The organism is Microbacterium murale, from assembly GCF_014635185.1.
In the GTDB taxonomy this organism is placed as follows: domain Bacteria; phylum Actinomycetota; class Actinomycetes; order Actinomycetales; family Microbacteriaceae; genus Microbacterium; species Microbacterium murale.
Genome location: NZ_BMCM01000001.1, coordinates 54,395 through 110,016 on the forward strand (window position 1 = coordinate 54,395; position 55,622 = coordinate 110,016).

The window sequence follows — 55,622 nt, forward strand, 5'->3', positions numbered from 1 at the left end:
AGGATGTCGAGGTGCAGCTCGCCCATGCCCTTGATGGTCGTCTGACCGGTCTCGGGGTTGAGCTCCGTGCGGAAGGTCGGGTCCTCTTCAGCGAGCTTCTGGATGGCGACACCCAGCTTCTCCTGGTCGGCCTTGGTCTTCGGCTCGATGGCGACCTCGATGACAGGCTCGGGGAACGTCATCGACTCGAGGACGACCGGCGCTGCCGGGTCGGTCAGGGTGTCACCGGTGGTGGTGTCCTTCAGACCGATGACCGCGTAGATGTTTCCGGCGGTGACCGAGGGAACAGGGATCTCCTTGTTGGCGTGCATCTGGAAGATCTTCCCGATGCGCTCCTTCTTGCCCTTGGTCGAGTTGATGACCGCAGAGCCGGAATCGAGGTGACCCGAGTAGACGCGGACGTAGGTCAGGCGACCGAAGAACGGGTGCACGGCGACCTTGAACGCAAGAGCCGCGAACGGGTCGTTCGAGTCAGGGTTGCGCTCGATGATCGTGTCGTAGTCCTTCGGGTCGTGCGCCTGAATGGCACCGACGTCGAGGGGGTTCGGCAGGTAGTCGATGACCGCGTCGAGCATCGGCTGCACGCCGCGGTTCTTGAACGCCGAACCGCACAGCACCGGGTAGATCTCAGAGGCGACCGTCAGCTTGCGGATCGCGCCCTTGATCTCGGCGACGGTGAGTTCCTCGCCACCGAAGAACTTCTCGAGCAGCGCGTCGTCGGTCTCGGCGACGGTCTCGAGGAGCAGCTGGCGGTACTCGGCAGCCTTCTCCTTGAGGTCGGCGGGGATCTCCTGGATGTCGTACTTGGCACCCATGGTCACGTCGCCCTTGGAGTCGCCCTCCCAGACGAGCGCACGCATCTCGACGAGGTCGATGACGCCGACGAAGTCGTTCTCAGCGCCGATGGGCAGCTGGATCACGAGGGGCTTCGCACCGAGGCGCTTGATGATCGTGTCGACGGTGAAGTAGAAGTCGGCGCCGAGCTTGTCCATCTTGTTGACGAAGCAGATGCGCGGGACGTTGTACTTGTCGGCCTGACGCCAGACGGTCTCGGACTGGGGCTCGACGCCCTCCTTGCCGTCGAAGACGGCGACTGCGCCATCGAGGACGCGCAGCGAACGCTCCACCTCGACGGTGAAGTCCACGTGACCGGGGGTGTCGATGATGTTGATCTGGTTCTTGTCCCAGTAGCAGGTCACGGCGGCAGACGTGATCGTGATGCCGCGTTCCTTCTCCTGCTCCATCCAGTCGGTCGTCGAGGCGCCATCGTGCGTCTCGCCGAGCTTGTGGTTGACGCCCGTGTAGAACAGGATGCGCTCGGTGGTGGTGGTCTTGCCGGCATCGATGTGCGCCATGATGCCGATGTTGCGGACCTTGCTCAGGTCGGTGAGCACGTCTTGTGCCACAGGAGTGTCCTTATCTTCGTGATGTCGCTGAGCGACGAGGTGAAGGGTGCTCGGTCAGGGGCGGAGACCGCCCCTGACCGAGCGAAGCTGTTTACCAGCGGTAGTGAGCGAACGCGCGGTTCGACTCGGCCATCTTGTGAGTGTCCTCACGACGCTTGACCGCAGCGCCCAGGCCGTTCGAGGCATCCAGGATCTCGTTCTGGAGGCGCTCGGTCATGGTCTTCTCACGACGACCCTTGGCGTAGCTGACGAGCCAGCGCAGGGCGAGCGTGTTCGCACGGTGAGGCTTGACCTCGACCGGCACCTGGTAGGTCGAGCCACCGACGCGGCGGCTGCGGACCTCAAGGGTGGGGCGCACGTTGTCGAGCGCCTTCTTCAGTGTGGCGACAGCGTCCTGGCTGTTCTTCGCCTCGACGCCGCGGAGGGCGCCGTAGACGATCGACTCGGCGAGCGACTTCTTGCCGTCGACAAGAATCTTGTTGACCAGCGAGGTGACGATCGGAGCGCCGTATACCGGGTCGTTGACGACGGGACGCTTGGGGGCGGGACCCTTACGAGGCATCTAACTCAACCCTTCTTCGCGCCGTAGCGGCTACGAGCCTGCTTACGGTTCTTGACTGCCTGGGTGTCCAGGGCGCCACGGACGATCTTGTAACGCACACCGGGGAGGTCCTTGACACGACCGCCGCGCACGAGCACCAGGGAGTGCTCCTGCAGGTTGTGGCCCTCGCCGGGAATGTAGGCGGTGACCTCTGCGCCGTTACGGAGCTTCACACGAGCGACCTTGCGCATCGCCGAGTTCGGCTTCTTCGGGGTGGTGGTGTAGACGCGGGTGCATACCCCGGCCTGCTGCGGGTTCGACTTGAGTGCTGGCGCCTTGGTCTTGGTGACCTTGGGCGAGCGTCCCTTGCGAACCAACTGCTGAATAGTTGGCACGTTCTCTCCTCATAATGCTGCACGGTGACAGCGTGATGGGTTTCACATCATGACCCACCGGCACGCCTGATCAGACGTGCTTTTGGTGTGATGGGTATGCCGTGGGGGCAGACCGGTATGGACCGGAGCCCGTGTGCAGGCACGCCGAGACGTGCACACACCTGATCAAGTGTAATGCCGCGTAACGTACGCGGTCAAATGCCGCAAATCACCGCAGATCTCTGATCCGCGCGACCACCGTGTCCGCATCCCCGCTGCGCCGTTCGTAGGTGACGGCGATGATGAGCAGCACGGCGCCGATCACGGCGAGCGTGATCCACCACGGCATCGACTCTATTCCCCGCCCGATCTGCACCGAGAACACGAACACGTTCTCGATCGGCAATACGATCATGCCGAGGATGAAGGGGGCCGCGAGGCGCCGTCCGGCGCCGACCATGATCGCGGTGAGCGCGAGCACCATGACGAGGATCGCCCGCCAGGTCAGCGGGTCGGTGAACGTCGCCACGATCGACGCGCTCATCATCGTGATGATCCCCGGCGCGAGCAACCGCCACGAACCGACGTGTCCGGCAGGCCAGGCGTTGAGCCCTCCCCCGATCTTGGCTCGTCCGATTCCGTCTCCCCCGCGTCGCAGCGCATGGACGCCGGCGAGCAGCAGGAACATCCCCAGAGGCAGCGAGAACCACTCCACCCGCAGATCGCGTGGACTCCAGGCGATCACGGCCGTGGCGAAGGCGATGGCGAACAGGAACCACACCGGAGGCAGCGCTGTACGCTCCGCGCGGACGGCAGCGGCGAGCATGAGGGCGAGAAGGCCGATCATGAGCGCCCACATCAACCAGATCGAACCCCAGTCGCGCTCGATCGCGCACCACGTGCCAGCGGCGAGCGCGAGTACGGCGGGCGCGAACATCCAGCGGGATGTGCGCAGCGGCGAGTCCGCGCGCGCTGCGGATCGGATGCCGCACCCGGCGCACACGAGGATCATGGCCGCCACCGCGGCGACGGCGAAGCAGGCGGCGAAGAGGGCCGCTCCGTGCAGGCTGGCACCGTGCAGCGCTCCCAGGTCGGCGCCGAGACCCATCCTGATGCCCTGCACAGGACCTGCGAGCGCCGCGACGCCCGCCGCGGCGAAGGTCGAAGGAACGAGCATGCGCATCCGCGCGGTGCGGGTGCTCCGGCCCAGGCGCCCGAACCACGCGCCGATCCCGAGCAGCACGGCCCCTCCCGCGAGCAGCGCGAATGCCCGCCAGGGCACATCGACGGCGGTGCGAGCGTCCGGTTCGACGAGGACGAGCAGTGCGAGGCTCGGCAGCACGGCGAGACCGGCTCCCGCTGCGTACAGACCGCGCACGTCGATCCCCCGGGCGCTGAGCACGGCGGCGACCGTCATCGCGGCGAGCGCCGGCGGCAGCAGATACGCCTCGAGCAGATCGACGCCGTTCATGGTCCAGATGCACCACAGAGCACCGGTGAATGCCGCACCGGCCACCCACCATCCGTAGCGGCGGCGGGTGAACACGGCACTCGCCGCCGCGCCGACTCCGAGGATCATGAGGACGAGGAACGTGGTGCCGAGCCCCGCCGCCTCCCTGGCGAGGGCGAGAACGGTGGCGATCGCTCCGGTCAGCAGCGCAGATGCCTCGATCGCCACGCGTGCGGCAGCCGCAGCATCCGCCGGCAGGCCACCCTGACGCAAGGCGTCTCGGATCAGTGTCGTGCTCGGCAGCACGAGCGCCACGATCGCGGCAATGACCGGAAGCGTGACCGGCGACGCGCTGATCGCGAGCACCTGAGCGCCGAGGCACACGACGACGACCGCGACGGTGGGCACCAGCATCCCGCTCGCAAGAGTGCGCAGCACGATGTTGAGCCCCGGACGCCTGGTCAGCACCAGCGACAGCGCGAGCGCGAACATCAGCGCGGTCGAAAGAGCCGTCCAGCCGCTGCGCTCGAAGACCACCTGCACGATGCCTGCGGCGAAAGGCACGGCCGTGACGACGAGCACGGCATACCAGTCGCGGGCACGCACACGCGGCAGGAATGTCACGATGATCGCTCCGAGCAGTCCGGCCGTCGTCACCAGGCACAGTACGGCGATGCTGCCGAGGTCGGTCTGCGCCAGCGCCTGGGCGAGGCACACGAGCGCGTAGGCGAAGCCCGCGCCGACGTGCAGGAATCGGATGCCGTCGGGCAGCGTCCTGCTCGCAAGAGCCAGCGCGACGATCGCGCCGATGCCGGCGAGCGGCACGGTCCGCGGATCGATCCAGGAGATGAGGATGCCGACTGCGACGGCGGCGTGGATTCCGATCAGCAGGACGATGCGATGGAGCGTGATCGGATGGTTCGCCGTGCCGTTCGTCCGGCTCAAAGCGACGGCCGTGATGGCGGCAGCTCCGAGCACGATGACGAGGCGGACGACGAGAGGCAGGAGGTCGCTGCACGCGAGGGTGAGAACGGTCAGTACTGCCGCGCCGATCGCGACGACGTCCGTGCCGGCGGCGAAGCCGCGCAGCGACTGATGGCGCTCATGCTCACCGCCGGGCCGGCCCGCGTCGTCCGACGCGTCGATTCGCCGCGCGTGGCGGGCGTCGCGATCGCGGGCGAGGCCGCCGAACAGGGCGAGTCCCGAGGCGATCCCCGCCATGCCGAGCAGCGGCGCCCAGTCGTACGGCTGTGCGAGCACAGCACCGCCATCGCCACGGGCGACGGCGCCGCGGACAACGGCGCCGAGCGCGTCGATGGCTGTCGCTGCGGCGTACATCACGGGAATCACCCCGAGCACTCCGACCACCACGATCCCGCCCGCCGCGAGCATCGAGCGGACGAGCATGCGCATCCCCGGTGCCATCGCGACCAGGGCGAACGCGAACGCCGCTGCGGTCGGCAGCGCCGCAGGCAGCCACTGACCCGTCGAATGAGCCACGGGGGACGTGGTCGCGAGCACGAGGGCCACCGTCGCGGAACCGCCGGCGACGAAGCTCCACCAATGCCGCAGCAGCTGACGCGCGGCCAGGACCGCGTGCAGCGCGATGAGCGCGAACACCGCGCTGAGGCCGAGCATCGCCACGACCGTGATGCCGAAGGAGAGGGCGCCGAAGACGGACAGCGGAACGGCGCTCAGCACAGCGATCACCTGGAACACCGCGAGTGACCGCGTCGCGATCCGCGCAGACGTCGCGATCCGCGCGGACGTCGCGATCCGCGCCGACGCGGCGATCAGTGCTGTCGCGAGGAAGGCCGAGCCGAGGTGCCCGAGAGCCGAGACATAACTCGACGAGGCGGCGTAACCGAGCATGGCCGGCACGGTCGCGACGGCCAGCATGGCGGCCCACTGCCATACGCGGACCTGCGAGAAACGGCCTGCGGTGAGCATCACGGCACCGGCGACTGCCGTGGCGAGGGCTGCGAGCAGCCAGGTGGAGGCGTGGTCGCGGCCGAGCCCGGCGAAGGCATAGACGTCGAGGCCCACGAACACGAGTCCGAGGCCGCCGACGGCCTCGGCGGAGAACTGCAGTCCGCGGCGGGCGAGCAGCCAGGCGCCACCGAGGAAGACGAGTGTCACCAGTCCCACGACGACGCTGCGGATGCCGCGGTCGGAGAGGTCGGGGTTGAGGAAGGTGAAGATGAGCGCGGCGATCGCGAAGAGTCCCGCCCCGGCGATGGCGAGCACCGACTGGACGGTGGCGCTGGAGCGCGGCGGCTGGGGGTGCGACTGCAGTACCGCGTGCGTGCCGGGAGGTGCGGGAGGCGCAGCGGGCGCATTCGCTGACGACCCGGTGGCTTCATGGGGTGTCGACATGGAGGCCGCGCCGGCGGTCATGAGCGAGGCCGACACCCGAGGTGCGCGGCTCAGCACCGCCTCGCGTGCACGCAGCGCCAGGGCCGCAGAGGTCGACGCCTCCCACAGCTCGGTTCCGTAGGCGCCGCGAAGGTCTGCGCCGCAGCGGTTGCAGCATCCGTCGGCCAGCCCATCGAGGCCGCAGACCGGACATGCGGTCGCGTCGAGCAGGTGCCTGGCAACGCTCTCGCCCCAGCTGATCGTCTCTGTCACTGCGCTCATCACTTCTCCGATCCGGTGGAGGAGCCGGCATCCTCGTCGGAGATCCAGCGCAGGATGTCACCAGGCTGGCATTCCAGCACCTGGCAGATGGCGTCGAGCGTGGTGAAGCGCACGGCCTTGGCCCGCCCGTTCTTGAGCACTGCGACGTTCGCGGGGGTGATGCCGATCGCATCCGCGAACTCCTGCACGCTCATCTTCTTGCGCGCGAGCTGCACGTCGAGGTCGATGACGATGGGCATCAGACGACCTCGGACATGTCCTGCTCGAGCTCGAGCGCCTTGCGCAGCAGACCGCGCATCACCACGACGAGGAGAGCGAGGGCGATGCCGACGACGACTCCGAGGATCGAGACGAGCAGAATCGACGGCGAGCCGGCTCTGGCTCCCAAGATGATCAGGTTCGAGACGACGATGATCAGACTCGCCGCGACCATCGTGCCGATGATCACGTCGACGTAGATGAACGCCTTCGAACTGAAGATGCGCTCGGTTCGCACGAGCGACAGAAGCCGCCAGATGCAGATGAGCACCACCTCCACGCACACGAGGAACACCACCGCCGCGATGATTCCCGGAACCTCGAGGTGCGCGAACTCCGGAAAGCTGTCCGCCGTGGCCGCAGCCAGCCCCGGGATCATCCACACCTGGGCGGCGACGAGGAGCGCGAGCATCACGGCGATCAGGGTCTTGAGCACTGCGGTCACACGTGGTTGCATCAGTCTGCCTATCGATAAGCGGCCGGTATCTATCGAAAAACGATAGCTGAGGAGGAATGCTTCGGCCAAGCCACACGTCCTGCCTCACAGCGAATCCACGGGATGCCGACGCGCGATGGCGGACACATCAACTGTTGCTTGAGACACCATGTCGGGCACGGGGTCTCATGCGGCAGGGTGGCACCCTCGGCGCGCACATCGACGGCTACATGAGACACCATGCATGCGATGGGGTTTCACGCAGCGGAGGCGCGCAACATTAGGGGGATTCGGGGTCGAAGGGCGAGTCCAAAGAGGACGTCAGCTCTTCCAGAAGCGCCTCGATCTGCGGCTCGACGTGCTGCGAGATCGCGGCCTGCACATTGAGGCGGTGGCGCAGCAGGATGCCGCAGATCTCACGGCCGACCATGTTCGCGTACTCGTCCGCGAGGGCGACCTCCTGGCGGAGCGCGGCCTTGGCCTCTTCGGTCAGCGGAGGCAGCGGCGGCAGTTCGATGCTCTCCGCATCTGCGAGTCCGGCGATCGTGAACAGGAATGGCGCGCCGGGCACCGGATCGGGGTCCAGTGGCAGACCCTCGAACTCCGGCTCGAGGTCTTCGGATGGGCGATAGCTGCGCGCGCGATTGCGGGCCGCCTGCTGATCGAGCTCCTGCTGCAGCATCGGAAGATTGCGCGCGGTGTACTCGGCGACGGCGTGATCCACGATCGTCTTGATGCGAGTCGAGAGCCCGTGCTGCACGCCGTGCGGCACGTTCGCGCCGATGCCAGCGGCGGAGAGGATGGGCGAGCCGAGACAACGCCGGCATGGGGCGATGCGTCCGCGATGCGTCGCAGGCTCCCAACGCGGCACCCAACGCAGCCAGGCCTCGACGGCCTGGTCGACCTGCGTCTCTAGCGACCGCTGCACGTTTTCCAGAATAGGGTCATCCGCACGATTATCGCGTCTGTCGATCAGTTCTCGTCGAGATCGTCGCGTTCCCACGGCCACCGCGGGCGCTTCGCGCGTGTGCGCCGCAGCGCGACACCGGCCCAGCCGGCGATCGCCGCGGTCAGGAGGATCACGAGGCTCGCGCCGCCGGTGATCAGCTCACCCATCACCGCGAGCGCGTTCACGAAGTCGCCCGTCACGGCCACGGCGCCGATTCCTGCGGCGATGAGATGCGCGAATGCCGTGGCGATCGAGATCGCCCAGACGGAGCGGAACTTCGGGTGGGTGATCCGTACCGCGAGGTACAGGATGGCGGCGAACACGGCGACTGCGATGACCATTCCGACGATGCCAGGAGCCTGCCCCGCCTCTGGGACCTCGATGATCTCGGCATCCGTCACGATGCTCAGCGCCCCGAGGCCGAAGACGGCGATCGCGAAGAAGCCGATCGTCGTCATGGCCGTCGCCAGGACGGCCGAGACCCCCGCAGGCACGGGGCCGCGGGGGTCGGGCGAAGAAGTCTCCGTGATTACCTCGAAAGGGTGGGGCCGGCTTCGAGCGTGCGCTCGTACTCGCGCTGAGACTCGATGTTGAGCTCGGTCTTGCGAGCACCGCTGCGAGCGACCCACGCGCCGAACCAGATGGTGAGCTCGCGTCCGAACACGAATGCGGCGATCGCGAGAGGTGCGAGCAGCTGGTCACCGACGAGCTCGTTGCCCTCCGACGTCGAGATCAGCCAGAACGGCGCCTCGAACAGCTGGCCGAGGATATGACCGGCGTACGCGAACAGGCCGACGATGATGCCGAAGACCACCCACAGTCCCCAGCGGCCGCGGTTGATGACTGCGCCGAGCAGGCAGAAGCCGATGAAGAACACGACGACCGGAACCCAGAAGCCCCATGTCATGAGCGGCGCGAGTGCTGCTTCGCCGATGTTCTCGCCGGTGACGTCGCCGGCGAGAGCGCCGAGACCGAGGGCGGTGGCGAGGTACAGGATCGCGAACACGAGCGTCGCGAGCAGCCCGATTCCGGCCGCGGCGGCGCGGTTGCCGCGGTCGCGGGGCGGTTCGGGTGCCTGCACGAAGATGGGCTGCTGCTGCTGCGTGACCGGCGCGACGACGACGGCCGGCTCCGACGGGACGACTCGCGTCTCGGAGTCGTCTGCCACCGGTGGCAGGTATGCGGTGTCGGCGATGGAGTCTTCCCGCCGAGCGTCCGTGTCGAAGGTCGATGCGCGGTCTGCCGCGAAGAGGCCTGTCGTTGCCGCCGATCCTGTGCCGCGGTCGTCGGCGTTCGAGCGGTCGTCAGCGCGCTGATCGAAGGAGTCGGACGGCTCGTTGAGCTCGGGAGTCGCGAACGTTCCCGGGTGAGATTTCTCGGCCTCTTCGAAGGCTGCGAGGTCGGGGTCGACGGCGTCCCGGTCTGCGGCTTCCCGGTCGACGGCGTTCTCGCCCGCGGCGTCGCGATCCACGGCGTCGTGCTCGGCCGAGTCGCGCTCACCAGGGACCTCGGCGCCAGCCGCAGCGGCGTCGGCAAGTCCCGCGTTCGCGCTGTCGACGACGTCGTTGACGTCTTTCGGCCGCTCGGGCTGGGGAACCTCGGGGTCACTCATGGGGGCGCCTCTCGTCGGATATGTGCAGTGAGAGGTTATCGCCGTGCGGGCCCCTGGCCGCGCAGGCGTGCCGACGTGTCGCGTGACCGGCGGTTCGGCGCCGGCTCAACCCTCGCCGGGCGAGACCGCGCGCAGGGTGTCGCCGACGTAGCCGACGAGCATCGGGCCCATGGGGAGCGCCAACCAGAGGAGCGCCGCGATGACGCCGGCGCAGAAGATTCCGGCGATCCAGCTCATCACCGGATTGCGACCGCCCACTCGTGCCATGACTACACGCTACGACCGGCGCGCGCGTCCGCTCAGATGACACGCGCGGAACCTCGTGCGGCGAGTCACCACTTGGACGGGGCGACTCCGATCGGGCGGCAGGTGTCGCTATCGGCCGGGTCCGCGGCGTCGCAGCCTCCAGAGGAGCCACGCGCCGATGGCAGGGATGAGGATGAAAACGAACAGGATGCTGGAATGCCACCAACCGAGACCGCTCATCTGGCCGCCTGAAGTCCCTGCCGATGGCAGAAGCGATCCGATCCAGATCACGAGCGCGATCACCGCCGCCACGGCGAAGGGCAGCACGATCGCGACCACCTTCTCCCAGCGACGCCAGAGCGTGCTCGACGAGACCAGCACGGCACCGACGAACCATCCGACCACCGGAACCACGAACCCGCCGAAGGCGAAGACGAGCGCCGATGTGATCGCGTAGCCGCGGGTATCGACGAGCGGCATTTTCGCGGTCGGCCGAGCGGAACGCTCCGGCGCGGCCGCGGCGATCAGCGGACCGGCGGGCACCTCGGCTCGCGCCTCACGTGCGATCGTGTCCGGATCACCGAGCTGGGCTATGCGTGCGGCCGTGGCCTCGGCATCCAGTCCGTCGAGCTCTTCCTCGATGCCGCCATGGATCTCGGTGGCGACGCCGTGCGGGAGGTCGGTCATCGCTGCATCGAGTCGCTCCAGAAAGTCGCGGCGCAGGCTTTCGGCGTGCGGTTCGGTCATGCTCTCTCCTCTCCCACGAAGCCCGTGACGACACGGGCGAATGGCGTCCACTGTGCGCGGAAGCGCGCGAGCTGGGCGGTGCCGGCATCCGTGAGCCGGTAGTACTTGCGCACCGGGCCACTCTCGGACGGCCGGTCGAACGTGCTGACCCAGCCGTTGTCGCGCAGGCGGCCCAACAGCGGATACAGCGTGCCGATACTGGCGATCAGGCCCGCGTCGGACAGTTCTTCTGCCAGCTGCCAGCCGTACATCGGCTCACGCGCGAGGAGTCCGAGCACGCAGTACTCGACCACCCCCTTGCGCATCTGCGCTCCGACATCCACTGTCATGCATCACAAGGTAGCATGCCTGGCAAGGTAGAGCCGGCACGGCCACTTGACCGAGGCAGCGCGCCCGATCAGCCCTTCGTCGCGCCCGCCGTGAGGCCCCCGACGATGTACTTCTGCAGGAAGAGGAACAGGATCATCACCGGGATCGCGGCCATCACGGCACCGGCCGAGAACGCCGACCAGTCCGCGTAACGCGGGTTGGAGACGAGCTTGGTGAGTCCGACGACGAGCGTCTGCTGCTCCGGGTCGATCAGGATGACGCTCGCCACGACGTACTCGTTGACCGTGCCGATGAACGACAGCAGGCCGACGACGGCGAGGATCGGGGCGACCAGGCGCAGGATGATCGTGAAGAAGATGCGAGCATGACCGGCGCCGTCGATGCGGGCGGCCTCGTCGAGTTCCTTCGGGATGGTGTTGAAGAAGCCGTACATCAGGTACGTGTTCACGCCGAGCGCGCCGCCGAGGTAGACGAGGATCAGGCCGGTGTGCGTATTGAGGCCGATCGCCGGGAACCAGTCCCCCAGCGTCGTCATCAGCAGGAAGATCGCCACCACTGCCAGCAGCTGCGGGAACATCTGCACGACGACGATCGTGACCAGCCCGACGCGGCGCCCTGCGAAACGCATGCGCGAGAAGGCATATGCCGCGCACGCGCCGATGAACACGGTCGTGAAGCCGGTGACGAGCGCGATCACGAGAGTGTTCAGGAACCACAGCCCGTAGGGGTTCTGCGGGTCGGTGAGGATGCGCACGTAACTGTCTATGCCGATCGCGGAGAACAGCTGGTTGGAGCCGGTCAGCGTGCCGCGGGGGTTCAGCGAGGCCGAGAACACGTACAGCAGCGGGAAGATCGCGAAGAGGCTGGCGACGATGGCGACCAGGTGGCGCCAGCCGGTGTCGGCGAACCATGCGCCGAACGAGCGGCGACGACGGGTGATCGGAGCAGGGGCGACGGTCATCTCAGTTCAACTCCTCGAGAGCCTTGGTCTTGCGGAAGCTGATGATCGAGATCGCCGCAACCACGACGAAGATCAGGATCGTGAATGCGGAGGCGAGTCCGTAGTCGCGGGTCTGTCCGGTGAACGCCACCTTGTAGACCATCGAGATCAGGATGTCGGTGTGTCCGACGGGGATCGACACATCGGTGAACCGCGGACCACCGCCGGTGAGCATGTAGATCAGGTTGAAGTTGTTGAAGTTGAACGCGAACGATGAGATCAGCAGCGGCGCCACCGTGACGAGCAGCAGCGGCAGCTTGATCTGACGGAAGATCTGCCACGGGTTCGCGCCGTCCATGACGCCCGCTTCGTTCACCTCTTCCGGGATGCCCTGCAGCGCCCCCATGCACACGAGGAACATGTACGGGAACCCGAGCCACAGGTTCACGATCAGCACCGACACCTTCGCCAGCACAGGGTCGGTGAGCCACGGTATGGATGCTCCTCCGAAGACGACCTGGTTGAGGAAGCCGAAACTCTCGTTCATCATCCCCGCCCACACCAGCGCCGAGAGGAAGGCGGGGAACGCGTACGGAAGGATGAGCAGGATGCGGTAGCCGTTGCGGAAGCGCATCCTGGTGTTGTTGAACACGATGGCCAGCAGCAGACCGAGGAAGAAGGTCGTCGCGACCGAGATCAACGCGAACGCGAACGTCCAGAGCGTCACCGAGATGAGCGGTCCGCGGATCGAGCTGTCGGTGACGGCGCGCACGAAGTTGTCGAAGCCGACGGTGATCTGCCAGCCGGGCAGCAGCTGCTCGCCGTCCTCGGCCGTGAACGCGCCGGTGCCGTTGTCGCTGTAGACGGTGCCCGAGCGCGCGTCGGTCATCGTGCCAGCGGCTTCGTCGTACTCGAGCGTCGAGACGTAGAGGAAGCCGCTCTGACCGTCCGGGGTGCGGATCGCTCCGTCATTGGGGTCGTCGCTGAAGTCGACCGACAGTTTCTCGACCTCGCTCGAACGCGCGAGCACCTGGGCGAAGGTCAGCGACTCCCAGCCGTCGACCGAGACGGCGCGGTCGCCGTCCATCTCGGCGCCGTCGACCTCCTGCAGCGGCTGCTCGTTCGTGCCGACCGAGACGTCGCCGTCGGGATCGGTGACGAGAAGGCCGAGAGTGCCGAACTGCTCGACCACGGTGACGGGGAAGGTCGGCGAGTCCTCGACGCGCTCCTGGGCGGATGCCATCAGGGCGGAGACCGCCTGATCCTTGCTGCCGTTGTGGCCGGTGCCGTAGTTGGTGAAGCCGATGTATCCGGTGTACAGGAGCGTGAAGACCTGAAAGAGGATCAGGAAGATGATCCCGGGTGTGAGGTACTTCGCCGCGACACGCTTGCGCGAGAAGTAGATGTAGTTGACCAGGACGGCGACTGCGACCACCAGGGCGAGGACGAGCCACTCCTGGTGGGTGAACAGCACGAACGCCGCGTACAGCGCGACCGCGTCGACCACCGCGAGCAGCAGGATCTTCAGCAGCATCCATCCGATCCGCTGTGAGGCGGACTCGGCGATGCTCGCCGCCTGGCGCTGCCGTTTCGTCGGCGGCGTCTGCGGCTCTGTGGTGGTGGTCGTATCCGTCATCTCTCGCCCATCGTCGTTCTGCCGGGGTGAGGCAGACGCCTCACCCCGGCAGAAGGAACAGTGTTACTTGGTCGCTGCCGTCACGTCATCGACGAGCTTCTGCCACGTCGTCGCAGGGTCCGCACCGTTGATGATCGCGGCCTCGGCAACACCCCAGAACTCCCACACGGAGCCCATCGCCGGGATGGCCGGCATCGGGACGGCGTCGGCGCCGACGGTCTTGAACCCGTCGATGATCGGATCGGCCGCCGCGGTGTCAGCCGCCGCAGTGAGTGCCGGAAGGATGTTGCCCGACTCGAACAGGGCGAGCTGGACGTCTTCGGTGCCGAGGTAGTTCACCAGGAAGTCGTTCGCCGCGACCTTGTTCTCCGACTCGCTGCTCACGAAGAAGCCCTTGACGCCGGCGAACGGCGAGGCCGCTTCACCGGTGGGGCTGGGGATCGGGTCGATCGCCACGTTGATGCCCGCGTCGACGGCAGCGCCGACGTTCCACGGACCGGTCAGCCAGAACGCGGCCTGGCCGTCGATGAACTGCTGCTTGGCGATCTCACCGTCGATGTCGGTGTTCAGCGTGCCCGCTGCACCCTGCGCGCCGAGCCACGTGGCGAATGCGGTGCCGCCCTCGCTGCCGAGCTGCAGGTCGGTGGCGTCGTACGATCCGCTGTCGTCAGTGCCGAACACCGGTGCGCCGAACGCGGTCTGGAACGGATACAGGTGGTACGGGTTGCCCTCGACGCCCTGCTCGACGACGAACGGCTGGGTGAGGCCTGCGGCCTGTCCCTTTGCGATCATGTCGTCGAAGCCGGTCGCGGCCTCGGGGATCAGGTCGGCGTTGCGCAGCACGGCGATGTTCTCGACCGCGTAGGGAAGCATGTAAACGGTACCGTCGTAGGTCGCGGCCTGCAGCGCGACGGGCAGGTAGTCCTCGGCGCTGTCGCCGAGTTCGAGCGGTGCGACGACGCCGTTGGTCGAGAGCTCGCCCAACCAGTCGTGCGCGCCCATGGTGATGTCGGGGCCCTTGCCAGTGGGGACCTGCTGGATGAAGTCGTCCTTGATCGTGTCGACGTCCTTCGCGACGACGTCGACCTTGACGCCGGTCTTGTCCTCGTATGCCTCCGCCGCTCCCTTGAGCGCGTCGACGCGCTCTGCGTCGACCCAGACGACGAGCGAACCCGCGTCGCCTTCGGCGTCTGCGGACTCATCGGCGGCCCCAGTGGCGCAGCCTGCCAGCGTCAGTGTCGAAACGACGGCGATCGCGCCGAACGCGGCGATGCCCCTCATGTTCACCTTCATTGGTGTGTGCCTCTCTCAGTGCGTGATCGACCGGCACTGCCGGTGGATGCACCGGTGCAGGCCGCTCGCGCCTGCAAACCTGCAAGCGCTTACAGTATGCATCGAATCGCCCCAAGGATGCAACGCCTGACAACGCTGATATCAAGCCGTGATACTCGAGGGTCGACACCGAGCATCGTGGAAGCGCTTCCAAGATCGACGGTGAGATGCCGCATCGATAGACTGAGCACATGGCAGACTCATCGTTCGACATCGTCAGCAAGGTCGATCACCAGGAGGCGGAGAACGCCCTCAACCAGGCACGCAAAGAGATCGAGCAGCGCTACGACTTCAAGGGCACCGGCTCGTCGGTCGAATGGAGCGGCGAGTCGATCCTGATCAAGGCGAACACCGAGGAGCGGGCGAAGGCCGTGCTCGACGTGTTCCAGTCGAAGCTCATCAAACGCGGGATCTCACTGAAGAGCCTCGAGTCCGGCGACCCGTTCGCGAGCGGCAAGGAATACCGCATCGTCTCCACTCTCAAGGACGGCATCTCGTCCGAGAACGCGAAGAAGATCAGCAAGATCATCCGCGACGAGGGCCCCAAGAGCGCGAAGAGCCAGATCCAGGGCGATGAACTGCGCGTGCAGTCCAAGAGCCGCGACGATCTGCAGGCGGTCATCGCACTGCTCAAGGGCTCCGACCTCGACGTCGATCTGCAGTACATCAACTTCCGCTAGATCGAGCCCACCCGGTGACCCATCGCTCCAGCCGCGCATAGGCATCATCCCGCGCCGTCTTGCGCGAGAGGAAGACGTCATGAAGTGCGCCGTGGATGCGCTCGATCGTCACCGACGAGCCGAGCCTGAGTGCTCGACGCGCGATGTCATCGACGACCAGCACCGAGTCGGCCGAGGTGAGTTCCTCCGACCAGCGAGACGGCACCGCTGAGCGTGCCGAGAGCAGCACGCACACCGGGGACTCGATCGAAAGCCCGTCTGCGACGGAGCGGTGACCGCGCAGGATCGCGTGCAGCCAGCCGGCGTGCACCGGCATCGAGGGCACCGGCCGCCAGGCCGGGTTCGTCTCCAGCACATCATCCGGATCGGCGGCCTCAGCCTGTGCTCGGGCGTAGAAGCCCAGGTCGATCTGCGGCGCGACGTCGAGTGGCCGCAACCGCGCCTGCAGTTCGACCACCGGTGCGAGCGCGGCGCGCAGCGGAGCGAGTTGGAACTCGAGCCACGGCGAGTTCAAGATGACGGCTGATGCGGCATCCGGATGCCGTGACGCCCACAGGCTCAGCACGAGTCCGCCCGTCGAGTGGCCCATGAGCACCAGACGACGCGGACCGCGCGAGCTGTCCGCATCCTGGGCGAGCGCCGCGAGCGCCGCGGCGATGTCCTCGTCGTAGGTCGCGAGGTCGGCGATGTATCCGGGCGTCTGGCCGTCGCGGAGGCTGCGCCCGTACTTGCGCAGATCGAGCGCGAAGAACCGCGCGCCGCGTGAGGTCCAGAAACGTGCCAGACGCTTCTGGAAGAAGTAGTCCGACCACCCGTGCACATACAGCACATCGACGCCGTCGAGCAGCGGCGCGACTTCGGTCGGTGCAGGCAGGCCGCGCAGACTCCGCACCACCTGCTCCCATCGCCCCACCCGATGCGGGACGTTCGGTTCCGGCAGCGCTCGCACGAGCGTGGCGACGATAGCGCCTTCTTCGTCGTCGCCGAGCGGGAGGGTGCGCTGCGCGAACTCGTCGCCCAGCACGTCCGGCACCCATTCGGTCATGCAAGCCACCCTACTCAGTGGTGGTCGCGCCCCCACGGCGCCGACGCGCTTGCGCTACTCGCCGCGTGAGATCCGCACCATCTCGTCGCGCGGGACGACCTTCACACGCGCACGCTCGTGCGGCGCGCCGAGGGCGACCTCGTGCTGGTCCAGTCGGTGCCAGCCCTCAAGATCCGTCCACTTGACACCCCGCGATTCGAGCAGTGCGGGAATCGCCGCCTCTGACGGATCTTCGGGCTGCCACCACGCGCCCTGATCATTGACGAGGTGCTGCACGGTCTCCATGGCATCGGACTTGGTGTGGCCGATGAGCCCCACCGGTCCGCGCTTGATCCAGCCGGTGGCGTACACGCCAGGCACCCGCTGATTGGAGTCCTTCGCGAGCACCTGGCCCTCGTGGTTCGGGATGACGCCGTGGCGCTTGTCGAACGGCACGTCCTGGAGCGGGGAACCGAAATAGCCGACCGCACGATAGAGCTGGCCGATCGCGATCTCACGCAGTTCGCCGGTGCTGCGCAGCCCGCCGGAGCCGTCCGGCTCGGTGCGCTCGTAGACGATCGCCGCGACCTTGCCCTCGGCATCCGTCCTGATCTCGACAGGCTTGGCCCAGAAGTGCAGGTGCAGACGGCGAGATGCGCTGCCTCCGGCATTGTTGACGCTGTCGCGCGTGCGCCACTGCTGCAGCACCCGGTCGATGACCTTGACCTGCTTGTTGCTGGCGATCGCCGCGAGCGATGCCTCGTCGTAGTCGAAGTCCTCGTCGTAGACGACCGTGTCGACGTCGCGCAATTCGCCGAGTTCGCGCAGCTCGAGGGGCGTGAACTTCACCTGGGCCGGTCCGCGGCGGCCGAACACGTGCACGTCGGTGACCTTCGAGGCCTCGAGCCCGGCGTGGACGTTGTCGGAGATCTCGGTCGGGAGCAGGTCCTCCGCATGCTTGGCGAGGATGCGGGCGACGTCGAGTGCGACGTTGCCGTTGCCGAGCACGGCGACGGATTCGGCATCCAGCGTCCACTCGCGCGGCACGTCGGGGTGCCCGTCGAACCAGCTCACGAAGTCGGCGGCTCCGAACGACCCTTCGGCGTCGATTCCTGGAATGTCGAGCTTCGTGTCGCGGATGGCGCCTGTGGCGAAGATCACCGCGTTGTAGTGCTTCTTGAGGTCGGCGAGCGTGATGTCCTCGCCGAAGCGCACGTTGCCGAAGATGCGGATGTCGCCACGATCGAGCACATCGCGGAGGGCATTGATGACGCCCTTGATGCGCGGGTGGTCGGGGGCGACGCCGTAGCGGACGAGACCGTAGGGCGCTGGCAGCTGCTCGAACAGATCGATCGACACGTCGAATGAACGCTCGGTCTTCAGCAGGATGTCGGCGGCGTAGATGCCTGCGGGGCCCGCCCCGACGATGGCCAGGCGGAGCTTGGTCATGAGTGTCCTTTCGGATGCTGCGGCGATCGATTCACGATCAGCTGCTGCGGTCAGCGAGTGATTCTGCGAAGCGGGTCAGCGCTTCGCGCACTGTGCCCTTGGGCAGCGGCGCCAATGCGTCGATGGCGTCGCGCGTCCACGTGCGCGCGAGCTCGAGCGTCTTCTGCGTCACGGCGTGGTCGCGGAGCTCGGCCAGCGGCTGGTCGAGGATCGCGGGGTCGGCGCCGTCGGCGATGAGGGCGACGCCCTCGTCGATCTGCGCCGCGAGGGCAGCGGATGCGGCATCCGTCTCGGCCTTGAGCAGCAGGTACGGCATGGTCGGCACTCCGGCGCGGAGGTCGGTGCCCGGTACCTTGCCGGTCTCCTCCGGCTTGGCGGAGAGGTCGATCACGTCATCCAGCAGCTGGAAGGCCACACCGACCTTCTCGCCGTACAGGCGCAGCGGCTCCTCGAACTCGCCAGGGGCATTCGAGAAGATCGCACCGCCCTGCGTCGCGGCGGCGATCAGCGAGCCAGTCTTGTCGGCGAGCACCTGGATGTAGAACTCGATCGGGTCATCGCCGGGCTGCGCGCCGACCGTCTCGTGCAGCTGCCCCATCACGAGACGCTCGAACGTGTCGGCCTGCAGCTTGATGGCGCGATCACCGTAGCGCGACATCAGCTGGCTCGCCCGCGAGAACAGGATGTCGCCGGTGAGGATCGCGACGCTGTTCCCCCAGACCGCATGCGCGGCGGGGACACCGCGTCGGCGGTCGGCGCCGTCCATGACGTCGTCGTGGTACAGCGAGCCGAGGTGCGTCATCTCCAGCGCCTTGGCGATGTCGATCACTGCGGGGATGTTGCCGTCGCCCAGTTGCGCGGTGAGCAGCGTGAGCACGGGACGGATGCGCTTGCCTCCCGCCTCGTAGAGGTAGCGGCTCGCCGCATCCGCGACGGAGTCGGCGACGCGCAGGTCTTCGGCAAGCCCGTTCTCGACGAGGTCGAGCCCCACCTCGATCTGATTGGCGACGCGCCGCGCGGCGCGGCCGATGAATACGCGGTCGCTGAAGCCGAGACGGCTCGCGAGGCGCGAACCCGGGGCGGCAGGGCTCGAAGTCACGGTTCCACCCTACCTGGGGCTCACGCCTGCTTCGTCGCCGGCTCAGTCGACGCCGCCGGCTTTCTCGCACGGTGCAGCGCGACGATGCCGAACGAGAGGTTGCGGTACGCGACGTTCGTCCAACCGGCCTCTCGAATCCAGGCCGAGAGCTGCTTCTGATCCGGCCAGTCCTTGATCGACTCGTTCAGGTAGTCGTACGCATCGGCATTCGTACCAGCCACTCGCGCGACCCTTGGCAGCACCTGCGCGTTGTAGAAGCGATAGAGACTGCGGAACGCCTTGCCAGGAGGCGTCGAGAACTCGTTGATGACGAGGCGTCCGCCGGGCTTCGTGACGCGCAGCAGTTCGGCGAGCGCCTTCTTGGGCTGCTGCACGTTGCGCAGTCCGTACGACATCGTCACGGCGTCGAACTCGTCGTCGGCGAACGGCAGATTCATGGCGTCGGCCTCGACGAACGACAGGTTCGGCAGATGGCCGTGGCGACGCTTTCCCTCGGCCAGCATGCCGGGCGAGAAGTCGGCGGCGACGACGTCGGCTCCGCTCATGGCGAGGGATGCCGATGAGGATGCCGTGCCGGCGGCGAGATCGAGGATCCGCTCGCCGCGCTTCGGGGCGACCGCGCGGGTCGTTGCCGCGCGCCAGAACGCGTCGTTGCCGAACGTCATGACGGTGTTCGTGCGGTCGTAGCCTGCGGCGACCTGGTCGAACATGCCGCTGACGCGCTGGGGATCCTTGCCGAGGTCGGCGCGTTTGGACTGAGTCACGCGTCCAGTCTAGGTCGGTCGAGGTGCAGCGCTTCCAGGCGGTCGAGCCATACGTCGGCGGTCGCGTCGTCGAATGGGGCGACCTGCGCGCGCACCTGCGCCTCGAGGTCGAGGGTGAGTTCTTCGAGGTGCGCCATGATGTCTGCCGGGTAGCCGTATCGGATGCTGTGCTCCGCCCACTCGTCCCGATCGTCGACCCATGTGCCGCTCGGACCGTCGGCAGGATCCCGGTCGCGCTCGAGGCGGATGACATCGAGATCCATGTCGATGCCGGTGGCGAGCAGTGGATCGTCCGCCCAGTGGATGTCCCAGCCGAGGTCGATGTAGACGCGCATGCTGAAGGGGTGGTCTCGGTTCACCGTGAGAGCGAAGTCGCCCGATGCCGGGACGAGGGTGACGTTCGAGGCTTCGGCGTGGAACTGCGCGCCGGGTCGGATGCTGTGCCATCCGATCGGCTGTCCGATCCAGTCACCCCACTCGTCGGTCCCCAGATACACGCACTCGTGCCGCCAGTGCGTCGATCCGTCCCACTTGCGCCATTGGAAGATCATCTCGGCACCGGGTTCGGGTCGCGCGCTCATGCATTCACTCTATGCACCGGATCGGACAACTATTCTGGGGAGGTGAGCAGAAGCCTGATCGTGCAGACCCGTGAGATCGATCCGGTGGAAGACCTTCTGGCGTACGCCCACCCCTCGACGCCCCTGGCCTGGCTTCGTCGCGGCGACGGCATCGTCGCCGTCGGCGATGCGATGCCGACCTTCATCCGTATCCCGGCAGGCACAGCATCCATGCGTTCAGCGATGATGGCCGATGCCTGGCGCGAGTTGGCTGACGCGGCGGAGATCGATGATCCGATGAAGCTCCCGGGTACCGGGCTGGTCGGCTTCGGCGCGCTCACGTTCGATGAGGACTCCGCCTCCGACAGCGTTCTCATCGTGCCGTCCGTCATCCTCGGCAAGCGCAAGGGCCGAGGATGGATCACGCGCATCGCGCCCGCGGGCGATGACCTCCCCCAGGACCGACCGGACGCCACGCTCGAGCGGCGCGCCTACGGGGCGCACTGGGCTGGCACCCTTGGCCCCGGACAGCAGAGCCCGAACGGCTATCAGGCATCGATCCGCGCCGCGCTCGGCCGCATCGGGGCAGGCGAGATCAGCAAGGTCGTGCTCGCGCGCGATCTCGCCGGCACTGTGCCCGGCGGCAGTGATCTTCGCCGGCTCGTGCGAGAACTCTCTTCGGGGTACCCCGACACATGGACTTTCGCCGTAGACGGTCTGATCGGCGCGAGCCCCGAGACGCTCGTGACCGTGCAGGACGGCACGGTGACCGCGCGCGTCCTGGCCGGGACGATCGGCCGTGGAGCGGATGCCGATGAGGACAACGTCGTCTCCGCATCGCTGTCGTCCAGCGTGAAGGACATCGACGAGCACGAGTACGCCGTGCAGAGCGTGCTGATCTCGCTGCGCCCGCACACCAGGGCGCTGGCCTCGAGCGAGCAGCCGTTCCTGCTGAAGCTGCCCAACCTGTTCCATCTCGCCACCGATGTCGAGGGCGAGCTGTCCGACGGCGCGTCCGCGCTTGACCTGGTCGGCGCGCTGCATCCGACTGCCGCTGTCGCCGGCACCCCGACGAAGGCGGCGATCGCGGCGATCCGCGAGCTCGAGCCGTTCGACCGCGGTCGCTATGCGGGTCCGGTCGGCTGGGTAGATGGCAACGGCAACGGCGAGTGGGCGATCGCGCTGCGCTGCGCACAGTTCGAGGTCGGATCCCTGCGCGGCAGGGACGACGACGAGACGCTCGGCGTCACCGCGTATGCGGGAGCGGGCATCGTCGCCGCGAGCAACCCGGAGACGGAGCTGCTCGAGACCAGGGTGAAGTTCCGGCCGTTGGTCGACGCACTCGCCTGAGTCAGCTGGCCGCCAGGCGCTTCTTCTCCGCTTCGATGTCGAAGTCGGCCGCCGGCCACTGCGGGTCGATGTCCACCAGCGCGCCCAGTAGCAGCTCCTGCACGGCCAGTCGTGCGTACCACTTGCTGTTCGCCGGCACGACGTGCCACGGAGCAGCCTCGGTCGACGTGCGATCGAAGACGGTCTGATAGGCCGCCATGTAGTCGGGCCAGAGGAGGCGCTCGTCGACGTCGCCGGGGTTGTACTTCCAGTACTTGTCCGGGCGCTCGAGGCGCTCCATCAGTCGCTCCTTCTGCTCCTCCGGCGAGATGTGCAGCATCACCTTGACGATGCGGGTGCCGGATGCCGCGACCTGGGCCTCGAATTCGTTGATCGCACCGAAACGGCGTTCGATCTCGTCGGCGGAGGCGAGCTCGCGAACCTTTCCGATCAGCACGTCCTCATACTGCGATCGATCGAAGACCCCGATGAAACCAGGCTCCGGCAGACGCTGCTCGACGCGCCAGAGGAAGTCGTGCGACAGCTCTTCGTCGGTCGGCGCCTTGAACGCCGTGAGCGCGATGCCCTGCGGGTCGACGCCGCCGACGACGTGCCGGACGATCCCGCCCTTGCCTGCGGAGTCCATCGCCTGCAGCACCAGCAGCACCGCATCGGTCGTGCCGCCCGAACGGCTCTCCGCGTACAGCCGTTCCTGCAGCTCTCCCAGCGACTCGATGCCGGCGGCAAGATCTGCCTTGCCGCTCTTCTTGTCGCCGCCATAGCCGGGATGGCTGTCAGGGTCGACATCTGCCAGGCGGAACCCTTCGCCCACGCGCAGGATCTCGGATGCGTCGCCTGACCAGCCTCGTGTGCTCATGCGTACATCCTGCCCGGTTCGGGCTCAGCGCGGCAGCGGCACCTCGATGAGCTGTCGGCCGCCGACCGGCGTGGTGAGCGCCTGGTCGAGCGCAGCGCGCGTCGTGATCCGCTGATACGTCCAGCCGTACGCGAGCGCGAGCTGCTCGAGTCGGGTCGTGTGCGGGGTGTAGAAGGCACGGTCGAGGTCTTCGCGCGGCGCGGATGACGCCACCTCCAGCGAATCGAAGATCGTGCCGCCGCCGTCGTTGCCGACGACGACCTGGATGCGCGGTTCCTGCTCATCCGGGGGCAGCAGCAGTGCACCCACGTCGTGCAGGAATGCGAGGTCTCCGAGCAGCACCCTGGTGACGCCGGCAGCGCCTTCGGCCTGACTGGCGAGAGCGATGCCCATGGCGGTGGAGATCGTGCCGTCGATGCCGGCAAGGCCGCGGTTGGAGTGCACCGGCACCTTCTTGCCGCCGAGCACGGCGTCTGCGACCCGCACGAGCCTCGAGGATCCGAACATCAGGCGATCGTGCGGCCACGTCGCGCGCCACACGGCATCGACGAGCAGTTCACGATCGAGTGGACGCCGCACCGCCTCGAGTTCAGCGCGCACCGCATCTCGGCGTTCGGCGAAGTCGGTCGACGCGAGCCCCTCCTGATCCGGCGCGGCCTCGCTGAGATCGACGACGGATGCCGCGGATGCCTCCATCCACGCCCCCATCCAGAAACGATCGGCCTCACCGGGGGCGACCGTGACCGATGCCACCGCCACCGTGCGGCCGTTGAGATTCAGCTCTTCGCCACCGGAGCGGACTGCGACGACCTGGACATCGTCGCGGCGCAGCAGCGCGGTCACCTCACGGCTGAGCGTCGGATGCCCGAGCACCACCGCGCGCTGGATCCGACCGCCGAGGATGTCGTCGCGAAGCATCTCGCGGTAGCCGTGCACGATGTAGCGGCCGTAGCGCGCTCCGCTCACGATCTCGGCGATCAGGGGCCATGTGCCGGCGTGGGCGATCTCCTCAGCCAGGGCACCGGCATCCGCGCCTGCGATCACGACCGTGCGCAGGCCGCGAGTCAGCAGGAAGGGCTCCCCCGGCTCCCCCTTCGGCGCCGATCCCTGGATCACCGGGGATTCCTCCCCATGCCCAGCGGACAACGGCTCGCGCGACGGGAGGTTCAGGTGCACCGGCCCTGCAACACCCGGCAGAGCCGAGGGCGCAGCATCCGCCCCCATCGCCGCAGCGACGGCCTTCTCGGCGAGGCCGTCCCACGAACCGTCTCCGGGAACCGGCGCATCGAGCGACAGACGGACGAACGGGTCGAACAGTCCGGGCTGGATCGTCGCCTGGTTCGCTCCGACGCCGCGCAGCTCCGGCGGGCGGTCGGCCGTGAGCAACAGCAGCGGGACGCCCGAGTGGAACGCCTCCATGGCCGCAGGCAGCAGATTCGCCGCCGCAGTGCCCGATGTGCAGATGACGGCCGCGGGAACTCGGGTCTCGCGCGAGAGGCCGAGCGCGGTGAAACCGGCGACTCGTTCGTCGATGCGCACGTGCACGCGCATGGCGCCCTGCCTCGCGAGGCGTGTGGCGGCGAGCGCAAGCGCCTGCGAGCGCGAACCAGGCGCGATCACGATGTCGCGGATGCCGTGGGCGATGAGTTCAGCGAGGAGGGATGCCGCGGCATCCGACGCAGGCGACGCAGGCGACGCCGTCACGATCGCGGCTCGGCCGCCGGAGGATCTGTCTCGTCGTCCAGGCGTGCGAGTTCTTCTTCGAGCCGACGGATGCGGTCGTCCTGTTCGGTCTTGCCGAGGCCGCGAAGGAACTCGGGATCGTCATCGGGCGCGGCTCGACGAATGCTCTCCTGATCGCGGCGGCGCCGACGCCCGAGCGCGAACCAGAGGATGCCGCCGAGCACGGGGATGAGGACCACGATCGCGATCCACGCGCCCTTGGACGCGCCACGGTGCCGCGTCGCCGGCTGCACTGCGCAGTCGACGATGCTGAACACCCAGAAGACGAGGGCCAGGAAGCCCCCGACGATCAGTAGTCTCGCCACACCCCCAGTCTAGGCGGCTTATCCACACGTGGATCCCCGACTCCACCGCGCTCAGGTGCTCGCGAGTGCGGCGGGGGCGTCCGGCGAAGTCGTCGATGCGAGCAGCGCAGGCTCACCGGCATCCGCGTCTGGCGGCGTCGTCGTGGAGCGACCTGCCGGAAGGGAGAGCCCCACGATCGAGGCGGCGAACAGCACGGCAGCACCCACGAGCACCGCTGGCCTGGCAGCGTCGACGTACATGTCGGGACGCAACTCGCCTCCGGCGCTCACGAAGACGGCGGTCATGACGGCGGTGCCGAGCGCGATCCCGATCTCCCGGACGGTGGAGTTGACACCGGAGGCCTTCGCATGGTCCACGACGCCGAGCGTCGCGAGCAGCGCTGTGGCGGAGGGTGCGAACACGAGTCCCATGCCGACGCCCGCCATGATGAACGGCACGACCAGGCTCGCGTACGCGGTCGTCTCCGACATGATCAGCGCGATCCACAGCAGGGCCGCACCTTGCAGGACGAGGCCGGCGACCATGAGGATGCGGGTGCCGACGCGCGGCGCGAAGATGCCCGCGAGAGGCGCGACGAACATCGGCGCCAGTGTCCACGGCGTCGTCTGCACCGCCGCCTCGAGAGGCGAGGAGCCCTGCACGACCTGCATGTACTGGATCAGGATGAACACGGCGCCGAAGGTACCGAAGCTGAAGGCGAACCCCACGACGTTCGTGGCCGAGAACGAGCGGTCGGAGAACAACCGCAGCGGCATGATCGGTGCCGCGGAGCGGCGCTGCCACAGCAGGAAGGCGGCGAGGAGCGCGGCACCTGCGATGAGCTCGACGACGACGCCGAGAGACGTCCATCCGTCATCGTTGCCGCGCACGATGGCGTGCACGAGCGCGAGGACGCTTCCTGCAGCGAGCACGGCGCCGATGAGGTCGATGCGCGCCTTCGCCCCGAAGTCGTTGTTCAACGCGAACAGCGCGAGCGGAATGGCGATGATCGCGACGGGGATGTTGAGCCAGAAGATCCCCTGCCAGTTCCAGCCCTCGATCACGGCGCCTCCGACCAGCGGACCGACCGCCACGCCGAGCCCGGAGACTCCGCCCCAGATGCCGATGGCGAGCGGTCGCCGCTCGGGAGCGACGCCACCGGCGAGCAGTGCCAGGGAGAGCGGCAGGACGCCCGCACCCCCGAAGCCCTGGATCGCTCGTGCCGTGATGAGCTGGGTCGGATCCGAGCTGAGCGCCGCGGCGACCGAGCCGACGGAGAAGAGCGCGATTCCGATCAGGAAGACGGTTCGCCGGCCGAAGCGATCGCCGAGGGCCGACGCGACGAGGATCGTGCTGGCGAACGCCAGCGTGTACGCGTTGACGAACCACTGCAGCTCTTCGACACTCGCGCCCAGTTCGCTGTGCAGTACCGGCAGCGCGTTGGTCATCACGAGATTGTCCAGAGTGGCCATGAACATGGGAAGCGCTGCCGCAGCGATGACCAGCCCGAAGGAGCGTCGGCGCGTTGGTGTCGATTGAAGAGTCACTGGAGTTGCCTTTTGGGGTGGTTGTAATTGAATGATTACTTGACTCGACACACTGTAGTAATCGACTGATAACATGTCAAGAATGAGTTCTCCACGCCTGTCATCGGATGAGCGCCGCGAGCAGATCGTGCTCGCGGCCATCGCGGTATTCGGCGCCCGCGGCTACGTCGGCACGACCACGGACGAGGTCGCCAAGGCTGCCGGCGTCAGTCAGCCCTATGTCGTGCGCCTGTTCGGTTCGAAGGAGAATCTCTTCCTCGCCGCGATGGACGAGTCGCTCGAGCAGATGATGTCATCGTTCCGCGCCGCGCTCGTCGCGGACGACAGCGAGCTGTCGACGGAGAAGCGCATCGGGCAGGCTTACGTCGAGCTGCTGAACGTACGAGGGCTGCATCAGATGCTCGCGCACAGTTACCTGCTTGGCAGTCATCCCGTCATCGGCCCTGCCGCGCGTCGTGGCTTCACGACGGTCTGGCGGTTCTTCCGCGAGGACGCCGGGTTCGACGCGGAGAGCGCCAGGAACTTCCTGGCCGAGGGGATGCTGATCAGCACGATGATCGGACTGCGCATCGTCGACGACTACGGCACGGATCCCGAGATCGACGAATTGTTCGTGGCCTGCTTCCCGACCGAGCTGTCGAGCGTGCTCGATCTGGTACCCCGCGGCGACGAGCCCTGGTAGGTCGCGCGGCGCCTGGATGCGACGACAGCGGCGCCGGAGTGGTCGAGGTACTCCTGCATCGGCGGGTTCAAGCCGACAGCAGAGAGATCAGCTGCGCCTTGTTGAGTCGGGAGAATCCGGTGCGGCCCTCCGCGGCGGCGCGTGCGCGCAACTGCACGACGGTGAGCGTCGACAGGTCGGATGCTGCGGGCGCGGTGGCCTCAGGAGCCGCGGTGCGCGTGGTGGCGGGTTTCGCAGCCTTCTCCGCCTTCTTGACCTTCTTGGCCGCCTCAGCCTGCACCTTCTTCGCGGCGTCAGCCTTCGCTGCGAGCTTGCTCTCGATCTTGTCTGCAGTCTTCTCGATGCGATCGATCGCGGCGACAGCCTTCTTCTCGACCTTTCGAGGGCTGCGCTCGATCTTCTTCTTCTTCGCCTTCGACACGTCCTTGGCGTCGTCAGCGAGGGCGCGGAGCTTCTTCGCATCCTTCTTCGGGAGCGTCTTGCTCAGGCGCTTCGCGTCTTTCGCGGCCTCGGCCGCAGCATCCAGCGCAGCATTCGCCGACTTCACGGCCTTCGTGGTCTTCGCCATCATTCACTCCCTCGGTCCGCATGTGCGCCGCGGAATGACGGCGTACTGCATGCGGCGCACATCGTACAGGGGCAATGCGAACGGTTCGGAAACTCCTGTCACACCAGTTCGCCGACGAGCGCTTCGATGCGTGCCCTGATCTCATCGCGGATCGGACGCACCGAATCGATGCCCTGACCTGCCGGGTCGTCGAGCGTCCAGTCCTCATAGCGCTTTCCGGGGAAGAACGGGCAGGCGTCTCCGCAGCCCATCGTGATCACGACGTCAGAGGCCTGCACCGCTTCGTTGGTGAGCACCTTGGGCTGTTCTGCCGTGATGTCGATGCCAATTTCGGCCATCGCGTCGACCGCGACGGGGTTGATCTGATCGGCGGGCATGGATCCGGCTGAGCGCACCTCGATGCGGTCGCCGGCGAAGTCGCGGAGGAATCCGGCTGCCATCTGAGAGCGGCCGGCGTTGTGGACGCAGACGAACAGGACGGAGGGCTTGGCGTCGGTCATGGGGTCTCCTCGAGTAGTTCCTGGACAAGTGTCCGAACGCGCGCGGCGATGTCGTCTCGGATCGCCTCGACGCCCTCGCGCGAAGCGAGGGCCGGGTCCCCGACCGCCCAGTCGTCGTAGCGGATGCCGGGGATGATCGGGCATACATCGCCGCAGCCCATCGTGATGACGACATCCGCTGCTCTGACGGCGTCGTCCGTCAGGGGCTTCGGGAATCGCTCGGCAGCATCGTCGCCCTCGATCTCAGTGAGCAGTGAGCGCACGTGAGAGTGGATGGCGTCCGCGGGGCTGGACCCGGCCGAGCGGGCGATGATCCTGCCGCCGGCGAGCTGATTGACGAGCGCGGCGGCGAGCTGCGAGCGACCGGCGTTCGCCACGCAGACGAACAGCACCTGCGGAGGCGCCGTATCGCGGTCGCGGGTGAGGTCGCTCAGTCGCTGCCGCGCGAACCTCTCCGTCAGCGGGATCAGTGCCGAGGTGACCCGGGCGGTGCGGGCGAGGGCCGTGTACGACTCGCGGACGACGGTGAGGACCGCGGCCTCGTCGACCTGGAGGATCTCGGCGGACAGCTCGTCGGCGAGACGGGTCACACGGGCGTCGAAGTCAGGCCGGAGCGACTCCTCGGACGCGCCATCCGCCTCGGAGGCGGCGACCGTGGCGGGCGCGAATGAGTCCAGCAGCGTGGTGACGGCGCGGCGGCGGTTCGGGCTGATCCTGTACCAGACCCACGTGCCGCGGCGCTCGGACGTCAGCACGTCGACGTCCTTGAGGACTTTGAGGTGGTGCGACACCGTCGGCTGGGACACCTCGGCGAGCTCTGCGAGGTCGCAGACGCACGATTCGCCGCGCGGGTCGGAGGCGATGGCCGAGAGCATGCGCAGACGCAGCGGGTCCGACAGCGCCTTCAAAGTCGCCGCGACCGAGGACGCGGCATCCGGACCGATCGCGTGCGTCGTGACCGGGCTGCAGGTATCGTCGGCGGTCACGTTCATGACGGCATCCTCACGTCGGTGTACGGAGCGGCGGTGTACGGATCGGTGTGGAACCAGCGCCTGGCCGCCCAGAGCGAAACGTACACGAGCCCCACGAGCACCGGCACCTCGATCAGCGGGCCGACGACGCCTGCGAGCGCTTGCCCCGACGCTGCCCCGAACGTGCCGATGGCGACCGCGATGGCCAGCTCGAAGTTGTTGCCGGCAGCGGTGAAGGCCAACGTCGACGAGCGTGCGTAGCCGAGGCCGAGCGCTCTGCCCGTGAAGAGTCCGATGAACCACATCACGGCGAAGTACGCCAGCAACGGCACCGCGATGCGCACGACATCCAGAGGCCGGGAGGTGACCTGTTCGCCCTGCAGGGCGAACAGCAGCACGATGGTGAACAGCAGCCCGTACAGGGCCCACGGGCCGACTTTCGGAAGGAACTTCCCCTCGTACCAGTCACGGCCCTTGCGCCGCTCGCCGATGAAGCGGGATGCGAAACCGGCGAGCAACGGGATGCCGAGGAAGATGAGCACGTTGAGCGCGATCGCTCCGACGGAGAAGTCCAGTCCCTGGGCGTCCAGCCCCAGCCATCCGGGCAGGACTGTGAGGTAGAACCACCCGAGCAGTGCGAACGCCACGACCTGGAACACCGAGTTGATCGCGACGAGCACGGCCGCCGCTTCGCGGTCTCCGCAGGCGAGGTCGTTCCAGATGACGACCATGGCGATGCAGCGGGCGAGCCCGACGATGATGAGTCCGGTTCGGTACTCCGGCAGGTCGGGCAGGAACATCCAGGCGAGCGCGAACATCAGCGCGGGGCCGATCACCCAGTTCAGCGCGAGCGAGGAGATGAGCAGCCTCTTGTCGCCGGCGACGGCCGCGACCTTGTCGTAGCGGACCTTCGCCAGGACCGGGTACATCATCACCAGCAGACCGAGCGCGATCGGGATCGAGATGCCGCCGACCTCGAGGCTCGCGAGCAGCGGGGATACGCCGGGAACGAATCGGCCGAGGACGATGCCGGCGACCATGGCGAGTCCGATCCACAGTGGCAGCCAGCGATCCAGAGTCGACAGGCGGCGCGTGGCGGCTGGCGCGGGAACCGTCGCTGTACTCATTCGCATTCTTGATTCGACATGTGTCTATATTGACTCATGTCGATATAACTCGCAACCGTGGTCATCCGCGACGAGATCAGCCGACAGCGACCGGCCGCAGCCCGATCTGAAGGACCGATGGCGCGGCGCAGCAGCTTCCCGAGCTGTCGTCGAAGCCGCCGGAACCACCGCAGACGCCCGTGTCGGGCAGCACGAGCTCATTGCGCGCGGCGGCCTCGTGGTCTCCGGCGAGGTGCGCGACGACACTGCGCACCTGCTCGTACCCGGTCATCGCAAGGAAGGTCGGTGCACGGCCGTAGGACTTCACCCCGACGATGAAGAAGTTCTGCTCCGGCTGGGCGAGCTCCCTGGCCCCTGTCGCACCCACCGAACCGCAGGAGTGGATGTTCGGGTCGATCTGAGAGGCGATTCCGGCGACGGCGTCGAGGGTCGGATCGAGGTCGATGCGCAGTTCCCGCAGCATCTCCGCGTCCGGACGGAAGCCCGTGAGCGCGAACATGTGCGCGATACCCGAGACCTCGCGTCCGTCTTCGGCGACGACCGTCAGCATCCCGTCGTCTCGACGGAACTCGGCCACACGGAAGCCCGTCACGAGATCCACGAGTCCGGAATCGATCACACTGCGGGCGCGGGATCCGAGAGCGGCACGCTCCGGGAGTTCGTCACCGGCGCCGCCGCCGAAGACGTTCGCGGCGCTCCCGCGGCGCAGCATCCAGGTCACCTTCGTCCCGGGCGATCGGCGGGCCAGTTCGCTCAGCCGCAGGACCGTGTGGATCGCAGAATGCCCGGCCCCGACGACGGCGACGTGGGACCCGGCGAGCGCGGACACGTCATCCGGTATGCGGTACGAGATCGATTCCGACGCCTGATTCTCGCCGAGTGCCGGGAATCCGTCCGCGCCGGCAGGATTCGACTGGCCCCACGTTCCGCTCGCGTCGATGACGGCGCTGGCGAGCACGCGCGACTCCATGCCGACGCCGTCGACGGTGTGCACCACGAACGGCTGGCTCCTGCGTCCGCCGTCGACGACCTTGTCGCGACCCCGGCGCGCGATGCCGGTGACCGTCGTCGCATACCTGACACGCTCCCCCAGCGCATCGGCGAGCGGTGCGAGGTAGTCGTTCACCCATTCCGCTCCGGTCGGGTATCCGGATGATGGTGCAACCCATCCGGTCGGCTCGAGAAGACGGCGGGCCGCTCCATCAGTCAGCTCCGGCCACGCCGAGAACAGGCGCACGTGGCCCCACTCGGACACCGCGCTCGCCGGGCCATCGCCACGTTCGACGACGACGACGTCGACGCCCCGCTCGACAAGGTGAGCCGCTGCGGCGAGACCCTGCGGGCCCGCTCCGATGACGACGACAGGATGCTCGGACATCACTTCTCCTCAGATTGAGAAACTTCAATATGACGACTGTCACGCACCTATCGAAGAATGTCAATACGTGTAAGACTATGGTCGTGAGCCTGCCCACGACCATCGAGACGAGCACCTGCTGCGTGCCTCGCGTCACCTCCTCGCTCTCCGCTGAGGATGCGGAGCGGGTTTCACGTGTGTTCAAGGCGCTGGGCGATCCAACCCGAGTGAGACTGCTGTCGCTGATCGCGGCCGGGGACAGCGGCGAGGCATGCATCTGCGACCTCACGGATCCCGTCGGCCTCTCACAGGGCACCGTCTCCCATCACATGAAGCTCCTCACGGACGCCGGCCTGGTCACGCGGGAACAGCGTGGCAAGTGGGCGTACTTCGCACTCAACGACGGCGCGCTGGATGCGGCCGCCGACGCGCTCCGCCCGGCATGACCCGGATGTGGACCGCGCCCCAACGGCCGCGCGGCCTCAGGCGCGGCTGAAGCGGATCGTGACGATCTGGAACGGGCGCAGTTCGAGCCGCACGCCATCGCCGTCGCCGTCGACAGCGACGCCGTCGACGGCGACTTCGCGTTCGAGCAGATCCGTCTGCCGAGCGTCCGCGAAAGCGAACCCGGTCGTGAGCGTCGCCTGCGCCCGAGTCCCCAGGGCTTCGTAGAGGCGCACCACGAGGTCGCCACTGCCGTCCTCGGCGAGCTTGACCGCCTCGACGACCACGCCAGGGCGGTCGACGATCACGAGGGGCTCGATCGTGTCGACCGCGGTGTTCTCGAGACGACGAGCGGGGAGATTGATGTGGTAACCCTCGGCGACCGTCTCGGCGACATCCGCGCCGATCACGAAGCCGACTCGCAGCTCGTGCAGGCCCTCGTCCTGCGCAGGGTCGGGGAACAGTGCCGAGCGGATGAGCGACAGCCGCGCGACCGTGATGGTGCCGCCTCGCTCATCGCGCTGTTCACGCGTGATGTCGTGACCGTACGTCGAGTCGTTGACGATCGCGGCACCGAAGTCCGGCTCCGAGACCCGGATCCACCGGTGGGCCACTGTCTCGAACCGCGCGGCGTCCCACGACGTGTTCGTGTGCGTCGCTCGCTCGATGTGTCCGAACTGGATCTCCGACGCGGCGCGATCGGTGTGCAGGTCGAGCGGAAAGGCGAACTTGAGCATCTTCTGCTTCTCGTGCCAGTCCAGCTCGAAGGCGAACGACAGCACGCGCGAGTTCTCGCGCAGACTGATCCGCTCGGTCACGGTGGATGCTCCGAACCGGCGCACGACCACGAGGGAGGCCCCGTCGACCTCGACCGAGGCTGCCTCGGTCAGGTCGGTGACGGTGTTGCGATAGTGCACGTCCACATCCCAGGCATCCCACTGCGTGGGAGTGTCCCGGTGCAGCTGAAGAAGGCCCACGGGGCGGCCGGGCACCACGAGGTCCCGGCCCGAGGCGATGTCGACAGCCGAGACGACGAGGCCGCGATCGTCCACCGTCGCCCGGACGATGCCGTTGTCGAGCACCCATCCAGCGGCACCATCGCGGCGAGGCTCGACGTCTTTCGCACCGTCGCCCGCACCGGCGCCGAGCGCTGCGACACCATCCCTGACATGCGGAGATGCGTTCGCGACGAGTGTCCCCGCGCCTTCCCCGGCGAGCGCCCGCAGGCTGTCGCCGATGATCTCCTCGAGCTCGCGCGCCACGAAGGCGTAGTTGCGTGCGGCGTCCTGATAGACCCACGCGATCGAGGACCCGGGCAGGATGTCGTGGAACTGCTGCAGCAGGACGGTCTCCCAGACCCGCTGCAGCCGCTCAGCGGGATAGGCGATGCCGAGGCGCACGCTCGCGGTCGTGGCCCAGAGCTCCGCCTCGCGCAGCAGGTGCTCGCTGCGCCGGTTGCCCTGCTTGGTGGCGAGCTGGCTCGTGTACGTACCGCGGTGGAATTCGAGGTAGAGCTCACCCGACCAGACCTCGGGCTGGGGGTACTCGGCCTCGGCCGTCTCGAAGAACCTCCGAGGAGTGCTGTGCACGACGCGGGGCGACCCTTCGAGCGATTCGGTACGGGCAGCCGCCGCCGTCATCTCGCGCGTGGGTCCTCCGCCGCCGTCGCCGTATCCGTAGGGAAGGAGCGAGACCGTGGCGCGGCCCTTGTCGGCGAAGTTGCGCTCGGCGTGGGCGAGCTCATCCGCGGTCACGCGCGAGTTGTACGTGTCGACGGGCGGGAAGTGCGTGAACAGCCGCGTGCCGTCGATGCCCTCCCATTGGAACGTGTGGTGCGGAAACTTGTTCGTCTCGTTCCACGAGATCTTCTGCGTCAGGAACCAGCGGATGCCGGCCGCCTTGGCGATCTGCGGCAACGCGCCCGAATACCCGAAGGAGTCCGGGAGCCATGCCTCCGGTGTGTCGATCCCGAACTCACGCAGGAAGAACGACTTACCCGCCACGAACTGCCGCGCCATCGCTTCGGACCCCGGCATGTTGGTGTCGGATTCGACCCACATGCTCCCCACGGGGATGAAGCGCCCCTCGGTCACACGGGCGCGGATCCGTTCGAACAGGTCGGGGTAGTACTCCTTGATCCACGCGTACTGCTGGGCACTGGAGGCGACGAAGACGAAGTCGGGGTCTTCGTCCATGAGGGACAGGACGTTCGAGAAGGTACGCGCCACCTTGCGGACCGTCTCGCGCACCGGCCACAACCACGCGGAGTCGATGTGCGCGTGGCCGACGGCGTGCAGCGTGTGGACCGACGCGGACGCAGGCTTCGCCAGCACCGGGGCGAGGACCTCACGCCCGGCAGTGGCGGTCCCGGCGACGTCGTCGGGGTCGACGACATCGATCATCCGCTCCAGGGCGACGAGGATGTCGGCGCGCCGCGGGGATCCGTCGTCCAGCTGCTCGACAAGACCACGCAGCGCGCGCGTGTCGGCGAGCAGATCCGCGACCTCGAGGTCGCGCAGACGCACGTCGATGTGGCGCAGCGTGTAGATGGGGTCGGTGCCCACGGTCGCGAGATCTCCGACGGGAGTCGGATCGAACGTGAAGAGGCTTCCGACATCCGGATTGGAAGCCGCCTCGATGTAGACGTCGATGCCTCCCGCCTCGTCCACCGCTTCGGCGACCGCGTTGTTGAGCGGAGCGATCCCGCGGACGGGCCTGCCCGCGACATCCCACACCATCGCCTCGCACTGGAAGCCCGGCTGACCCTCGGTGAAGCCGAGATCGACGACGATCTCGGCTCGTGTGCGCGACGGCAGCGCGCCGTCAGCATCCCGCCATGATGCGGGCACGCCGCCCTTCAGGCGGAACCAGGTCGTCCCCCACGGGCGCCCCCACAGCTCGCCGGGGGCGATCGGCGAGTACTCGCCCGCTGCGGCCTCCGCGAACGGAACGGGCTCGCCGGCCGCGTCCCAGTGCGTGGCGGCGACCGGTGCGGACGCGCGGTGGATCTGGGTCTGCAGTCGCTCGCGGACGAAGCGGTCGACGCGGAGGAGGGCAAGTCGGGAACGGTCGTGCATTGGAGGCTCTTTCAGGAGAGGAAGGGACTGGGTCAGCCCTTGACGGAACCGGCGAGCGCGAAGGACGAGCCGGAGAGTTTCTGGACGATGACGTACAGGACGACCATCGGCGCCGCATAGAGCACCGAGTACGCCGCGAGCTGGCCGTAGGCGATCGTGCCGTACTGGCCGAAGAAGTTGAAGATCGACACTGCGGCGGGAAAACGATCCGAGGTGAACAGGAGCACGAACGGGACGAAGAAGTTCCCCCACGCGCCGGTGAAGACGAAGATGAACACCACGCCGATGCCCGGTCGCATGAGCGGCACCACGATGCGCGCCAGGGCCTGCATCGAACTCGCGCCGTCGACCCAGGCGGCCTCCTCGAGCGAGATCGGCACGGAGTCCATGAAGTTCTTCAGCATCCAGATCGCCATCGGCAGTGATGTCGCCGACATGAACACGATCACTCCCCACGTGGAGTTGAGGAGACCGAATGCCACGAAGAGCGAGTAGACCGGCACCATCATGGCCGTGATCGGCAGGCCTGTGCCGAAGAGGATCGCGTACATGAACGGCTTCTGGTACCGCGCCGCGTACCGCGAGAGCGGGTATGCCGCCAGCAGCGAGACGAGCACCGTGATGACCGCGGTGCCGAGGGAGATCAACACCGAGTTGAGCAGCGGCAGCCACGTGAGCTCCCAGGTCATGACGCCCGTGTAGTTGTCGAGCGTCCACGACTCCGGAATCCGCATAGAGACGGTGGCGTTCGCGTCGAACGACGCGAACACGACCCACAGGAGCGGCACGAGGAAGAGCACGCCGATGATGCTCAGGATGATGGATGCCGTCACCGTGTGAGCACGCTTGCGCGGGGCCGACACGCTCAGGGACTTCCGTCCTGGGGCGACGATCGTGCGCGTCTCGGTCATGGTCTGCGCGGCCATTTCAGTCCACCTCCGGCTTGAGCACACGAATGTAGATGATGGAGAAGACAGCACCGATCAGGAGGGTCACGGTGGCGATCGCCGTGCCGTATCCGACCTGGGCGAACTTGAAAGCCTCCTGGTATGCGAGCACGGGCAGCGTCGCCGATGCCGAGCCGGGCCCGCCCCCTGTCATGACCCAGATGAGGGTGAAAACGCCGAGCGTCTGGAGTGTCGTCAGGAGGAGATTCGTCGAGATCGAGCGCCGGATCACTGGCAGGGTCACCTGGGTGAAGCGCTGCCAGGCGTTCGCTCCGTCGATGGTCGCCGCCTCGATGAGGTCTGGCGGCACCTCGGCGAGCGCCGCGTTGTACACCAGCATCGAGAAGGCCGTCCCTCGCCAGATGTTCGCGACGATGACCGCCAGCATCGGCAGATGGTAGAGCCATGCGGTCTGCTCCATGCCGAACCAGCCGAGCACCGAGTTGAGCGTGCCGTCTTTGGCGAAGAAGGCGTAGAGCGCGAAGGCCGCCACGATCTCGGGAAGCACCCAGGCAAGCACGACGATCCCGCTGACGAGGGACCGCACGGGCCCCGCCGAGCTGCGCATGAGCACGGCCAGCAGCATCCCGAGCACGTTCTGGCCGATGACCGCGGACGCCAGGACGAAGACGACCGTGAGCACGAGCGAGTTCCAGAATTCGGCGGAACCCAGCAGCTCGACGTAGTTGTCGAGTCCGACGAACTGCGGGTTCGCGGCGCGCGGGCCGGTGAGGGCACGGTCGGTGAGCGATCCGTACAGCGAGTACACGATCGGACCGAGCATGAAGGCTGCCAGCAGCAGCACCGCGGGAACGAGCGGCAGCAGGCGGAAGACTGCACGGCTCGGGCTGCTGCGCCCGAGCCGCGCGACGGCGGCGGTGGTCACGAGGCGATCAACCCGCCTGGGTGTTCTCTTCGCCGACGATTCCGATCAGCGCCTCGTCGTACGCACGCTGCGCGTCCTTCGTCGATGACTGTCCCGTGATGACGGACTCGGTCGCCACCGGGATGTTCGACGAGATCTGCGAGTAGTCGGGCGTCGCCGGCCGGAAGTGCGTGTATTCGACGAGCGACGAGAAGAACTCGAATGAGGGGTTGTAGTCGAGATACTCCTGGCTGGCGGCCACGTCGGAGCGCACGGCGATCTGTCCTGCCTCCTGGTGATAGGTCAGCGCGTTCTCGGGTGTCATGGCCTGGGCGATGAAGTCGAAGGCTGCCTCCGGGTCGTCGGCATTCGCGCCTACTGCGAGCGTCCATCCACCCGACATCGACGTGAATCCATCGCCGCCGCCGTCCTGGGTCGGCATGGCGGCGAGGCCCATGGTCTCCTCCCACTCCGGCCATGCGTTGTCGCCCGCGATCCAGCCGCTCGTAAGCCAGGAGCCGTCGATCGCGATCGCCAGCTCGCCCTGCGGAATGAGCTCGTTCTGGACCTTCGATCCCCATCCTGGGTCGAGCGCGTCCGCGGGATCAGGGGCGAGGCCCTCTTCGAAGGCGGTCTCGTAGAAGCCGAGCGCGTCGAGGAATCCGGCCGACTCCGTCACCCATTTGTTCGAGGAGGAATCCATGAGCTCGTCATCCGTGCCGTACATCAGCATCTCGAAGCCCTGCATCGACGTGGCCTCGCCGAGGGTCTTCGACGCATAGATGTTCAGCGGCGTGACGTCCGGGTTGCTCTCCTTGATCGCGCGTGCGGCTTCGAGGATGTCCTCCCACGACTCGGGCTTCCAGTCCGCAGGGAGACCGGCGGCCTCGAAGAGGTCCTTGTTGAAGTAGATGCCTCGCGTGTCGGTGCCGAGCGAGACCCCGTATGTATCGCCGTCATCGCCCACGCCGGCCTGCTTTGCGCCGTCGTCGTACAGATCCCAGCCATCCCAGTCGGCCAGGTACTCGTCGATCGGGAGGAGGTAGCCGGCGGCGGCGTCGGAGCGGATCTGGAAGGTGTCCTCGTAGATGACGTCCGGCGCGGTGTCTGCCGAGCCGTTCATGAGAGCGAGCTTGGTGAAGTACTGATCCTGCTCGGCCTCGATCGGCACGAGCTCCACCTTGCGGTCCGGATACTCCTTCTCGTACTCGGCCTTGACCGTCTTCATGAGGTCATCCATAGCCGTGAAGGACGAGGTCTTCTGATAGGCGATGCGCAGAGCGTCGTCGCCGCTCGACGCGCCGCCCGAGCAGCCGCCCAGCGCGATGGTCAGGCCGCCGACGGCCAGGATGCTCAGTCCGGTCAGTGATTTCTTCATCGGAGCTCCTTTGCTCACTCTTGGTGCGCAACATCGCGCCTGCATTATTCAAACATATTTAGATATTCTGTCAACCCTTTCCCGCTCGAGGAGGGCAGGGTCAGGACGCGCTGATCATCAGATCGGATGCGCGAGCCGTGAAGGCGCCGTCCAGCACCAGGCATGCCGCTCCCGCCGCGGCGAGATCCGTACCCAACCGCGCCTCAACGAGGCGAAGGGGGCGCGTCGTCGTGATCTGCGCGATCGCAGGCAGGAGGGCGCGCAGCGTCGGCTCCAGCACCTCGCTGAGCCGGCTCCAGACCGGGCCCCCGATCACGAACGTCCCGGCGTCGAGCATGTTGTTCGTCAGTACTATCGCCCGCGCCAACACTTCGGCTGCATGAGCGCACACCGCGAGAGAGCGGGCATCACCGTCCTGCGCACGTGTGCGCAGATCGTCGATGGCTGCGCGCCTCGCCCCCCATGGGATGTCGAGCGAGGCGGTCACCCCCGCTTCGAGGAGCAGCCGTTCGGGTGCGACGGTCACCCCGAGACAGCCGTGCTGCCCGCATTGACACAGGGGGCCGCTCGGATCGATGAGGAGATGCGCGATATCGCCGGCATTTCCCGTACGACCCCGGACGGCGTCGCCGTCGATGGCCACGCCGAGACCCACGCCGGCGCCGTAGTACAGGAGCGCGGCATCCCTGAGCGCGTGATCCGCATCCGCCCACAGCTCGCCGACCATGGCCGCGACGACGTCCTTCTCCACCACGACCGGCAGACCTGTCGCCTCGCTCAGGAGATCGCGCACGCGAGTGTGGTGCCAGTTCGGGAGCAACGGCGGCGTGAGCAGCATCCCCGTCGCGTCGTCGATCGGGCCCGGCACTGCGATGCCGATGCCGAGAACGCGGTCAGGCGGCACGTCGGCGGATCTCAGGAGCGTATTCGTGCTCTCGGCGAGCGCAGCGATCAGATCCGGTGTCGAGTCGGTGTCCTCGGGTGGCGTCTCCATATGCGCGACGATGCTCCCCGAGAGATCGAGCACGACGAAAGTGTCTATCGATGGATCGAGATGGATGCCGACGGCGAATCGTGCGCTGCGGTTCAGTCGGAGCAGGGTCCGTGGCTTGCCTGGACCGGCGACGACGCGCTCACCCTCGACGATCAGATCTGCCTCGGTGAGTCTGCGGGCGACGTTGCTGAGCGTCTGCGCGGACAGACCGGTGAGTTCCGCGAGCTCGATCCGGCTCACGCCCGACGGTGAGCGACGGATCATGTCGAGCACAAGGGTCTGGTTGTACGTCCCGACGGCGGGCATGTTGGATCCGCGTTTCATGCTTCCTCCCGGGCGCGCACTGTCGCTCCCGCAGACACTACCCGTCATGCAGGTGATTGCGGTTTCCAGAAGTAGACGCGACGGCGGGAGTCGAACCCGCAACGCCCTCAGGTATGAACTGGAGCCCGGGACCACCCGGACCGCCGCGATGACATCGACGTTACCCGGCCGTGACTTTTCTGACCAGGGTCCAAAGCTGAGATAACCGTATGAGTCAGTGGATGACGACGCATTTCAGCTGGGCCTTGCGCTGATGCTCAGCGGCGAGCGGCGGGGAGCGGGGCATCCAGCGCGCGAAGCGCTCGTTCCAGTACTTCGCGCAGCTCCGCGCGGTGCGGCTCGGGAAAATCAGTCGTGTACTCGACGCCGGCCGGGATCCACAGCATTCCATACAGCGCCTCACGCCAGTCCGATCCGCCGATCGGCCACCGGGCATGCGTCTCGTCCTCCGCTGACGCACCCTGCGCCCACACGCCGAAATGCTGGTCCATCTCGCGGAGCGCGAGTTCCATCACAACGTCCGCCTCCACGTTCTGGGGAGACCACGACGAGGCGAGGAGGACGCGCTCCGCGACTTCCTCCTCGGAGATGGTGCGCGGCTCGAACAGCAAGCGGGTGTGCTCCACCGATTCGATCCGGTCGACACGGAAGGTCCTCCAGTCCTCCCGGTCGACGTCCCAGCACAACAGATACCAATTGCGCCCGGCCGACGAGAGGGCATGCGGTTCCACTCGGCGAACGCTCTCCGTGCTGTGGCGATCGGTGTACCGCAGTCTCACCCGTTCGCGATCGCGTGACGCCAGGGCGAGCTCACCGAGTACGACCGGCGACACCGTCGGCCCCTCCCCCATCCGCGCTGGATGAACCGATGCGGCGAGCGCGTTCACCCGGCTGCGCAGCGCCGAAGGCAGCACCTGCTCCAACTTCGCGAGAGCCGTCAGGGTGACCTCAGGGCCGCCGACCAGCTGCTGGGTCGCCGCCACTCGCAGCCCGATCGCCATCGTGACCGCCTCATCATCGGTGAGGAGCAACGGCGGCACTGCGCTCCCCGCCTCGAGCCGGTAGCCACCGGCCACGCCGGGCGTCGACTCCACGCGGTACCCGAGGTCTCGCAATCGGTCGACATCTCTGCGGACCGTGCGCTCGGTCACGCCGAGTCGCATCGCCAGTTCGGTACCAGGCCAGTGCCGATGCGTCTGCAGGAGATTGAGCAGGGCGAGGGCGCGGGTGGTCGTGTCGGACATGTCCTTCAGATTGCCAGATCTTGCGGACAGGATCTGTCCGCATCATTTTCTACTCTGCATCCATGGCACACGAACCGATCATCGAAACCGAAGGCCTCAGCAAGGTCTTCACCGTCAAGAGGGCGCAGGTCGCGGCGGTCAGCGACCTCACCTTCACCGCAGCCCGCGGCGAACTCGTCGCCTTCCTCGGGCCGAACGGAGCCGGAAAATCGACGAGTCTGCGGATGCTGACGACACTCATCCCGCCGACGTCGGGCACCGCACGCGTCGTCGGGCACGACATCCGCCGTGACCCCGCCGCTGTGCGGGCGCGCATCGGCTATGTCGGTCAACTCACCAGCGGCAGCTTCGCCCAGCGCGTGCGCGATGAACTGCTCAGCCAGGGCAAGTTCTACGGCATGAGCAAGCGCGACAGCATCCGTCGCGCCGACGAGCTGATCGCGTCGCTGGATCTCGGCAGCTTCGCGAACCGCGCAGTGCAGCAACTCAGCGGAGGGCAGAAGCGCCGACTCGACGTCGCACTCGGTCTGATGCACGCCCCACCGCTGCTCTTCCTCGACGAGCCGTCGACCGGGCTCGACCCGCAGAGCCGGGCGAACCTCTGGGATCACATCCTCGAACTCCGCCGGCAGCACGGCACGACCGTCTTCCTCACCACGCACTATCTCGAAGAAGCCGACCGTTACGCCGAGCGGGTGATGGTCATGGACAAGGGCCGCATCATCGCAGACGACAACGCCGCCGCTCTCAAGGCGACACTTGCCGGCGATGTGCTCACCTTCGGGTTCACCGACCCCGAGCAGGCTACGCGTGCACGAGGCATCCTCGGCGACCTCGCCCAGACGGAGATCAGTCAGCAGGACGCAGCGCTCTCGCTCACCGTGCCGAACGGCGATCGGCTGCTGCCGGCGGTCGTACGGGAACTGGATGCCGCCGGTATCTCGGTTCGCAGCGCGACGGGAGTGCCTCCGACGCTGGATGACGTCTTCCTCGCTCTCACCGGGCGCACGCTGCGCGAAGCCGGCGAGGGCGCAGGCGCCGACGACGCACCCGATGCAGACACCGCAGCATCCATCGCCTCTGAGAAGACAGGAGTCCTCTGATGACCACCGACACCCTCGTGCGCTCGAACCTCGCGCGCGACAGCTGGAACGTCCTGACCCGTGAACTGAAGCCGGTGGTCCGTGACCCCTTCTCGTTGATCTTCAGCCTGCTGCAGCCTCTGGTGTTCCTCGGGCTGTTCGCGCCGCTGCTCATCGGAGGCTCGGGTGAGCCCGCCGGGGAGACCCTGCGCTGGTTCGTCCCCGGCGTGCTCGTCATGCTCGTGCTCTTCGGCACCGGTGCGACCGGATCGAACCTGCAGTACGAGATCAGCACTGGGTCCCACGAGCGCACCCTCGTCGCACCTCTTGCCCGGCCGTCTCTGCTGATCGGCCGCGCGCTGAAGGAGGTCGCGCCGATCGTGGTCCAGGCTCTGATCATCGTCCTCATCGCCTGGCCGTTCGGGTTCGTGATCCACCCGCTCGGCCTTCTCGTCGGCCTGGCGCTGCTGGCGGTGTTCGGGGTGGGGCTCGGGGCCCTGTCCTACTCGTTGGCGCTCGCGTCGAAGAACCGGGAGTGGCTGTTCTGGGGCGTGCAGCAGACACTGATCTTCCCCCTTCTGATCCTCTCCGGGATGCTGCTCCCCCTCGATGACGGGCCGGGCTGGATGCGGGCGGTCGCCGCCGTGAACCCGGTGAACTGGGTCGTGCAGGCCGAGCGCGCACTGCTCTCCGGCGACTTCGCGAGTGTCACGGTGGCGTGGGGATGGATCTCGGCGGTCGCGGTCGCGATCGTCGGACTCGTCGTCGGCGTGCGGGCGATGCGTCGCAGCAACTGAGGATCGGAATTGGGATCAGGCTCTTTGCGGCGCCGGGGCACAGGTCTGGCGCCGCAAGGAGCGAGTTTAGACTGGAGGGATGAAGTTGCCACCCCTCCTCGTCTACTCCGTGCTGCGGCTACTGGCGTTCCTCGTGCCGCTCGCGGTGATGTGGTTCTTCTTCCCGATCATGCGCGAGCTCTGGTGGCTGACGGCGATCTTCGCCGCGCTGATCGGCATGAGCATCTCGATCCTGTTCCTGCGGGGACCCCTCTCGGGTGCATCATCCGAGATCTACGAACGCCGCGAGACCCGCACTGCGCCGGGTCGGCAGAACACGGCGGCACAGGATGCCGACGCCGAAGACACTGCGCTCGACTCGGTGGCAGACGAGGATCGTCCGCCGCGCGAGAACTGACTGCTGCTCAGCCGGCGAATGCCCAGTAGAGCGCACCGGCGTACGCGAGCGCGGTGAGCGACGTGAGGCCGAGGGCGACGACGAGCTCACGCGACTGGCGGTACGACCAGACGATGATGATCGCGGGGATGCCCGCGAGCAGTGCCATCAGCGAGAGCCACGCGATCGGATAGAGCAGAGCGATGAACGCCGCGATCAGGAACGGCACGACCATGAAGAGCGTGTAGACGATCTTCGTCGCACGGCGTCCGATGAGCACGGTGAGGGTGCGCTTTCCGACCTGGCGATCCTGGTCGATGTCGCGCAGGTTGTTGGCGAGCAGCACGGCGCACGCGAAGAGTCCTGTCGCGACCGCGCCCAGCCACGCCTCCTGCGGCAGCTGGAATGCCTGCACCCAGGTGGTGCCGAGCGTCGCCACCAGTCCGAAGAACACGAACACGAACACCTCGCCGAGGCCGAAGTATCCGTAGGGCCGCTTGCCACCTGTGTAGAACCAGGCGGCGACGATGCACACGGCACCGACCGCCAGCATCCACCACTGACCGGTGCGGATGACGATGCCGAGCCCGACGAGGGCGGCGAGCGCGAAGAACGCCAGCCCGATGATCAGCACGGTGCGCGGACGCACGCGGCCGGACGCGGTGAGACGCGCTGGCCCGACGCGATGGTCGTCTGTGCCGCGGATGCCGTCGCTGTAGTCGTTCGTGAAATTCACGCCGATCTGGATGAGCACGGCCACCGCGAGGCACGCGAGGGCGATGACCCAGTGCAGCTCGCGATCGACGAGCTGTGCCGCACCAGTGCCGATGACGACGGGGGCGACGGCGAGCGGCAGGGTGCGCAGGCGTGCGGCGCCGATCCAATCGCGAGCCGTGATGGGCGGCGCTTCGACGATGGGCCGGCGGGCCGGGTTGCCGCTGGTGCGGACCGGCTTCCGCTTGGGTGCCGATGTCTTGCGCTTCGAGGATGCTGCCACGCAGGGAATCTTAGTCGTCGAACCCGTGGCACCCCGCGCTCAGCGGCGTGTGAAGGTCAGGTGGATCACGCCGCTCTCGGCGACTTCAGCGCTCGAGTCGTAGTCGTTCTCGATGCCGCGCAGGCCATCCCAGATGCGGCCACCGCTCTCGAGGATGATCGGGACGACGGCGAGGTGGAGTCGGTCGATCAGGCCCGCCCGCAGGAACTGCTGCACCACGTCGAGTCCGCCACCGATGCGTATGTCCTTTCCACCCGCGACCTCGCGCGCACGCGCCAGCGCCTCCTGCGGCGTCGCCTCGAGGAAGTGGAAGGTCGTGCCGCCCGCCATCTCGAGCGAGCGCCGTGGCGTGTGCGTGAGCACGAACACCGGCACATGGAACGGCGGCTCATCTCCCCACCAGCCCTGCCAATCGGGGTCGTCAGGATGCGCGTGCAGGCCGAACATCGCGGCACCCATGATCTCGGCGCCCACCTCTTCGAAGTACGCACGGCCGTAGTCGTCGTCCATACCGGTCGTACCTTCGCCGCTCGTATCGCCCAACACGCGATTGCGGAAAGTGCGCGTCGCGGTGTACTCCGCGACGAGACGCGGCCAGTCCTCCCCCATCGGATTCTCGGGCGACTGGTCCGATGGCGAGGCGATTCCATCGAGCGAGATGTTGAGATCGGCGCGTACGGCCATGTGCTTCTCCTTGAAGTGGGGGTGTCAGAGGTTCGGTTTGGTGTCTTTGCCGTCGAGCCACAGGGTGTCGACGGCATCCGCGTGGGTGCCGCCGGTGCCGACATGCTTGGAGCTGATCTGCGGCCCCTTCGTGATCACGTGCACGAGCGCCATGCCGTGCCCGCGCCCGAGGTCGTAATCGACCTTGAGCCACTCGAGGATCGGCGTCGCCTTGGTATGCGCGTCGAAGCCCTTCTCTCGTGCGAGGTCGACGAGCTGGCGCGGTGTGAGTCCCGTCTTGGTCTCGACGGCGTCGAGGTAGGCCTGAAAAGACATCTGCTTCTCCTTGGTGAGCGATCAGTCGAGGAAGGTCTGGATGATGGTGGGTGAAGCGTGGATGCCGAGGATGCGGAGCATCCCCTCGCCGACGTTGGTGAAGCAGTGCGGCACGCGCGCAGGACCGGTGGCAGTGTCTCCTGCCCGAGCGACGAAGGTCTCATCGCCGACGGTGATACGTGCGGTGCCTTCCAGCACCACCCATGTCTCAGAGTAGGGATGCCAGTGCAGGCCTGGGCCCTCGCCGGGCTGATTCTCGACGTAGAAGTACGACACGTCTGCGCCGTGTTCGGCGCCGACGAACCGGCGCGAGCGGCCGGCGCCTATGCGGATGGCGCCTGCGGCGACTACCCCTTCTGAGGTTGATGCGGTGTTCATGCGTCCAGTCTCGACAGCACGGCGGCATCGTCCTAGAGTTTCGATGTGGATCGAAACACGGTGGCCGATCGTCCGGCCGAGGGCGTCGAGCATCCTGAGCATCGAGTCGAGTTCGAGCTCAGTCCCGGCGACATCCAGTCCGTGCGCTTCGGCATCTCGCCGGGTCACGAGCTCGCCCATGCGGTGCGCGTGCTGCTGCGGCCCGAACAGCATCCGCTGCAGTGGGGCTGGTTGCGCGAAGTGCGGGGGCGACTCCCCCGCGACAGCTTCGAGCTGCTCGCGGCCGTCGTCGGCGAAGACGGCTATCTGCCGGACTTCCTCACGGCCGCACCGCGATGGGACATGACGCCCGGGTCCGAGCTCGAGGCGCTGCGATCGGCACCGCTCGAACCGATGCGGGTCGACTTCGGGAAGATGGTGCTGCGATCCACCGGATCGCGCCGGCGCGCGCTGCGCGAGATGCAGGACCGACCGGCACGTGCGCGAACGATGATCGCCGCCGCCTGGCAGGACGTGTGGGATGCCGCGATCGCACCGGTGTGGCCGCAGCTCGAACGCCTGCTGCGCGCCGACATCGCCGTGCGCTCGCGCACGATCGCCGCCTCGGGTATCTCGGGGATGGCCGACGACCTGCACCCGAATGTCAGCTGGGGTGCAGGAGCCGTGCGCGTGCGACTGCGCAAGCACAGCGAGCAGGTGGACTGCCGCGGAAGCGGACTCGTGCTCGTCCCCTCGGTGATGTCGTCGTGGGGATGCATGGTGCTCACCGAGCCGCCCGCCCAGCCGACGCTGTTCTACCCGGCACGCGGAGTGACGGCGGGCTGGACGCGCAGCGCGACGGAGACCGCAGACGCGCTCGGTGCGCTGCTCGGCTTCGCGCGCTCAGCGATCCTGCTCGCAGCGAGCGACGCCCGAACGACGTCGCAGCTCGCACAGGATGCCGGGATCGCCGTGTCGACGGCATCCCATCATCTGACGGTTCTGCGCGCCGCCGGTCTCATCGCGAGCGAGCGAGCCGGCGCGCGGATGCTGCATCTGCGCACTCCGCTCGGGGAGGCGATGGTCGGGGCGGCGCTCTGAATCAGTCCGCGGGCTCGACCGCGATCGGGCGGTTCTCGTAGTACGTCTGCAGCACGACGGTGGTGTGGGTGCGCACGTTCGCCGCCAGGCGCACCTCATTCACCAGCTGCTCCAGCGCGCGCGGCGACGCCACCCGCACGAACAGCATGTAGCTCGCGTCGCCGGCGATCGAGTGGCACGCTTCGATCTCCGTGAACGACTCGAGCAGCTCCGGAGCGTTGTCGGGCTGGCCTGGATCGAGCGGAGTGATCTCGATGAACGCCGACAAGGGCTTGCCGAGCGCCTCCGCATCGAGGATCGGGCGATATCCGCTGATCACGCCGCGCGACTCCAGCCTGCGCAGTCGCGTCTGCACGGCCGAAGTCGACAGTCCGACAGCCTCCGAGAGCTGAGCCAGGGTCGCTCGGGCATCGCGCGAGATCTCCGTGATGATCTGACGGTCGACAACATCCTCCATGGTGGAATAATATCGGCATACTCACTATTTCGCCGGATATTTTCCGCTGCGCCATCGATCGGAGGTCCCGATGTCCACTCCTCTTCGCAACACTGCCATCATCGGCGAACCCGAGGTCGTCGAAGACGCCGCTCTCGCGGAGACGACGGACGCCTGGCTGACGTTGAAGGACGCCGCCATCGCACTGCGTGGCCTTCAGATCAAGGACGGGTCGGTCCCCTCCGCTGAGCACCACGCCGCAGCTCGAGAGCACGTCGCGGCGATCATCGCCGGCATCCGCGCGCTCGCGCCCGCCTTCCCGCACGATGCGGACTACCTGGCAGCATCCGTCCTGGACTTCGAGCGCTGGGCCACCTCCGATTTCGGCGTGCCCGACTTCCTCGACTCGCTCGTGGCGTTCCAGCCGCAGCAGCAGCGTGTCGACGGCATCCGTCACCTCATCGTCTTCCCGATGTACACGCAGAATGGCTCGCCCGACCGGCTCGTCGAGGCGCTGATCGTCGAGGCGATCTGGCCGGAGTTCATCGCCGAGCTCGAGGCGGGCGACTACGGCAACAAGCTGTTCGTCTCGCTGCGTCTGATCGACTTCACGCCCGGATACGACACGAACTCGGCTGTGCTCTTCCCCGAGACCGTCGCGATGCGGGAGATCCCCACGTTCACGTGGGGCGCGATCTTCCAGGACCGCGAGGCCGCCCGCTACCGGCGCGTGGTGCGCGCCGCATCCGAGATCACCAAGCTCGACCTGCCGGCAGAGGCGGCGCGGATGCTGGACGGCCACGACCTCACCGAGAAGACGTTCGTGATGTGGGACATCATCCACGACCGCACGCACATGCGCGGCGATCTGCCGTTCGACCCGTTCATGATCAAGCAGCGGATGCCGTACTTCCTGTACTCGCTGGAGGAGCTGCGCTGCGACCTGACGGCGTTCCGCGAGAGCGTGGCGATCGAGAAGCGGCTGTCTGTTCGTGACGACCTGACCGCGACCGAGCAGCAGACCCTCGAACACGCCGGCCTCGTGCAGTACGCGGTGATCTTCGACCGGATCTTCCGGTTCGCGATCACGGGCTCGCGGGTGCGGAACTACGACGGCCTCGGCGGTCAGCTGCTCTTCGCGTGGCTGCACCAACATGGTGTGCTGCACTGGACCGACACGCAACTGACGTTCGACTGGGCTGAGGTTCCGGATGCCGTGATCGCGCTCAGCGACGCGGTGAACGAGCTGTACTGGCGTTCGATCGATCGCCCGAAGAAGGCGCATTGGCTGGCCGCGTACGAGTTGGTGCGCGGCGTGCTGACGCCGAACCCTGCATCCATCTGGGCGCGTGGGCTGTCTGATGAAGTGCTCGCGGGCCTTCCGAAGGGCTACACCGACATGGTGCTGGACGACGAGTTCCCGCTGTCGATGTTCTTCGAGGCGCTGGAGAAGAAGATGCGGCCGGTGATCGAGTCGACCGCGGGGATCCGCGCCACTGATGCGTAGCTTCGGCGTGCACGGTTCCGGACGTGTGGTCGTCGTCGCGGGCGCGACGAGCGCAGCCGGTCTAGCCGCCGCGAGGGCGCTGGTCTCGGCGGGCGCTCGCGTGATCGCAACGGGACGATCGGGAGATCGCCTCGCTGCGGTGGCGGATGCCGGGGCCGAGGTCGTTGTGGCGGATGCGACGTCCCTCGCCGAAATGACCACCCTGGCCGCTCAGCTCGGTCAGGTCGACGGCGTACTGTCCCTGGTCGGCGGATGGCGCGGGGGCGGCGGCCTCGCCGGGCAGTCCGACGAGGACTTCGATGCGCTTCTGCCCGTACTGCAGGCCGTGCGTGCGACCAGCCGTGCCTTCGACCAGGCGCTGCAGGCGTCGGATGCCGGGCGCTTCGCGATCGTGTCGTCCACTGCGGTGGCGCGCCCGCTCGCAGGCGGGGCGAACTACGCAGCAGTCAAGGCCGCGAGTGAGGCGTGGGCACGTGCCGTGGCGCACGGATTCGCGAAGTCTGCGCGGGATGCCGGTGGGCCTCTGCGCACAGCATCCGTCATCTTCCGGGCGAAGACGCTCGATGCTGGATCGCTCGCGAATGCGGTCGTCGGCCTGTGGGATGCGGACGCTGCGGACCTCAACGATCGGGTGATCGAGCTCTAGGAGCGCGGTAGCTCTGGCGGCATTCCGCGCACGAGCGGCGGCGCCTCGAACACGGATGTGTCGGAGGCGCCGGCATCCGACGCTGCGTCGGCGTCCACGGCATCCGCCCCACCGACCGGCTGCGCAGGTGCCTGAGCGTAGAGCTCGGTGAGCTTGCGGTACGAACGGGTGAGGAACGCCAGCAGAGCCACGACGACCATGATCAGCCCGGCGAACAGGCAGATCAGTGCGATGCCGCGTGCCTCGCCGTCGCCCAGCAGCCATCCCCACTGCTGCTGCCCGGCGCGCGAATCCATGTACGGGATGATCGCGAACTCGGCGATCGGAGCGATGAGGAACGCCGTGATCGGGGCGGCTCCTGCTTCCATCGCGGCCGCGACGCCGAACACCCGCCCCTGACGCTGGAAGGGGACGACCTTCTGGATGATGGTCTGCTCCGACGCCTCGATCAGGGGCACGAGCATCATGTAGAGCCAGATTCCGATCGCGTAGAGCGGCCACCATTCGCGAAGCATGAAGACCGCGCCGAGCAGTCCCATCACGATCACGGCGAGCAGCATCGTGCGCATCGGCCGCTTGCCGAGGCCGAACTTCGCCACCAGCGCGCCACCGATGAGGAATCCGGTGGAGGTGACGCCTAGTACGATGCCCCACATCTCGACCGAGAACAGCGTCAGACCGTATGGGTCCATCAGCGCCATGTACACGCCGCCGATGAGGTTGTTGAACGTCGAGAAGATGATGAGGGCGAACAGCCCCGGTGCGAGACGGATCGCCTTCACGCTGCCGCGGAAGTCGAGTGCGCTCGGGGAATCGGGATCGGGCTCCGGTGTCCCCTCGGGAATGCGCACGAAGAGCAGATGCACGAAGCTGACGCCCATCGCGACGATCGCGATCACCAGGGTGCCGCCCATGCCGAGGAACCCGATCGAGAGGCCGGAGAACACGCTCGTGACCATGAACGCGATGCCCTGCACTGTGCCCACGAGGCCGTTCGCGTTCGCCCGCTTGTCTTCTTCGACCAGCAGCGTCACAGTCGTCGAGAGCGCGATGTTGCGCAGCTGCTCGATCACGCCGCCGAACAGGATCACGCCGGAGAACAGCCAGAACCAGGGACCGCCGAGATTCAGCAGGTCGCTCTCGGGGAAGAATAGGTACAGCACGCCGGCGACGCCGAACGCGACGGCCGACACCACGCTCGACAGCAGCATGACCGAGTGCTTCCGGTGCCGGTCGACGATCGTGCCGAACACCATGGCGAAGAACGCGACGAACAGCATGTAGGCGCCGCCGATGATGCCTGTGGCCAGCACCGACTGCGTCTCGATGTACACCCAGAACGTCAGGGCGAACCAGAGGAAGCTCGTCGTGACGTTGGCGATGAGGGTGTTGATGAGGACGTTCGCGAAGGCCGTCCCTGCGGCGGTGCGCTTCATGGCGTAAAGCGTATTCTTCGCCACCGACATCCGACATAGGCTTATCGGGTGACCACTCTGCATGACCCCGCGATCCGGGGATTCGCGTCGGACAACTACTCCGGCATCCACCCCGAGATCCTCGCGGCGATCGCCGCAGCGAATGACGGCCACCAGATCGCCTACGGCGAAGACGCCTACAGCGAGCGACTGCAGGAGGTCTTCCGGGGCCACCTCGGCGACGACATCCAGGCGTTCCCGGTCTTCAACGGCACCGGCGCGAACGTCGTCGGCCTGCAGTCGATGCTTCCGCGCTGGGGCGCCGTGATCACGGCATCCACTGCTCACATCAACGTCGACGAGGGCGGAGCGCCAGAGCGGATCGGCGGGATGAAGCTGCTCACCGTGCCGACCGACGACGGCAAGCTGACCCCCGAACTCGTCGACCGAGAGGCCTGGGGCTGGGGCGACGAGCACAGGGCGCAGCCGCTGGTCGTGTCGATCACGCAGTCCACTGAGCTCGGTACACTCTATTCCGCATCCGAGATCCGGGCGCTCGCCGATCACGCGCACGGTCACGGCATGCACCTGCACATGGACGGTGCACGCATCTCCAATGCCGCCGCAGCCCTCGATGCGCCCCTGCGTGCATTCACCCGCGACGCCGGTGTCGACGTGCTCAGCTTCGGCGGCACCAAGAACGGTGCGATGCTCGGCGAGGCGATCGTGGTGCTGAACCCCGAAGCATCCTCCGGTCTGATCTACGGTCGCAAATACAACATGCAGCTGTCGTCGAAGATGCGCTTCGTCTCCGCGCAGCTCATCGCACTGCTCGAAGGCGACCTGTGGCTGCGCAACGCCAGGCACTCGAACGCGATGGCAGCCAGATTGCGGGCCGGCATCGAGGCGGGGCTGGATGCCGGGAGCATCCGGGGCGTCGAATTCACCCAGGAGACGCAGTCGAACGGCGTCTTCGCGAAGCTTCCAGATGGCGTTGCCGACCAGCTGCGCGAGTCGTTCCGCTTCTACGACTGGGATGCCGCCCGCAACGAGGTGCGCTGGATGTGCAGCTTCGACACGCAGGAGGCCGACGTGGACGCGTTCGTCGCGGAGCTCGGGCGCCTGACCACCGCGTGATCCGAGCCATGGAGATGCCGGGCGTCAGTGCCCGGGTGTCGGTGCCTTCGCATCGAGGAGGGCGTCCGCCTTCGCGCTGAAGAAGCGGGTCGCCCACATCATGGCGGCGGCGAGGAACGCGAACACTCCGAGTGACACCACTCCCCACGCACCGCTCTCGGTCGGTACCGCCTCGTTGAAGGCGGTGCGCATGATGGGTGCCACGAAGCCACCCAGGTTGCCGAGAGAGTTGATCAGTCCGATGCCGGCGGCCGCCGCTGCTCCGGTGAGGAACGAGGTCGGGAACGACCACGTGATCGGGCCGGCCGCGAGGAACGCGGAGACTGCGATCGTGATCGCGAGCAGGCCGATGAGTCCTTGACCGTTCGCTCCGGCCCAGGCCGACACGAGGATCGCGACGCCGGTGATGACGAAGAACCACGCACCCCACTCGCGGCGACGTTTGATGGTGTCCGCATGCTTGCCTGCGTAGTAGCAGGCGAACAGGCCCACCGCCCACGGGATTGCGGAGACGAGGCCGACCTGCCAGCCGACGTCCTGCCCGATGAGGCCGGAGACCTGCTGCGGCAGGTAGAAGGTGGTGCCGTACACCGCGATCTGGAGGCAGAAGTAGATGATGGTGAAGTACCACACCTTCCAGTTCACCAACGCTGCGCCGATGCCCCGCGGCCCGTCGGTCTCCTTGACGCCGTCCTCGTGCTCCATGACGACCTTCAGCGCATGCTTCTCCTCATCGGTGAGGAACTTCGCCTTCTGCGGCGAATCCACCAGGAAGTAGAAGGCCGCGACACCGGCGACGACCGCGAGCATGCCCTCCACGAAGAACATCACCTGCCATCCGGCCCACGGAGTGAGCTGCTCGCCGAAGCTGATCAGCCCGCCGGACAGGGGCGCACCGAGCATCTGCGAGAACGGCTGGGCGAGGTAGAACAGGGCGAACATCTGCACGCGCCGCTTGTTGGGGAACCACTGCGACAGGAACATGATCACGCCGGGGAAGAGCCCCGCCTCGGTCACACCGAGCAGGAAGCGCAGCACGATGAACATCGTCTCGCCGTTGACGAACGCGAACGCGGCCGCGACGATGCCCCATGTGATCGCGATGCGCGCGAGCCAGAATCTGGCGCCGAACTTGTTCAGCAGCAGGTTCGAGGGGATCTCGAAGAGCGCATAGCCGATGAAGAAGATGCCGGCGCCCAGGGCGTATGCCCCGGCGGAGAGGCCGCGGTCGGCCTCCATCGCAGCTTCGGCGAAGCCGACATTGGTGCGGTCGAGGAAGGCGACGAAGTACAGGATGATGAGCATCGGCATCAGGCGGAAGGTCGCCTTCTTGATGCCGCTGGCGAGATGAGGGCTCGCGAGCAGGGACGGCGCCGTGGCGCCGGAGACGGATTCGGACACGAGGGAACTCTCCTTTGAGTGAGGTTTGCGTGGGAGGGGCGTCAGCTGCCCAGTGCGGGAATGATCATGAAGAGGCCGGCGGCCACGCAGATCACGCCGAGCACCAGGAAGGCGATGCGGCTCTTGGACCAGGAACGGGTCATGGTGAGTCCTTTCAGTGCATGTAGAGGCCGCCGTCGACGTTCAGGGTCTGGCCCGTCACGAATCCGGCGTTCTCGCTGATCAGGAAGGCGACGGCTGCAGCAATGTCCGTCGGGGTACCGATGCGCGGGAGCACGCCGTCGGCCGCCATCGCGGTCTTGCGCTCCTCGGTGAGAGTGCCGCCCATGATGTCGGTGTCGATCGGCCCTGGCGAGATGACGTTCGCGGTCACGCCGAGCGGACCGAGCTCGCGGGCGATCGATCGCATGAGGCCGATGACGCCTGCCTTCGAGGCCGAGTACGGCGTCTTCGAGAACGTGCCGCCGCCGCGCTGGGCGGAGACGGACGAGATGCCGACGATGCGACCCACGCCGTTCTCCGCAAGGGTGCGGGCGACGCGCTGAGTGATCCAGTGCACGCCGTCGAGGTTGATCGACTCGACGCGATGCCACTCCTCCGGTGTGACCTCGAGGTACGGAACCGGCGAGGACACACCGGCGAAGTTCACGACGGCGACGATCTGGGGCAGTTGCTCCTCGAGGGCGTCGACGGCCGCGACCGCCTGCTCGCGATCGGCGACGTTCGCGCCGACGCCGACGGCGCTCACGCCGTGAGCCTGTGCGACCTCGGCAGCCGTCTGCGCCGCGGCCTCCGCGTCGACGTCGATGATGCCGACGTTCCAGCCGAGTTCAGCAAGATGGAATGCCGTGGCACGGCCGATCCCGCGAGGGCTCGCGGCACCGGTCAGGATGACGGTTCGTTCGGTGGGGAATGTCGTGGACATCGCCGTTCCTCTCAGTTCGAGGGGTGGCTGGTCAGTTCGAGGGGTGGATGGGTGCGGGGCCGAGCTCGTCCATGATCTTCTTGATCGCGACGTACGCCTTGTTGCGGTACGCGATGAGCTCGGGGGTGCGCTCGGCGGGGACATCGAGGAAACCGCCACCGGATTTCGTGCCGAGCTTTCCGACCGAGACGAGGTCGGAGAGCGCCTTCGGCGTGGCGAAACGCTCGGGGAATTCGGTCTGCAGCGAGGCGTAGCAGAACGAGTACACGTCGAGTCCTGCCATGTCCGCGATCGCGAACGGGCCGAACACCGGCAGGCGGAATCCGAAGGTCGTGCGCACGATCGTGTCGATGTCCTCGGCAGTGGCGACGCCTTCTTCCACGAGCTGGGTCGCCTCGTGGAACAGCGCGTACTGCAGGCGGTTGAGCACGAAGCCCGTCGCATCCTTGACGCGGGCGGTCTCCTTGCCGGTCGCCGCCACGATCGCCTCGACCACGGGCAGGATGCCTTCGTCGGTCGCCCCGTGCGGGATCAGCTCGACGCCCGGGATGAAGGGCGCAGGGTTGGAGAAGTGCACGCCGAGGAAGCGCTCGGGGTTCACGACGGCTTCGGCGAGCTTGCCGATCAGGATGGTCGAGGTGTTGCTGCCGATGATCGCTCCCGGCGCTGCCGCCTCGGAGATGCGTCGCAGCGTGGCGTGCTTGATCTCGATCTTCTCCGGCACGGCCTCTTCGATGAAGGAGGCGCCGGTGACGGCATCCTCGATCGTCGCCGCCGTGACGCGCTCCGCGATGATCTCGGCTGCGCCCGCCGGGAACAGATCATCCGCGACGAACTGCTCGGCCTCTGCGATGAGGCGGTCGCGGTTCTGCTTCGCGATCTCGATGTCGACATCCGCGATGCGCACATCAGCGCCGGACATCGCGAGGCACTGAGCGATGCCGCCGCCCATGTATCCGCTGCCGATCACGGCGTAGATGGGGCGTTCCTGAGTGGTCATTGTCGTCTCCTGGTCGAATATCGGATGCGTCGAATTGCGGTTTGCAGATCAGGCGTCTGCGGGCTCTGGCAGCAGCGTGCGCAGGTAATCGCGGTTGGTCGCGCAGACGCCGAGGCTGTCGCCGCCGTACTGCTCCATCAGGAACGGGCCGTTGAAGCCGAGTTCGATGGCCCGCGCGACCATGTCGCGGTAGTTGATCAGGCCGAGCTCCATGCTGGTGGGCACGGCGGTCTGCCAGCTGCCGTCGCCCGCCTCATCGCGGATGTAGTTCTTGACGTGCCAGTAGTTCGCGTACGGGAGCGTCTTCTCGTGCATCTCGCGCCAGTCCTCGATCGGACGGTGCAGACGAACGAGGTTGCCGATGTCGGGGTTGAGGCCGACGTTGTCCAAGCCGATCTCCTCGATCAGCCGTACGGCGCTGTCCGCGGTGCCGAGGTAGGTGTCCTCGTACATCTCCAGCGCCATCGGCAGTCCGACGGATGCTGCGTGCTCACCGAGTTCGCGCAGCCGCTTCACGGCGAGCGCCCGCGTCTCGGCATCGTCAGGATCGACGGAGCCCTGCGCGGTCCAGAACCACAGGGCTTCGCGCTGCGCCGGGGTGAAGGGCTGGTGGAGGCCCGTCGAGAACACCTGCATGCCCAGCTCGGCCGCGGCGTCGATGGCCTGGTGCGCATAAGCGAGGTTCTGCTCGCCCTTGCCTGGCTCGATGATGCTCTG

General features: G+C 67.2%; 56 protein-coding genes and 1 tRNA gene (2 of these 57 running past the window's edge). 11 read left to right on the forward strand and 46 right to left on the reverse strand.

All coding sequences use genetic code 11. From position 1 onward, the window contains the following. The 15 genes from fusA to IEV67_RS00390 all read right to left on the reverse strand — a co-directional run. A protein-coding gene (gene fusA / locus IEV67_RS00320; protein WP_188434548.1) for an elongation factor G crosses the window boundary here: on the reverse strand, window positions 1-1,406 show its 5' portion. 709 nt of this gene lie to the left of the window's left edge; 1,406 of the gene's 2,115 nt are visible here — the first part of the coding sequence; its start codon is at window positions 1,404-1,406; its stop codon lies beyond the left edge, outside the window. 91 nt (window positions 1,407-1,497) lie between these two features. Beyond that, on the reverse strand, window positions 1,498-1,968 hold the full coding sequence (rpsG, locus tag IEV67_RS00325) for a 30S ribosomal protein S7 (RefSeq protein ID WP_033106048.1): 471 nt from the start codon (window positions 1,966-1,968) through the stop codon (window positions 1,498-1,500). Between the two features lie 5 nt (window positions 1,969-1,973). Next, complete coding sequence (gene rpsL, locus IEV67_RS00330) at window positions 1,974-2,342, reverse strand: 30S ribosomal protein S12 (RefSeq protein ID WP_033106047.1); 369 nt, start codon at window positions 2,340-2,342, stop codon at window positions 1,974-1,976. Between the two features lie 208 nt (window positions 2,343-2,550). Continuing rightward, on the reverse strand, window positions 2,551-6,408 hold the full coding sequence (locus IEV67_RS00335; RefSeq protein WP_188434549.1) for an SCO7613 C-terminal domain-containing membrane protein: 3,858 nt from the start codon (window positions 6,406-6,408) through the stop codon (window positions 2,551-2,553). Beyond that, entirely contained in the window at window positions 6,408-6,647 is a 240-nt protein-coding gene (locus IEV67_RS00340) for a helix-turn-helix domain-containing protein (RefSeq protein WP_188434550.1), read from the reverse strand. The genes IEV67_RS00335 and IEV67_RS00340 overlap by 1 nt, the downstream gene beginning before the upstream one ends. Next, complete coding sequence (locus IEV67_RS00345) at window positions 6,647-7,123, reverse strand: DUF2975 domain-containing protein (RefSeq protein ID WP_188434551.1); 477 nt, start codon at window positions 7,121-7,123, stop codon at window positions 6,647-6,649. Before IEV67_RS00345 ends, IEV67_RS00340 begins: the two co-directional genes overlap by 1 nt. Window positions 7,124-7,382: 259 nt before the next feature. Next, window positions 7,383-8,030 carry a spermidine/putrescine ABC transporter substrate-binding protein gene (locus IEV67_RS00350; protein ID WP_188434552.1) on the reverse strand — a complete coding sequence of 216 codons (648 nt, stop codon included), beginning with the start codon at window positions 8,028-8,030 and terminating at the stop codon, window positions 7,383-7,385. A gap of 44 nt (window positions 8,031-8,074) precedes the next feature. Then, entirely contained in the window at window positions 8,075-8,509 is a 435-nt protein-coding gene (locus IEV67_RS00355; protein ID WP_188434553.1) for a DUF6121 family protein, read from the reverse strand. Between the two features lie 71 nt (window positions 8,510-8,580). Further along, complete coding sequence (locus IEV67_RS00360) at window positions 8,581-9,663, reverse strand: glycosyltransferase family protein (RefSeq protein ID WP_188434554.1); 1,083 nt, start codon at window positions 9,661-9,663, stop codon at window positions 8,581-8,583. 105 nt (window positions 9,664-9,768) lie between these two features. Then, window positions 9,769-9,930, reverse strand: a complete 162-nt coding sequence (locus IEV67_RS00365) for a hypothetical protein (RefSeq protein WP_188434555.1) — start codon at window positions 9,928-9,930, stop codon at window positions 9,769-9,771. A gap of 108 nt (window positions 9,931-10,038) precedes the next feature. Further along, window positions 10,039-10,656, reverse strand: coding sequence for an HAAS signaling domain-containing protein (locus IEV67_RS00370; RefSeq protein WP_188434556.1), 618 nt, complete (start codon window positions 10,654-10,656; stop codon window positions 10,039-10,041). After that, entirely contained in the window at window positions 10,653-10,985 is a 333-nt protein-coding gene (locus IEV67_RS00375) for a PadR family transcriptional regulator (protein ID WP_188434557.1), read from the reverse strand. The genes IEV67_RS00370 and IEV67_RS00375 overlap by 4 nt, the downstream gene beginning before the upstream one ends. 68 nt (window positions 10,986-11,053) lie before the next feature. Beyond that, on the reverse strand, window positions 11,054-11,947 hold the full coding sequence (locus IEV67_RS00380) for a sugar ABC transporter permease (protein WP_188434558.1): 894 nt from the start codon (window positions 11,945-11,947) through the stop codon (window positions 11,054-11,056). Window position 11,948: 1 nt separating this feature from the next. Beyond that, complete coding sequence (locus tag IEV67_RS00385) at window positions 11,949-13,562, reverse strand: ABC transporter permease subunit (protein ID WP_188434559.1); 1,614 nt, start codon at window positions 13,560-13,562, stop codon at window positions 11,949-11,951. Window positions 13,563-13,625: 63 nt separating this feature from the next. Next, window positions 13,626-14,855: a sugar ABC transporter substrate-binding protein gene (locus IEV67_RS00390; protein WP_188434560.1), complete on the reverse strand. Its 1,230-nt coding sequence runs from the start codon at window positions 14,853-14,855 to the stop codon at window positions 13,626-13,628. Between the two features lie 230 nt (window positions 14,856-15,085). Between IEV67_RS00390 and IEV67_RS00395 the strand changes: the two genes are divergently transcribed. Next, window positions 15,086-15,574: a YajQ family cyclic di-GMP-binding protein gene (locus IEV67_RS00395; protein ID WP_188434561.1), complete on the forward strand. Its 489-nt coding sequence runs from the start codon at window positions 15,086-15,088 to the stop codon at window positions 15,572-15,574. Here IEV67_RS00395 and IEV67_RS00400 read toward each other — a convergent pair. From IEV67_RS00400 to IEV67_RS00420, 5 genes are read right to left on the reverse strand one after another with little or no spacing between them, the layout of a single operon-like run. Beyond that, a complete protein-coding gene (locus IEV67_RS00400) occupies window positions 15,561-16,619 on the reverse strand; it encodes an alpha/beta hydrolase (protein WP_188434562.1) in 1,059 nt (352 codons plus the stop codon). The genes IEV67_RS00395 and IEV67_RS00400 overlap by 14 nt on opposite strands. Before the next feature lie 54 nt (window positions 16,620-16,673). Further along, the gene (locus IEV67_RS00405) at window positions 16,674-18,047 is read right to left on the reverse strand and encodes an FAD-dependent oxidoreductase (protein ID WP_188434563.1); all 1,374 of its coding nucleotides are present in this window, start codon (window positions 18,045-18,047) and stop codon (window positions 16,674-16,676) included. A gap of 37 nt (window positions 18,048-18,084) precedes the next feature. Further along, window positions 18,085-19,146 carry a polyprenyl synthetase family protein gene (locus tag IEV67_RS00410; protein ID WP_188434564.1) on the reverse strand — a complete coding sequence of 354 codons (1,062 nt, stop codon included), beginning with the start codon at window positions 19,144-19,146 and terminating at the stop codon, window positions 18,085-18,087. Window positions 19,147-19,166: 20 nt separating this feature from the next. Continuing rightward, on the reverse strand, window positions 19,167-19,910 hold the full coding sequence (gene ubiE / locus IEV67_RS00415; RefSeq protein WP_268238566.1) for a bifunctional demethylmenaquinone methyltransferase/2-methoxy-6-polyprenyl-1,4-benzoquinol methylase UbiE: 744 nt from the start codon (window positions 19,908-19,910) through the stop codon (window positions 19,167-19,169). Continuing rightward, window positions 19,907-20,491: a hypothetical protein gene (locus tag IEV67_RS00420; RefSeq protein WP_188434565.1), complete on the reverse strand. Its 585-nt coding sequence runs from the start codon at window positions 20,489-20,491 to the stop codon at window positions 19,907-19,909. The genes ubiE and IEV67_RS00420 overlap by 4 nt, the downstream gene beginning before the upstream one ends. A 42-nt stretch (window positions 20,492-20,533) precedes the next feature. Between IEV67_RS00420 and IEV67_RS00425 the strand changes: the two genes are divergently transcribed. Then, on the forward strand, window positions 20,534-21,820 hold the full coding sequence (locus tag IEV67_RS00425) for an isochorismate synthase (RefSeq protein ID WP_229702579.1): 1,287 nt from the start codon (window positions 20,534-20,536) through the stop codon (window positions 21,818-21,820). Window position 21,821: 1 nt separating this feature from the next. Here IEV67_RS00425 and IEV67_RS00430 read toward each other — a convergent pair whose 3' ends face one another. Genes IEV67_RS00430 through IEV67_RS00445 form a run of 4 tightly spaced genes read right to left on the reverse strand, consistent with a single transcriptional unit; the run spans window position 21,822 to window position 26,251 of the window. Continuing rightward, complete coding sequence (locus IEV67_RS00430; RefSeq protein WP_188434566.1) at window positions 21,822-22,676, reverse strand: polyphosphate kinase 2 family protein; 855 nt, start codon at window positions 22,674-22,676, stop codon at window positions 21,822-21,824. Window positions 22,677-22,700: 24 nt separating this feature from the next. Next, complete coding sequence (gene menD / locus IEV67_RS00435) at window positions 22,701-24,383, reverse strand: 2-succinyl-5-enolpyruvyl-6-hydroxy-3-cyclohexene-1-carboxylic-acid synthase (protein WP_188435689.1); 1,683 nt, start codon at window positions 24,381-24,383, stop codon at window positions 22,701-22,703. Beyond that, window positions 24,377-24,724 carry a PLD nuclease N-terminal domain-containing protein gene (locus IEV67_RS00440; protein WP_188434567.1) on the reverse strand — a complete coding sequence of 116 codons (348 nt, stop codon included), beginning with the start codon at window positions 24,722-24,724 and terminating at the stop codon, window positions 24,377-24,379. Before IEV67_RS00440 ends, menD begins: the two co-directional genes overlap by 7 nt. A gap of 51 nt (window positions 24,725-24,775) precedes the next feature. Next, complete coding sequence (locus IEV67_RS00445; RefSeq protein ID WP_229702583.1) at window positions 24,776-26,251, reverse strand: MFS transporter; 1,476 nt, start codon at window positions 26,249-26,251, stop codon at window positions 24,776-24,778. Between the two features lie 82 nt (window positions 26,252-26,333). On the opposite strand from IEV67_RS00445, the gene IEV67_RS00450 reads away from it, so the two are divergent. After that, window positions 26,334-26,933, forward strand: a complete 600-nt coding sequence (locus IEV67_RS00450; RefSeq protein WP_188434569.1) for a TetR/AcrR family transcriptional regulator — start codon at window positions 26,334-26,336, stop codon at window positions 26,931-26,933. Window positions 26,934-27,000: 67 nt separating this feature from the next. Here the strand turns inward: IEV67_RS00450 and IEV67_RS00455 are convergent, their stop codons facing one another. The 5 genes from IEV67_RS00455 to IEV67_RS00475 form a co-directional block, all read right to left on the reverse strand. After that, window positions 27,001-27,501 carry a hypothetical protein gene (locus tag IEV67_RS00455; protein ID WP_188434570.1) on the reverse strand — a complete coding sequence of 167 codons (501 nt, stop codon included), beginning with the start codon at window positions 27,499-27,501 and terminating at the stop codon, window positions 27,001-27,003. Between the two features lie 98 nt (window positions 27,502-27,599). After that, on the reverse strand, window positions 27,600-28,001 hold the full coding sequence (locus tag IEV67_RS00460) for an arsenate reductase ArsC (protein ID WP_188434571.1): 402 nt from the start codon (window positions 27,999-28,001) through the stop codon (window positions 27,600-27,602). Next, window positions 27,998-28,993 (reverse strand): metalloregulator ArsR/SmtB family transcription factor, encoded by a 996-nt coding sequence (locus IEV67_RS00465; RefSeq protein ID WP_188434572.1) that lies wholly within the window; start codon window positions 28,991-28,993, stop codon window positions 27,998-28,000. The genes IEV67_RS00460 and IEV67_RS00465 overlap by 4 nt, the downstream gene beginning before the upstream one ends. Continuing rightward, the gene (gene arsB, locus IEV67_RS00470) at window positions 28,990-30,099 is read right to left on the reverse strand and encodes an ACR3 family arsenite efflux transporter (protein ID WP_188434573.1); all 1,110 of its coding nucleotides are present in this window, start codon (window positions 30,097-30,099) and stop codon (window positions 28,990-28,992) included. The genes IEV67_RS00465 and arsB overlap by 4 nt, the downstream gene beginning before the upstream one ends. 76 nt (window positions 30,100-30,175) lie before the next feature. Then, window positions 30,176-31,477 (reverse strand): FAD-dependent oxidoreductase, encoded by a 1,302-nt coding sequence (locus tag IEV67_RS00475; protein ID WP_188434574.1) that lies wholly within the window; start codon window positions 31,475-31,477, stop codon window positions 30,176-30,178. A 77-nt stretch (window positions 31,478-31,554) separates the two neighbouring features. On the opposite strand from IEV67_RS00475, the gene IEV67_RS00480 reads away from it, so the two are divergent. Continuing rightward, complete coding sequence (locus IEV67_RS00480; protein WP_188434575.1) at window positions 31,555-31,902, forward strand: ArsR/SmtB family transcription factor; 348 nt, start codon at window positions 31,555-31,557, stop codon at window positions 31,900-31,902. Window positions 31,903-31,938: 36 nt separating this feature from the next. On the opposite strand, the gene IEV67_RS00485 is transcribed toward IEV67_RS00480, so the two are convergent. The 7 genes from IEV67_RS00485 to IEV67_RS00515 form a co-directional block, all read right to left on the reverse strand. Beyond that, entirely contained in the window at window positions 31,939-34,977 is a 3,039-nt protein-coding gene (locus IEV67_RS00485; protein ID WP_188434576.1) for an alpha-mannosidase, read from the reverse strand. 32 nt (window positions 34,978-35,009) lie between these two features. Further along, on the reverse strand, window positions 35,010-35,903 hold the full coding sequence (locus tag IEV67_RS00490) for a carbohydrate ABC transporter permease (RefSeq protein ID WP_188434577.1): 894 nt from the start codon (window positions 35,901-35,903) through the stop codon (window positions 35,010-35,012). 1 nt (window position 35,904) lies between these two features. Beyond that, a complete protein-coding gene (locus tag IEV67_RS00495; RefSeq protein ID WP_229702585.1) occupies window positions 35,905-36,810 on the reverse strand; it encodes a carbohydrate ABC transporter permease in 906 nt (301 codons plus the stop codon). A gap of 7 nt (window positions 36,811-36,817) precedes the next feature. Next, window positions 36,818-38,167 carry an extracellular solute-binding protein gene (locus IEV67_RS00500; RefSeq protein WP_188434578.1) on the reverse strand — a complete coding sequence of 450 codons (1,350 nt, stop codon included), beginning with the start codon at window positions 38,165-38,167 and terminating at the stop codon, window positions 36,818-36,820. A gap of 100 nt (window positions 38,168-38,267) precedes the next feature. Then, a complete protein-coding gene (locus tag IEV67_RS00505) occupies window positions 38,268-39,485 on the reverse strand; it encodes an ROK family transcriptional regulator (RefSeq protein ID WP_188434579.1) in 1,218 nt (405 codons plus the stop codon). A 75-nt stretch (window positions 39,486-39,560) separates the two neighbouring features. Next, window positions 39,561-39,633 (reverse strand) — tRNA-Met (locus IEV67_RS00510). A gap of 109 nt (window positions 39,634-39,742) precedes the next feature. Then, the gene (locus IEV67_RS00515) at window positions 39,743-40,729 is read right to left on the reverse strand and encodes a helix-turn-helix transcriptional regulator (protein ID WP_188434580.1); all 987 of its coding nucleotides are present in this window, start codon (window positions 40,727-40,729) and stop codon (window positions 39,743-39,745) included. A 62-nt stretch (window positions 40,730-40,791) separates the two neighbouring features. Between IEV67_RS00515 and IEV67_RS00520 the strand changes: the two genes are divergently transcribed. The 3 genes from IEV67_RS00520 to IEV67_RS00530 all read left to right on the forward strand — a co-directional run bounded on the left by IEV67_RS00520 (window position 40,792) and on the right by IEV67_RS00530 (window position 43,005). Next, window positions 40,792-41,832 (forward strand): ATP-binding cassette domain-containing protein, encoded by a 1,041-nt coding sequence (locus tag IEV67_RS00520; RefSeq protein WP_188434581.1) that lies wholly within the window; start codon window positions 40,792-40,794, stop codon window positions 41,830-41,832. After that, a complete protein-coding gene (locus IEV67_RS00525) occupies window positions 41,832-42,608 on the forward strand; it encodes an ABC transporter permease (RefSeq protein ID WP_188434582.1) in 777 nt (258 codons plus the stop codon). Before IEV67_RS00520 ends, IEV67_RS00525 begins: the two co-directional genes overlap by 1 nt. A 79-nt stretch (window positions 42,609-42,687) precedes the next feature. Then, window positions 42,688-43,005: a DUF4229 domain-containing protein gene (locus tag IEV67_RS00530; RefSeq protein WP_188434583.1), complete on the forward strand. Its 318-nt coding sequence runs from the start codon at window positions 42,688-42,690 to the stop codon at window positions 43,003-43,005. Between the two features lie 7 nt (window positions 43,006-43,012). Here the strand turns inward: IEV67_RS00530 and IEV67_RS00535 are convergent, their stop codons facing one another. The 4 genes from IEV67_RS00535 to IEV67_RS00550 are packed head-to-tail and all read right to left on the reverse strand — an operon-like array spanning window position 43,013 to window position 45,358. Beyond that, a complete protein-coding gene (locus IEV67_RS00535) occupies window positions 43,013-43,981 on the reverse strand; it encodes a 1,4-dihydroxy-2-naphthoate polyprenyltransferase (RefSeq protein WP_188434584.1) in 969 nt (322 codons plus the stop codon). Window positions 43,982-44,020: 39 nt separating this feature from the next. Then, window positions 44,021-44,665, reverse strand: a complete 645-nt coding sequence (locus tag IEV67_RS00540) for a dihydrofolate reductase family protein (protein ID WP_188434585.1) — start codon at window positions 44,663-44,665, stop codon at window positions 44,021-44,023. A 24-nt stretch (window positions 44,666-44,689) separates the two neighbouring features. Then, window positions 44,690-44,980 (reverse strand): DUF4287 domain-containing protein, encoded by a 291-nt coding sequence (locus IEV67_RS00545; RefSeq protein WP_188434586.1) that lies wholly within the window; start codon window positions 44,978-44,980, stop codon window positions 44,690-44,692. 21 nt (window positions 44,981-45,001) lie between these two features. Further along, the gene (locus IEV67_RS00550) at window positions 45,002-45,358 is read right to left on the reverse strand and encodes a cupin domain-containing protein (RefSeq protein ID WP_188434587.1); all 357 of its coding nucleotides are present in this window, start codon (window positions 45,356-45,358) and stop codon (window positions 45,002-45,004) included. A gap of 45 nt (window positions 45,359-45,403) precedes the next feature. On the opposite strand from IEV67_RS00550, the gene IEV67_RS00555 reads away from it, so the two are divergent. Continuing rightward, window positions 45,404-46,438: an ArsR/SmtB family transcription factor gene (locus IEV67_RS00555; RefSeq protein ID WP_188434588.1), complete on the forward strand. Its 1,035-nt coding sequence runs from the start codon at window positions 45,404-45,406 to the stop codon at window positions 46,436-46,438. 1 nt (window position 46,439) lies between these two features. Here the strand turns inward: IEV67_RS00555 and IEV67_RS00560 are convergent, their stop codons facing one another. Further along, window positions 46,440-46,895: an Lrp/AsnC family transcriptional regulator gene (locus IEV67_RS00560; RefSeq protein WP_188434589.1), complete on the reverse strand. Its 456-nt coding sequence runs from the start codon at window positions 46,893-46,895 to the stop codon at window positions 46,440-46,442. 70 nt (window positions 46,896-46,965) lie between these two features. Here IEV67_RS00560 and IEV67_RS00565 point away from each other — a divergent pair, with 70 nt between their 5' ends. Next, a complete protein-coding gene (locus tag IEV67_RS00565; protein WP_188434590.1) occupies window positions 46,966-48,381 on the forward strand; it encodes a DUF6421 family protein in 1,416 nt (471 codons plus the stop codon). Beyond that, on the forward strand, window positions 48,374-49,027 hold the full coding sequence (locus tag IEV67_RS00570; protein ID WP_188434591.1) for an SDR family NAD(P)-dependent oxidoreductase: 654 nt from the start codon (window positions 48,374-48,376) through the stop codon (window positions 49,025-49,027). Before IEV67_RS00565 ends, IEV67_RS00570 begins: the two co-directional genes overlap by 8 nt. On the opposite strand, the gene IEV67_RS00575 is transcribed toward IEV67_RS00570, so the two are convergent. Beyond that, window positions 49,024-50,463, reverse strand: coding sequence for an MFS transporter (locus tag IEV67_RS00575; RefSeq protein WP_188434592.1), 1,440 nt, complete (start codon window positions 50,461-50,463; stop codon window positions 49,024-49,026). The genes IEV67_RS00570 and IEV67_RS00575 overlap by 4 nt on opposite strands. A 48-nt stretch (window positions 50,464-50,511) precedes the next feature. Between IEV67_RS00575 and IEV67_RS00580 the strand changes: the two genes are divergently transcribed. After that, the gene (locus IEV67_RS00580) at window positions 50,512-51,579 is read left to right on the forward strand and encodes a threonine aldolase family protein (RefSeq protein WP_188434593.1); all 1,068 of its coding nucleotides are present in this window, start codon (window positions 50,512-50,514) and stop codon (window positions 51,577-51,579) included. 24 nt (window positions 51,580-51,603) lie between these two features. Here IEV67_RS00580 and IEV67_RS00585 read toward each other — a convergent pair whose 3' ends face one another. The 4 genes from IEV67_RS00585 to IEV67_RS00600 form a co-directional block, all read right to left on the reverse strand. Further along, the gene (locus tag IEV67_RS00585) at window positions 51,604-52,980 is read right to left on the reverse strand and encodes an MFS transporter (RefSeq protein ID WP_229702587.1); all 1,377 of its coding nucleotides are present in this window, start codon (window positions 52,978-52,980) and stop codon (window positions 51,604-51,606) included. 154 nt (window positions 52,981-53,134) lie between these two features. Further along, on the reverse strand, window positions 53,135-53,905 hold the full coding sequence (locus tag IEV67_RS00590; RefSeq protein ID WP_188434594.1) for an SDR family NAD(P)-dependent oxidoreductase: 771 nt from the start codon (window positions 53,903-53,905) through the stop codon (window positions 53,135-53,137). A 31-nt stretch (window positions 53,906-53,936) separates the two neighbouring features. Further along, a complete protein-coding gene (locus IEV67_RS00595) occupies window positions 53,937-54,905 on the reverse strand; it encodes a 3-hydroxyacyl-CoA dehydrogenase family protein (RefSeq protein ID WP_188434595.1) in 969 nt (322 codons plus the stop codon). Window positions 54,906-54,953: 48 nt separating this feature from the next. Beyond that, window positions 54,954-55,622, reverse strand: the 3' portion of a protein-coding gene (locus tag IEV67_RS00600; protein ID WP_188434596.1) for a sugar phosphate isomerase/epimerase family protein. It continues 279 nt past the right edge of the window; 669 of the gene's 948 nt are visible here — the last part of the coding sequence; its start codon lies off the right edge, out of view — the gene reads right to left on this strand; its stop codon occupies window positions 54,954-54,956.

Excerpts from the sequence above, each read along its gene's own strand:
- IEV67_RS00450 (WP_188434569.1), top strand. The coding sequence starts at position 26,334 with ATGAGTTCTCCACGCCTGTCATCGGATGAGCGCCGCGAGCAGATCGTG.
- IEV67_RS00500 (WP_188434578.1), bottom strand. The coding sequence starts at position 38,167 with ATGAAGAAATCACTGACCGGACTGAGCATCCTGGCCGTCGGCGGCCTG.
- IEV67_RS00565 (WP_188434590.1), top strand. The coding sequence starts at position 46,966 with ATGTCCACTCCTCTTCGCAACACTGCCATCATCGGCGAACCCGAGGTC.
- IEV67_RS00370 (WP_188434556.1), bottom strand. The coding sequence starts at position 10,656 with ATGACCGAACCGCACGCCGAAAGCCTGCGCCGCGACTTTCTGGAGCGA.
- IEV67_RS00430 (WP_188434566.1), bottom strand. The coding sequence starts at position 22,676 with ATGAGCACACGAGGCTGGTCAGGCGACGCATCCGAGATCCTGCGCGTG.
- arsB (WP_188434573.1), bottom strand. The coding sequence starts at position 30,099 with ATGAGTACAGCGACGGTTCCCGCGCCAGCCGCCACGCGCCGCCTGTCG.
- IEV67_RS00545 (WP_188434586.1), bottom strand. The coding sequence starts at position 44,980 with ATGTCTTTTCAGGCCTACCTCGACGCCGTCGAGACCAAGACGGGACTC.
- IEV67_RS00540 (WP_188434585.1), bottom strand. The coding sequence starts at position 44,665 with ATGGCCGTACGCGCCGATCTCAACATCTCGCTCGATGGAATCGCCTCG.
- IEV67_RS00460 (WP_188434571.1), bottom strand. The coding sequence starts at position 28,001 with ATGACCGACGCCAAGCCCTCCGTCCTGTTCGTCTGCGTCCACAACGCC.
- IEV67_RS00340 (WP_188434550.1), bottom strand. The coding sequence starts at position 6,647 with ATGCCCATCGTCATCGACCTCGACGTGCAGCTCGCGCGCAAGAAGATG.
- IEV67_RS00475 (WP_188434574.1), bottom strand. The coding sequence starts at position 31,477 with ATGTCCGAGCATCCTGTCGTCGTCATCGGAGCGGGCCCGCAGGGTCTC.
- IEV67_RS00400 (WP_188434562.1), bottom strand. The coding sequence starts at position 16,619 with ATGACCGAATGGGTGCCGGACGTGCTGGGCGACGAGTTCGCGCAGCGC.
- IEV67_RS00345 (WP_188434551.1), bottom strand. The coding sequence starts at position 7,123 with ATGCAACCACGTGTGACCGCAGTGCTCAAGACCCTGATCGCCGTGATG.
- IEV67_RS00390 (WP_188434560.1), bottom strand. The coding sequence starts at position 14,855 with ATGAAGGTGAACATGAGGGGCATCGCCGCGTTCGGCGCGATCGCCGTC.
- IEV67_RS00590 (WP_188434594.1), bottom strand. The coding sequence starts at position 53,905 with ATGTCCACGACATTCCCCACCGAACGAACCGTCATCCTGACCGGTGCC.
- IEV67_RS00365 (WP_188434555.1), bottom strand. The coding sequence starts at position 9,930 with ATGGCACGAGTGGGCGGTCGCAATCCGGTGATGAGCTGGATCGCCGGA.
- IEV67_RS00360 (WP_188434554.1), bottom strand. The coding sequence starts at position 9,663 with ATGAGTGACCCCGAGGTTCCCCAGCCCGAGCGGCCGAAAGACGTCAAC.
- IEV67_RS00405 (WP_188434563.1), bottom strand. The coding sequence starts at position 18,047 with ATGACCAAGCTCCGCCTGGCCATCGTCGGGGCGGGCCCCGCAGGCATC.
- IEV67_RS00575 (WP_188434592.1), bottom strand. The coding sequence starts at position 50,463 with ATGAAGCGCACCGCCGCAGGGACGGCCTTCGCGAACGTCCTCATCAAC.
- IEV67_RS00385 (WP_188434559.1), bottom strand. The coding sequence starts at position 13,562 with ATGACGGATACGACCACCACCACAGAGCCGCAGACGCCGCCGACGAAA.
- IEV67_RS00560 (WP_188434589.1), bottom strand. The coding sequence starts at position 46,895 with ATGGAGGATGTTGTCGACCGTCAGATCATCACGGAGATCTCGCGCGAT.
- IEV67_RS00530 (WP_188434583.1), top strand. The coding sequence starts at position 42,688 with ATGAAGTTGCCACCCCTCCTCGTCTACTCCGTGCTGCGGCTACTGGCG.
- IEV67_RS00395 (WP_188434561.1), top strand. The coding sequence starts at position 15,086 with ATGGCAGACTCATCGTTCGACATCGTCAGCAAGGTCGATCACCAGGAG.
- IEV67_RS00490 (WP_188434577.1), bottom strand. The coding sequence starts at position 35,903 with ATGGCCGCGCAGACCATGACCGAGACGCGCACGATCGTCGCCCCAGGA.
- IEV67_RS00375 (WP_188434557.1), bottom strand. The coding sequence starts at position 10,985 with ATGACAGTGGATGTCGGAGCGCAGATGCGCAAGGGGGTGGTCGAGTAC.
- IEV67_RS00520 (WP_188434581.1), top strand. The coding sequence starts at position 40,792 with ATGGCACACGAACCGATCATCGAAACCGAAGGCCTCAGCAAGGTCTTC.
- IEV67_RS00380 (WP_188434558.1), bottom strand. The coding sequence starts at position 11,947 with ATGACCGTCGCCCCTGCTCCGATCACCCGTCGTCGCCGCTCGTTCGGC.
- IEV67_RS00595 (WP_188434595.1), bottom strand. The coding sequence starts at position 54,905 with ATGACCACTCAGGAACGCCCCATCTACGCCGTGATCGGCAGCGGATAC.
- IEV67_RS00355 (WP_188434553.1), bottom strand. The coding sequence starts at position 8,509 with ATGACGACGATCGGCTTCTTCGCGATCGCCGTCTTCGGCCTCGGGGCG.
- IEV67_RS00420 (WP_188434565.1), bottom strand. The coding sequence starts at position 20,491 with ATGAGCGCGCGACCCGAACCCGGTGCCGAGATGATCTTCCAATGGCGC.
- IEV67_RS00525 (WP_188434582.1), top strand. The coding sequence starts at position 41,832 with ATGACCACCGACACCCTCGTGCGCTCGAACCTCGCGCGCGACAGCTGG.
- IEV67_RS00570 (WP_188434591.1), top strand. The coding sequence starts at position 48,374 with ATGCGTAGCTTCGGCGTGCACGGTTCCGGACGTGTGGTCGTCGTCGCG.
- IEV67_RS00480 (WP_188434575.1), top strand. The coding sequence starts at position 31,555 with ATGGTCGTGAGCCTGCCCACGACCATCGAGACGAGCACCTGCTGCGTG.
- IEV67_RS00515 (WP_188434580.1), bottom strand. The coding sequence starts at position 40,729 with ATGTCCGACACGACCACCCGCGCCCTCGCCCTGCTCAATCTCCTGCAG.
- IEV67_RS00455 (WP_188434570.1), bottom strand. The coding sequence starts at position 27,501 with ATGGCGAAGACCACGAAGGCCGTGAAGTCGGCGAATGCTGCGCTGGAT.
- IEV67_RS00335 (WP_188434549.1), bottom strand. The coding sequence starts at position 6,408 with ATGAGCGCAGTGACAGAGACGATCAGCTGGGGCGAGAGCGTTGCCAGG.
- IEV67_RS00550 (WP_188434587.1), bottom strand. The coding sequence starts at position 45,358 with ATGAACACCGCATCAACCTCAGAAGGGGTAGTCGCCGCAGGCGCCATC.
- IEV67_RS00465 (WP_188434572.1), bottom strand. The coding sequence starts at position 28,993 with ATGAACGTGACCGCCGACGATACCTGCAGCCCGGTCACGACGCACGCG.
- IEV67_RS00505 (WP_188434579.1), bottom strand. The coding sequence starts at position 39,485 with ATGAAACGCGGATCCAACATGCCCGCCGTCGGGACGTACAACCAGACC.
- IEV67_RS00485 (WP_188434576.1), bottom strand. The coding sequence starts at position 34,977 with ATGCACGACCGTTCCCGACTTGCCCTCCTCCGCGTCGACCGCTTCGTC.
- rpsG (WP_033106048.1), bottom strand. The coding sequence starts at position 1,968 with ATGCCTCGTAAGGGTCCCGCCCCCAAGCGTCCCGTCGTCAACGACCCG.